This window comes from Arthrobacter sp. 01N444, from assembly GCF_056399305.1.
Map to the genome: position 1 here is coordinate 173,015 of NZ_JBFTRB010000007.1, position 57,671 is coordinate 230,685.

Here is a 57,671-nt window from a genome sequence, read left to right on the forward strand (position 1 = left end):
TGATCAAGGTCTCCCGTGTCGACGTCAGCAAGACGGCCAACACCACCGAGCCCGTCGCCTTCGAAACGCTCACCACCGAGAGTGCTGACATGTTCAAGGGTGAGAAGAAGGTCACCCAGGCCGGCGTCGCCGGCACCACCAGCAAGAACTTCAAGCTGGTCCTCGTGGATGGCCGCGAAGCCTCCCGGACCCTGGTGTCCGAGACCGTCAGCGTCCAGCCCGTCACCGAAAAGGTCACTGTCGGCACCAAGGAAAAGCCCAAGCCCGCCGCCAACACCGGTGCGGCCGCCCCCGCCATGATGAACCAGGGCATGTGGGACAAGATCGCCCAGTGCGAATCCGGCGGCAACTGGTCCACCAACACCGGCAACGGCTACTACGGAGGCCTGCAGTTCGACGTCGGCACCTGGCTCAGCTCGGGCGGCGGCGCCTACGCCCCGAACGCCGCGGCCGCCACCAAGGCCCAGCAGATCGCCGTCGCCAACCGGGTCTACGCCCAGCGCGGACTGCAGCCCTGGGGTTGCGGCTGGGCAGCCTCCAGCTAGCAGGCCAGGCCGGCGGCTGACTGCCCGCCACTGAACGCCCGCAACTAAACGCCCGACTCCCGCGGCTGCCGACCACAGCCAGGGGAGAGCACAGGCCGGGTCCGGATTCCCTCCGGACCCGGCCTGCGGCGTACCGGCGCCGGGATAGGATACCTAGGTGACTGAACCGAGCCCCTCCGCCCCCGAAAGCCTGCCCGGAGCGGCGCCCGCACCGCTGATGGGTGCCTCCGATATCCGCCGGCTGGCAGAGGAAATCGGCGTGCGGCCCACGAAGACCCTCGGGCAGAACTTCGTGATCGACGGCAACACCATCCGGCGGATCGTGAACGCCGCCGACATCCGGGCCGATGAGATCGTCCTGGAAGTCGGCCCCGGACTCGGGTCACTGACCCTTGGCCTGCTGGACGCCGCCCGCAGCGTGGTCGCCGTCGAAATCGATCCGGTCCTTGCCGGGCGCCTGCCGGCCACTGTCGCCGCGTGGCGACCGCACGCCGTCGGGAACTTCCACCTCGTGCTGGCCGACGCCATGCGGGTCACCGAACTTCCCGTCGAGCCGACCGCCCTCGTCGCGAATCTTCCCTACAACGTGGCCGTTCCCGTGGTGCTGCACCTCCTGCAGCACTTCCCGAGCCTGCAGCACGGCCTGGTCATGGTCCAGGATGAAGTCGCCGACCGGCTCGCGGCCGGGCCCGGCTCCAAGACCTACGGCGTTCCATCCGTCAAAGCCGCCTGGTACAGCAGCATGCGCAAGGCCGGCGTGATCGGCATGAACGTCTTCTGGCCAGCGCCCAAGATCCATTCCGGGCTCGTCGCCTTCACGCGCCGGGAGCCCCCCGTCACGACCGCCACCAGGGAGCAGGTCTTCGCCGTGATCGACGCCGCCTTCGCGCAGCGCCGCAAGACGCTCAGGGCCGCGCTGGCCGGCTGGGCCGGCAGCGCCGCGGAGGCCGAACGCTGCCTGCGGGCCGCCGGCGTCGACCCCACCGCGCGCGGCGAAGTGATCGACATCGCGGCGTTCGCCAGAATCGCCGAAGCCCAAGGACAACCGGACTCCTGAGCTCCTTGTGAGCTCTGCATGGGCGCCTCCAAGGGCTGTTGCGTGCTTGGAGCCCGGGCCGCGATGCCATAGCGTGGAGCCATGAACGCAGTGAGAGGGCGCTTTGCCGCGAGGACCGTCCGGGTGAAAGCTCCAGGCAAGGTTAACGTCTCACTGGATGTCGGACCGCTGCGGCCGGACGGCTACCACTCCGTGGCCAGCGTCTACCTGGCTGTCTCGCTCTACGAAGAAATTGCCGCCACCAGCACCGATACCGGCGAGATCACCGTCAGCATCAGCGATGCGAGCACCGTGGACCTCGACGGGGTGGACATTCCGCTCGATCACCGCAACCTGGCCTACAAAGCCGCCGCCATCATGGCCGACGTCTCGGAACACTCCACGGGTGTCCACCTGGAGATCACCAAACGGGTGCCCGTGGCTGGCGGCATGGGCGGCGGATCAGCCGACGCCGCCGCCACCCTGCTGGCCTGCGACGCGTTGTGGAACAGCGGACTGTCCCGCGATGAGCTGGCCCACCTGGCCGCCGAGCTCGGCGCCGATGTTCCCTTCGCGCTGCTGGGCGGCACCGCCGTCGGACTGGGCCTCGGCGATGACCTCTCGCCGGCCCTGGTCAAGGCCCAGACGGACTGGGTCCTGGTCAGCGCGGACTTCGGCCTGCCCACCCCTGAGGTCTACCGCACCCTGGACCGCCTGCGCGCGGCCGAGGGCCTGGCGGTGGACGAACCCGACGCAGTGGATCCCGGCGTGCTCACGGCTCTGCGCAGCGGCGATGCCGACGCCCTGAGCCGCGTGCTGGTCAACGACCTCCAGCGCGCCTCGATCGAACTGGCCCCGGGCCTGCGCGAGACCCTGGGCCGCGGCGAGGCCTGCGGCGCGATCGCAGGCATCGTCTCCGGCTCCGGACCCACCGTCGCGTTCCTCGCGCACAGCCCCGCCGCGGCCGCCGGGCTCGCCGAAGAGCTGCGGCACCACAGCCTCGACGCCATGGCGGTGCACGGGCCGGTGCACGGGGCCCGCATCATCTCCGATACGCTCCTTTAGGAGCTTTTGACGCATCGCATCCGATGACTTCACAGCTTCACTTCACCGATACACCTAAGAAAGCAGTTCCCAGTGGCACACCTGCTCGGCGGCGAGAACCTCACGGTCTCGTATGCAACCCGTACCGTCCTCGATGGCATTACCCTCGGCCTTGAAGAGGGCGACCGGATTGGCATGGTGGGCCGCAACGGTGACGGCAAGTCAACCCTGATGCGGTTGCTGGCCATGCGCTCCACCCCGGACTCCGGCCGGGTGACCAAGCGCAGCGAGGTCAACATCGGCTACCTGGACCAGAGCGACGTGCTCGACGGCGACCTCACCGTCGGCGCCGCGATCGTGGGGGACCAGGCCGACTACGAGTGGGCCCGCAATCCCCAGATCCGCGAAGTCATGGGCGGGCTGGTGTCCGACGTCGACTGGCACGCCAACGTCCACGCGCTCTCCGGCGGGCAGAAGCGGCGTGTGGCGCTGGCCAAGCTGCTGATCGAGGACCACGACGTCATCATGCTCGACGAGCCCACGAACCACCTCGACGTCGAAGGCGTCGCGTGGCTGTCCCGGCACCTGAAGACCCGCTGGCGGGCCAACCAGGGCGCCTTCCTCGTGGTCACCCACGACCGCTGGTTCCTCGACGAAGTCTGCACCAAGACCTGGGAAATCCACGACGGCATCATGGACCCGTTCGACGGCGGCTATGCCGCCTACGTCCTGGCCCGGGCCGAGCGCGACCGCTCCGCTTCCGTGATGGAAAGCAAGCGCCAGCAGCTCGTGAAGAAGGAACTCGCCTGGCTCCGGCGCGGTGCCCCGGCCCGCACCGCCAAGCCCAAGTTCCGGATCGAGGCAGCCAACGCCCTGATCGCGGACGTCCCCGAGCCGCGCGACTCGACGGCGCTGAGCAAGATGGCCACCGCCCGGCTGGGCAAGGATGTCCTGGACCTCGAGCACGTCTCGCTGGACTTCCTCGGCGGCGAGCCCGGGCAGAAGCTCTTCGACAACATCACGCTGCGCCTCGCCCCCGGGGAGCGGCTGGGCGTCGTGGGCGTCAACGGCGCCGGCAAGACCACCCTGCTCAAACTCCTCAACGGTGAGATCCAGCCCAGCTCCGGGAAGGTCAAGCGCGGCAAGACGGTGGTCACCGCGGTCCTGACCCAGGAGGTCAAGGAACTCGACGACGTCTCGGACCTGCGCGTGATCGAAGTGATCGAGCGGGAAAAGCGCTCCTTCAACGTCGGCGGCAAGGAATTCACCGCCGGCCAGCTCGTGGAGCAGCTGGGCTTCACCAACGAGAAGCAGTGGACCCCGGTCAAGGACCTCTCCGGTGGCGAACGCCGGCGGCTGCAGCTCCTGCGCCTGCTCGTGGGGGAGCCGAACGTGCTGATGCTTGACGAGCCGACCAACGACCTCGACACCGACACCCTCGCCGCCGTCGAAGATGTGCTCGACGGCTGGCCGGGCACGCTCGTCGTCGTCAGCCACGACCGCTACCTGCTCGAGCGCGTCACGGACCACCAGATGGCGCTCCTTGGCGATGGCAAGATCCGTGCCCTGCCGCGCGGCGTGGACCAGTACCTCGAACTGCGGGAAGGGGCCCTGGCCGGCTCCACGATCACCGGCGGCGGCAACCCCGTCACCTCCGCCGGCGGTGGATCCGCTCCCGCCGCCAGCGGCCCTTCTGAGGCCGAAAAGCGCGACGCCCGCAAGGCCAAGAACCGGATCGACCGCCAGCTGGGCAAACTCAAGCAGCAGGAAGACAAGATCCACGCCCAGATGACCGCCGGGGCCGGGGACGCCAGCAAGTTCGACCAGCTCGCCGGGCTTAACGCGAAACTCCAGGAACTGGCCGGGGAACGCGAAGCCCTTGAACTCGAATGGCTCGAAGCCTTGGAAGTGCTGGGGGAGTAGCCTCCTGCCCTCCCCGGGACATGCCCAGCGTGAGCACCCACCGCTGGACATGTCCCTCGCAGCCCTCAAAACCCACGGGACATGTCCCTCGGCGCGGACCAACACCGGACATGTCCCTTGGCGGGCTCAAATCCCGCAGGGCATGTCCCACGGCGCGGACCAGCATTGGACATGTCCCTTGGAGGGCGCAAATCCCGCAGGGCATGTCCCTCGCCGCGGGCCAGCATTGGACATGTCCCTTGGAGGGCTCAAATCCCGCCGGGCATGTCCCTCGCCGCGGGCCAGGGATGGGCATATTGGCGTTATGCCCATTGTCCGGGACCAACACTGGGCATATCCCGCATAGGGACCAAGGTCTCTGAGCATGCCCGGGAAGGCACGTCCCGCGGAGTGCGTGAATCCTGCGGCACATGTCCGGCCGCGCGGGCCAGCACTGGACATGTCCCTTGTAGGGCTGAATTTCCGCTGGGCATGCCCCTCGGCCCGGTCCAGGGATGGGCATATTGGCATTATGTCCATTGCTCGGCTCCAACGCTGGGCATGTCCCGCGTGGGGAACGGGGTCTCTGCGCACACCCAGGAAGGCACGTTCCGCGGAGCTCGTGAATCCTGCGGCACATGTCCCGCCGCGCGGACCAGGAATGGGCATGTCCCGTGGCGCCGGCCGCACCGCCCACCCGCGCCTGCCCGCTCCTTCCGCGGCGCTGAGTCGCACGAGCATCAACCTTCGTGGCAGAATTGATTCTCGTGCCACAGGTCAAGCCTGGGCACGGTCCGCTCTGGTGTAATGGCAGCACCCCGGCCTTTGGAGCCGTGGAGTATAGGTTCGAGTCCTATGGGCGGAACTTGGCGAGACACACCGCGCAACCAAGCAAGGAGAGCCAATACGTGAGCCCCGAGAATACTGGCCCGGCCGCCGTGATCGTCCTAGCTGCAGGGGCCGGTACCCGGATGAAATCCCGTACCCCCAAAATTCTCCATGAGATCGGCGGCCGCTCGCTGGTCGGCCACGCGCTCCAGGCGGCCCGCAGTATCAGCCCCCGCGAGCTGGCCCTGGTGGTCCGGCATGAACGCGACCTCGTGGCCGCCCACGTCTCCGCCCTCGATCCGAAAGCCCTGATTGTGGACCAGGACGATGTGCCCGGCACCGGCCGCGCGGTCGAGGCGGCACTGGAAGCGCTCGACACGCTCGACCCCCAAGGCCCGCTGGCCGGAACGGTCGTGGTCACGTACGGCGACGTCCCGCTGCTCACCGGTGGCCTGCTCGGCGAGCTCGTCGCCGCCCACGAGGCCGAGGGCAACGCCGTCACCGTCCTCACCGCCGTGCTCGAGGACGCCACCGGCTACGGTCGCATCCTCCGCGCAGAAGACGGAACCGTCACGGGAATCCGCGAACACAAGGACGCCACCAGCGCCGAACGCGAAATCCGTGAGGTTAACTCCGGCATCTACGCCTTCGACGCCGCAGTCCTGCGCGACGCGCTGGTCCACGTCACCACGGACAACGCCCAGGGCGAAAAGTACCTCACCGATGTCCTGGCCCTGGCCCGCGCCGCGGGCGGCCGCGTCGCCGCCGTCGTCACCGACGACCGCTGGCAGGTGGAGGGCGCCAACGACCGCGTCCAGCTCTCGGCGCTCGGCGCTGAACTCAACCGCCGCACCCTCGAAGCCTGGATGCGCGCCGGCGTGACCGTCGTGGATCCCGCCACGACGTGGATCGACGCCACGGTGACGCTCGACGAGGACGTCCGGCTCCTGCCCAACACCCAGCTGCACGGCAGCACCACGGTGGCGCGCGACGCCGTGGTCGGCCCGGACACCACGTTGACCGACGTCACGGTGGGGGAGGGCGCCACGGTGATCCGCACCCATGGCTCCGGCTCCACGATCGGGGCGCGCGCCAGCGTCGGCCCCTTCACCTACCTGCGCCCGGGCACCGTCCTGGGCGAGACCGGCAAGATCGGCGCGTTCTACGAAACCAAGAACGTCACGATCGGCCGCGGCTCGAAGCTGTCCCACCTCGGCTACGCCGGGGACGCGGAGATCGGCGAGGACACCAACATCGGCTGCGGCAACATCACGGCCAACTACGACGGCGAGAAGAAGCACCGTACGGTGATCGGCTCGGGTGTGCGCACCGGTTCGAACACCGTGTTCGTGGCCCCCGTGCGCGTGGGCGACGGCGCCTACAGCGGCGCCGGGGCGATCATCCGCAAGGACGTCCCGGCCGGCGCCCTCGCCGTCACCCTGGCCAAGCAGCGGAACTCGGACGGCTGGGTTGCGGCCAACCGCCCCGGTTCCGTTTCCGCCGGCCTGGCCGAGTCCGCCCTGGCCGCATCCGCTGCCGCGGTGGATTCCGCCGCGGGCGCCGCCCCAACATCCTCCACTACTCCGGCACCGACAGAAGAGGGCTAGCAATCATGAGCGAAATTACGGCACACGGCGAGAAGAAGCTGGTGCTGGCCGCGGGGCGCGCGCACCCTGAGCTGGCGAAGGAGATCGCGAAGGAGCTCGGCACCGAGCTGCTGCCCCTGGACGCCTACGACTTCGCCAACGGCGAGATCTACGTGCGGGCCGGCGAGAGCGTCCGAGGCACCGACGCCTTCGTGATCCAGGCCCACCCGGCCCCGTTGAACAACTGGCTCATGGAACAGCTGATCATGATCGATTCGCTCAAGCGGGCCTCCGCCAAGCGCATCACTGTGGTGTCCCCGTTCTACCCCTACGCCCGGCAGGACAAGAAGGGCCGTGGCCGCGAGCCGATCTCGGCACGCCTCGTCGCCGATCTGTACAAGACCGCCGGCGCCGACCGGATTATGAGTGTGGACCTGCACACTTCCCAGATCCAGGGCTTCTTCGACGGCCCCGTGGACCACCTGATGGCCATTCCGCTCCTGGCCGACTACATCCGCACCCGGGTCGGCTCGGACAAGGTCACGGTCGTCTCGCCGGACACCGGCCGCGTCCGCGTGGCCGAGCAGTGGGCCGAGCGCCTCGGCGGCGCGCCGCTGGCGTTCGTGCACAAGAGCCGGGACCTCACCGTGCCCAACCAGGCCGTCTCCAAGACGGTCGTGGGCCAGATTGAAGGCCGCACCTGCGTCCTGATCGACGACATGATCGATACCGGCGGAACCATCTCCGGCGCCGTCCAGGTGCTCAAGAACGCCGGCGCCAAGGATGTCATCATCGCCGCGACCCATGCCGTGTTCTCCGATCCGGCGGCCCGCCGGCTCTCCGAGTCCGGCGCCCGCGAAGTGGTGGTCACCAACACGCTGCCGATCACCGCGGACAAGCGCTTCCCGCAGCTGACCGTGCTCTCCATCGCGCCGCTGATCGCCCGCGCCATCCGTGAAGTGTTCGACGACGGTTCCGTCACCAGCCTGTTCGACGGCCAGGCCTAAGCCGGCCGGCGGAGGGCCCGGTTTCAGAAACCGGTCCCTCCGCTGGTAGCCTTGTACCGAAACCTTGGCGAGGGAGAGCGCCGGCCTTCCGTATTGAATTCCTTATTGACGGGAAATTAATCGGAACCCGGACTGCTGGTCTCCGTAATCGACTGGGTCTGAATCTCCTTCTGAAGGGCAGCCGCACGGCAGCCCGGCGTTGAAGGTCGTAAACAGACCTCCGCCCTTGCTGAACACCGTTTAGTCCCACAGCTTGAAATCCCACGAGGAGATATCCATGTCTGAGCAGAAGCTCGCAGCAGAAGTCCGCACCGAATTCGGCAAGGGCTTCGCCCGCCGCGCCCGCATGGCCAACCTGATCCCGGCCGTCATCTACGGCCACGGTGCCGAGCCGATCCACATCACCCTGCCGGCGAAGGCCACCACCCTGGCCGTCCGCACCGCCAACGCCCTGCTGACCCTGGACATCGACGGCGAGCAGCACCTGGCCCTCGTCAAGGACATCCAGCGCAACCCGATCAAGCAGATCATCGAGCACCTCGACCTGCTGACCGTCCGCACCGGCGAGAAGGTCACCGTTGACGTGCCCGTTCACCTCAGCGGCGAACTGGCTCCGGGCAACGTCCACAACCTGGAAATGACGGTCGTTTCCGTCGAGGCCGAGGCAACCCACCTGCCGACCGCCATCGAGGTCAGCATCGAAGGCCGTAGCGCCGGCGAGCACATCCACGCTTCCGACCTCGTCCTGCCGAAGGGTTCCACCCTGCTGGCCGACCCCGAAGCGCTCGTCGTCAACATCTCCGAGGCCACCGAAAACGTCGAAGAGGGCGAAGAGGGCGAAGCAGCCGCACCGTCGGCCGAAGCAGCAGCCGAGTAATTCCGTTGAATTTTACGGCGGCCGGGTCCCTCAGGGGCCCGGCCGCCGTCGTCTCTGATGCCGTATCCCGCGCCGTACGCGCCCCGTAGCCGGCTGCCTGCCCCGACCCACTTGACCCGTCCCACCTGACCCGCCCCACTGGCCGCGCCCCCGGCTGCGTCCCACCGAAGGACTGACCCATGACCGACACCTGGCTGATCGTAGGCCTTGGCAACCCCGGATCCGAGTACAGCCACAACCGGCACAACGTCGGCCAGATGGTCCTGGACGAACTCGCCTCGCGCGTCGGCGGTGGCTTCAAATCGCACAAATCGCGTGCCCAGGTCCTCGAAGGGCGCCTGGGCATCGGCGGACCCCGGATCGTGCTGGCCAAGCCGCTGTCATACATGAACGTCTCCGGCGGCCCGGTGTCTGCCCTGGCCCAGTTCTACGGCATCGATCCGGCCCACGTCATTGCCGTCCATGACGAGATCGACATCCCCTTCGACACCGTGCGGCTCAAGATCGGCGGCGGCGAAGGCGGCCACAACGGACTGCGCGACATCTCCAAGGCCCTGGCCACCAAGGACTACCTGCGCGTGCGGGTGGGCGTCGGGCGTCCGCCCGGACGGATGGAGACCGCGGACTTTGTCCTGCGTGACTTTTCCGCGCCGGAGAAAAAGGAACTGCCCTTCCTCATCGACTCAGCTGCCGACGCCGTCGAACTCCTGGTCCGGGACGGCCTCACCGCCGCCCAACAAAAGTTCCACCCCGCCAAGGCGACGTAGCCCCTCCCGGACGTAAACGCAGGCAAAACAGCACGCAGCCGAAACGCCCCGACCGCGGGCCGGCCCGGGCCCGCGGCGGGCGGGCGAGGACTAAGTTGCATGCCGATTGCGTGTTTCCTTTCCAAGCTTTCCGCATTCCAGCTATGATCTGTCTACTCTCACGTCGGGGGATAGGGATACGCTACTTCTAAGTGGGCAGTCCGGGGTTGCTGTCTGCAAAGCGGTACGAAGGAAACTACATGTCGAGGGATTCGCTGGGCTGGGGGAATGTTTCCACTACATTGGCACCCGCCGAAGAAGAACATGCTGCCGGCCAGGTCGCGAGACACGGCTGGTCCGGTTTGGCGCGGAACGCTGATGCCGAGCGTGTCCGCCAGGAACTGCTTGCCCAGGACCGGATGGGCGTCGTCATCACCGGCGACCGCGGCGTGGGCAAAACGCTTGTCGGCCGGACCGCCCTCGCGGGCTTCGGCCCCGAGGTGTACACCATCCAGCTCCGCAGTTCGGGGCCGGGTTCGGCAACGCCGTACGGCTGCCTCGCCTTCACCCTTGCGCGGCTCCCGCAGAGTTCCCTGGGCTCGCCGACCGCCATCCTGCACGGCATTACCTCGCTGATCCGCGACGACGCCGCCGGCCGCCAGTGCGTGATCCTGCTCGACAACGCCGGTGCCCTCGATGAACTCAGCACCGGGGTCCTGCTCAACCTGCTCCAGACCCGGACCGCCCGGTTGATCGCAACGGCCCAGCGCACCACTGACCTTCCGCCCGATTTCTACTGGCTCATCACTTCCGGCCAGCTCGCCGAGGTCCGGCTCGCCAACCTGACCGAGCTCGAGACGCTGGAGGTCCTGCAGTCAGCTTTGGGCCATCGGGTCTCGACCGCCCTGGCAAGCCAGCTGCACCAGCTGGTCGGCGGCAGCCCCACGCTCCTGCAGGCCGTCGTCTCCGAACAAATCGAACGCGGCAACCTGGTCCTGTCCGGATCCGTGTGGACACTGCTCGATGAGGTTGTGCTGGATGGCCGCACGGCGCTGGAGGATATTGTCCGGGCCAGGTATGCCAGGGAAACACCCGAGGCCAGGGAGGTCATCGACGTCCTCTCCTGTGCCCGGACCCTGCCCCTGTCCCGGCTCGCCAGGATGTACAGCCCCGGTGTCATCGCCGACATGGAAGAGGCCGGCCAGATCGTGGTCGACCGCGCGGACCGGCACCTCGTTACGCTGGGCGACCGCTACCTCGGCGACATTGTCCGCAACTGGCTCAGTGTGGAGCGCCGGCTGGAGCTCCGGGACAAGGTCCCCGGACACCAGGAACATGAACTGGACGAACTGACAGTCGAAGACCTGCTGGCCTACGCGGCGTGGACCCACGACTGCCACGCCCAGCTGGCCCCCGCCCACGCCGTCGCGGCTGCCAGTGCCGCCGTCAAGCTCTTCGACCCGAAATTTGCCCTTAAATGCGCCGGCAGCCTCTCTCCCTCGGACCCTGAATGGGCCGAAGGGCAGCTCCAGAAATCGGCTGCCTACCTCCAGCTCGGCCTGCCGCTGCAGGCCATGTCCGCGCTGGACGACGTCTCCGAACGGCAGGTCAACGGCCTTGCGGCCGAGAACTTCGCCGAATTCATCGCGGCGAAGGCTGACTGCATGGCGTGGCTGGACGACCGCTCCGGCCAGGTCCCCGAACTGCTTGGGCAGGCCAGGGTACGGCTCCAGGACCTGAGCCTGGACGAGCCGTCCCCCGCCCCTGCGGCGCTTGCCCGGGCGGGGCTCTGCCTGGATCTGTGCGAGTTCAACTATTTCTCTTTCATCGGGGATTTCCAGCCCATGATGCAGCGGCTTACCACCGCGGCCACCACGGACGTGCCCGGCGCCGATCCCGTGCACCGGCTCAGGTCGGCCATCATCCTGATGGAGGCCTGGTCCATGACCGGTCACGAACTCGACGCCCGCAAACTCATGCGGGAAATCGGCGGACAGCTGGGCGAGTGGTCCAACGTGCCGCGCATCCGGGAAAACTTCGCCTGGCGCTCTTTCAACGTGCTGCTCCTCTCGGGCCTGTGGCGCCAAGCCATCGACATGCTCAAGGACGCGAGCGGCCGGGCCGGGCACGGGCTGCATTCCGGCAGCGCCGCAACGGACCTCGCCGTCGGACTCGCCTATGTCTATGCCGGCCGCGGGTACATGGCTCTGGATCCGTTGCTGGCCGCGATCGCCCAGCTGGAGGTCCGGGCGAGCCTGCAGTCCCTGCGCCAGGCCTACGCCGCTACTGCTTTTGCCTACGCCCAGACCGGCAACTCGGTCCAGGCCACGATCTACCTGGACCGGGCCCGCTCGGCTGACGGCCCGGCCCGCTTCACGGTCGGCAGTTCCACCGAGTTCTGCATGGATATGGCCTCGCGGTGGCTCGGTGACCCCGAAGCCAAGGACCGGCTGATACGGTCCGCGGAGGAGCATTTCCGGAAGGGCCGCTACACCCTGGCCGGCATCTGCATGCTCGGGGCCACCGTCAACGGCACCGTCAAGGATTTTCTTTTCATGGAGGAAATCGCCGGGCTGCGGCAGGGGCCGCTGGCCGAGCTGTCCCGGACGGTCGCCGTCGGCAGCCGGAAGAAGGACGCCGCGATCATGCTCGAAGCCGCCGGGCAGGCCGCGGGCCTCGAACTGGACGCCGTCCAGGCCCGGTGCGCCGCGCTCGCATTCGACTTCGCCAAGGGCGCCGGGCTAACCGCCAGCGCCAACGCCGCCTACAGCATGCTGGAGAGCCTCTCGGAGTCCGTACCGGCGCTGCCCGTCATGCCGCGCAACAAGGGCCCGCTGCTGACGGACCGGGAGCGGCAAATCGCCACCCTGGCCGGGAACGGGGTCTCCAACAAGGACATCGCCCTGGAAGTGGGCATTTCCGTCAGGACCGTGGAGGGCCACTTGTACCAGGTGTTCACGAAGCTCGGCGTTTCTTCGCGAAGTGATCTGCTTGGACTCATCTAAGGGGCCGGCGGGAAACCCCGGCACGGCGCCGGCCCGCGCCTTGACCGGGAGGTCGGAAGATTTGATGTCTGCAGTGGAAGCCCTCCAGGGCGGCAGCCATGTGGCCGTGTTCGTCCTCGGTGACAGTGGGATGGGCAAATCAAGGCTCATCGATGCAGTCGTCGGGGAGCTGGCCCCGGAGGTGACGCCGGTGCCGATCCACGGCAGCGCGTCGCTGACCAAGGTGCCCTACGGTGTCCTGGGTCCCTTCATCGTCGGACTGCCGGTCCAGGAAGCAACATCGCAGCTGGCCGTGCTGAGGACGCTGTGGGCGCATCTGGAAGAGCAGAAGCGGGCCACCCAGAAGCCCCTCCTGCTGGTCGTTGACGACGCACACGATCTCGACGAGGCGACGGCCGGAATCCTCGCGGAGCTGGCGGCGGCCGGCTGGGCGAAACTGCTTGTGGGCGCGGCGGCCCGGCCCGGACTGCCGGAACCGCTCCTGCAGCTCTGGTTTGAAGGCATCGCCGAGCGGCACGACCTGCGCCCGCTCACCCTCGCGCAGACCACAGAGATGCTGGAGGGCGAGCTCGGCTCGCAAGTGCTGCCAAACGTCGCCGAGATCCTCTGGGAGGCCTCCGGCGGCAACCCGATGCTCCTCAACGGGCTCCTGGACGACGCCAGGAACGACGGGACGCTGCTGCGGCGCAACGGTGTCTGGTTGTTCACCCGGCACCTGAACAGCCACGGTGACCGGCTGACCGACGTCGTGCGCCGCCAGTTGCTGCTGCGCTCGCCGGAAGAACGGCAGGCCCTGAACCTCGTGGCGCTGGCCGAACCCGTGTCCCGGGAACTGATCGAGTCGGTGGCCGGCGAAGAGGCCGTGGGATCACTGATCGACAGCGAACTGATCCGGGTCACGGACACCGGGACGGGTGAGCTGCGGCTGTGGCATACCGTGTACGGCGACACCTTGCGGAACCTGATTTCACCGGCCAGGAGCCTGCAACTTCGGCAAAGCCTGCTGCGCAAGATGGACAGCGAGCCGACGTCTGCCGAGGGACTGCTGCGGCAAGTGAGCTGGTCGATCGAATGCGGCGCGGAGGTCGAGGACCGGCAGCTCCTGAGGGCGGCCGTGCTGGCGAGCCGGCTTTACGAGGACGAGCTCGCCCGCAAGGCTGCCGTCCTCGTCAAGGATCCGGAACTGCAGATGGCGGCCCGCGCCGTGATAGCACGGACCCGCTACAACGCCTCCGACTACATGGCGGCCCGGGACATCCTCGACGCCGATTTCGGGCAGGGAAACAGCATCCCCGGGCTCCTGGCCGGATCCCTCCTGTGGGCCGCAACGATGTCAGCGCTGGGCCACACACCGGCGGAGATCATCAAGCGGGCACAGGTGCTCCGACGCGCCGCCGAACGCCTCGCCGCGGCCCGGCCGGACGACGCCGAAGCCATTCACCGTGCCACGGAAGAGCGGCTGGAGATTCTGGAAGCCATGGTCCTGGCGCTGGCGGGCGAGTACGCGGCAGCCCCGGCCGCGGCGGCGTCCGGCGGGGACGCGGCTGCCGGCACCCCGCCCTCGAACACCCCACACTCGAACACCCCGCCGTCGAACACCCCGCCGTCGAACACCCCACCCTCGAACACCCCACCCTCGAACACCCCACAGTCGAACACCCTCGTACAGGCGTTCCGGCTCTGCCTCGACGCGGAGCGGCTGCTTGCCGGCGGCAAAGGACTGAGCGCCCTCGCCGCGATGACCCGGGCCATCGAGGCCGCCGGGGCCGATCACGATGAGCTCTACTTCCTCACCGACTTCCTCGTCGTCCGATCGGCGGCCGCCGCAATCCACTCCGGCGACTGGCAGGGGGCGGAAAGCCTCCTGACCGGCTTCGTCGCCGGATCCGGGCCCAACCTGATTTCCTTCGGCGGGGGAGTGCACGCGGCGCACGGCATCATTCTGCTCTACCAGGGCAAGGCCGCCCAGGCCCTGAACACGCTAAGTGCCGCGCTCGAAGCGCTGCGGTTGACCGACCCTCAGCAGCTGTTCGCGCTCACGGCGGCCATGGCCTTCGCGGCAGCCGCCGAAGTCGGTGCCCAGACGAAGGCGGAGCTACTCCTCGCCGACTTCGAGGCAGCACCCGCGGCCCTGCCGCGGTACATGCGCTCACTGGCCGCGATGGCCGTGGTCTATGGAAAGGCCCGGCTCGGGAACTACCCGGGTGCCATCGCGGAACTGAAGCGGCTCGGCCGACCTTACCCGGAAGTGGACACCGCCGGGCTCGAACTCGACGCGCTGGCCTTCTGCCTGGCCCTGGGGGACACGGACTCGGCGCCGAGGCTGCTCGAACTCCGGGCCGGGCTCGAGGGGCCAAGGCCCGCCGCGATCTGCGCCTACGCCGCAGCCATCAGCGCGGACAACGCCGCAGACCTCCTTGAGGCCGCGAAAGCCTGTGAAGCGGCGGAATTGTGGGCCTTTGCCGCCCTCGCCTACGACGCCGCGGCGCACGCCTACCGGGCCGCGGGCGACACCCTCAGGGAGCGCATGGCCAATTCCCAGCGGAAGCGGTGCCTGGACCGGGCCGATGACCTACCCGGCGACGAAGCGGCCAAGAACGATGACTCGCTCGGCATACTGACCCGCCGCGAGCGCGACATTGTGGCGCTGGCGGTACGCGGCCTCACTGACCGGCAGATTGCCGCAGAGCTCCAGGTGTCCGTGCGCACGGTTGAAGGCCACCTCTACCGCAGCTACGCGAAGCTCAACGTCAAGGGCCGTGAGCAGCTTCCCGGTATCGGCGGGCACTAGCGGCAAGCAAGGGAGAGGCCGCGTGGGGCCGTGTCCGCCGGCCGGCCGGCCGTGGCGGGGCCGCTTCCCCGGTGTCCGGGCCGCTACCGGCGCCGGACACGTGCGGCGGGATGGCGACTACTTGGTTTGGGCCTTGCGGCAGCGCCGGTCCAACTGAGTACAGCTACGTAGAGCGGGCGGAATACTCGCTAGGTAATCGAGTACTACTTACGCATACCGAAAATACGCGTAGTCCCTACCGTTGAGGTATCACCGCTCACACTTTGATTGCGAAGGTCTCTCATATGTTCCAGCAAGACGCCGGCTTGCCAACGGGCAGCGGCCAGACAGAAATATTGTTTCCGGCGCAAAGAAACGGTCATGGCCGCAGTAAGGACAGACCCTTCACCCGCCAGGAGGTCGTTGCCGACATCGTTGAGACCCTGACGTCGGGTTCCGGCTGCGGCATCGTGCTCGTGGGCGACCACGGGGCCGGCAAATCCTTTATCGCCCAGCGCGCCCTGGAGCAGCTCGGCGACGAGTACCTGGTAGTCCAGGTCAGGGGCAGCTCCATATCCTCCAAGCTTCCCTACGGGGCCTTGAGCGTCCTGCTCAACGACCTCGACGCCTCCCACCTCGAGCACCCGCTGATGGTGCTGCGCGGACTGACCCAGCTGCTCCACAACAAATCCGAAGGCCGGCGAATCGTCCTCTTCGTGGACAACGCCCATGACCTCGACGAGCTCTCCAGCATGATGGTGGCCCAGTTGAGCGCCGGGTCCCATGTCACGTTGCTGGCGGCGTGCGTCGACATGCCGCACATTGGCGGGGACATCATGGGCCTGTGGAAGGATGACCTGCTCCGACGGGTGGACCTCGGACCGTTCGACTTCGCAGAGACGGCAACAACGCTGCACCACGAATACGGCGGCCGGTTCTCCCTGACCGCTGCCCGGGCGCTTTGGAGTGCGAGCGGGGGCAATGCCTTGTTCCTCCATTCCCTGGCCCGGGAGCAGATCAAGCTGGGCACAGTGATCCGCCAGGACGGTGTGTGGTTCCTGGGCAACGGTCCCATCGCCTTGACCGGAGAGATCCGGGACGTCGTGAAGGCACGCCTCAACCGGCTCGGCAACGGCCAGCGCGACGTCTTTGAACTGCTGGCACTCGCCGGGGCAGTCCCGTTGCAGACACTCATGCTCATCGCCAACCCGCAGGATATGGACGCGCTCCAGGAGCGGGCCCTGATCCGGGTCACCCATGACCATCCGCCGATGGTCAGCATCGCCAATCCGGTGACCGCCGGAATTGTCGCCAACGTGGTCCCGCCCGGGCGCAGCGCCGAACTCCGCCGCCGGCTCACGGCCGTGCTCCAGGAATCGGACACGCTGGACACCGGCGGCTCGGCCGGCGTCGCCTGGGCGCTGGATTGCGGGGAAGAGGTGAGCTCCCAGGTCGCCCTGGCCGCCGCACGCGCCGCGAACGGTGCATCCGACCACGCGGCCGCCTTGCGATTTGTCCAGGAGGTCGAAGGAAGCGAACCCGCTGCCCTGATGGCCATCGAAACAGTCAATGCCCACATCTCGGTGAACAACGAGGACTCCGCACGCCGGGTTCTGGAGGCACTGGATGACGGCGCGTGCGCCAAGCTTCCCCTGACCGAGTGGACCGCTTTGCAGCTGCTGCGCGTGGAACTGGACAAACGCAGCACCGCCCCGGGCGCCGACCCCGAAGCCCGGATACAGGAGTTCGCCGAGCGGCTGGCTGCCGAGCCCGCCGCACAGAGTTCAGTTGCCGTTGCAGCCCGGGAGCGGCTGCGCCTGGCGGAGGCTGGGCTCGCCGCTTTCCGTGGACGCTACGACGAAGTCCTGGCCATAACCGACGGCGTGGACGCGGGGGACCTGGGCAGCGAACCAAGGATCCTGACCGCCAGCGTGCGCAGCGAGGCCCTGGCCGTCACCGGCAACGTGGTGCGGGCGCTCGCCCTCGGAAAGCAGATCCTGGCGGCCACAGCCGGCGTGCAGCTCCCGGACCATGCGGTTCGTGAGATCAGGGGCAGGTTCCTCCTCCTCCTTTTGCTCTCCGGCAAGTTCAGGGAAACGTCCGTCTATCTTGAGGAGACGTACAGCGGCGCAGAGCCCCAGACCAGGCTGGGCGGGATGTTTGAGATCGGGCACGGCGTCATGGACCTGCATGCCGGACACCTCGACGACGCCTTGTCCCGGCTCCAGGCGGGCCGGTGGCAGCTTCGGGCGCAGGACCCCGACGCTTTGGGCGGCCTGGCCGCGGCCGTGTGTGCCTATGCCGCCGCACTCCAGGGCGAAGAGGAAATGGCCGGCCTGCTACTGGACGATCTTGCCCAGGCCAGGCCGCCCGCGGCCTGGCTGGTGGAACGGCTCACACGCTATTTCGAACTGTCGGCCCAGGCCGAGCTCGGCCAGAGGGCAATGTCCATCCGTGCGCTCTCAGCCGAAGCGGGCAACGACGCCGAAACGTCAGCACTGGCCCCCGCGCTCCTGTTCCAGTCCGCCGCGGCCCGGCTGGGAGACCGCCAGACGGGCCAGAAGCTCGGCAGCCTGAGCGGGAGGGTGACCGGACAATTTGCGGCCCTGTGCTCGCGGCTGGCCGAAGGCATGCGCGAGGCTGACAGCGAGCAGTTACTGGCAGCATCCAAGGAAGCTGAGGCATGCGGCAACACCGTGTTCGCCCGGGACGCGGTGCGGAAAGCCGTCGGCTGCGCGAACGACGCCGGCAACCGCATCGCGCTGCGGATCGCCCAGCGGGCGCAGCAGTCCCTCGATGACAAGTTCGGCAGTCCGAAGAACGGGCTGCGGTCGCTTACAACCTCAACCCTGACGGCGAGGGAATGTGAAGTGGCGGTCCGGGCCGCTGCCGGTACGTCCAACCGCAAGATCGCGGAACAGATGCACGTATCCGTCCGCACTGTGGAGGGACACCTCTATCAGGTGTATTCGAAGCTGCACGTCGCCAGCCGATCGGAACTCAAAGATGTCATCTCGACTCCGGCAGACAGCGCCAGGCTCGGCTGAGCCCGGCAGACTGCAGGCGGCAACCCGGACGGCTATTCAAGACGGGCAGAAACTGGCAGGAAGAACCGGCGATGGAAAGCCTGGCTGAGACCTCGGCACTGATCGAGCGCTCGGCGCTGGTCAAGGACCTGGTGCGTTGCCTGCGTGACGACACCCGATCAGGTGCGCTCATCATCGGCGGCGCGGGCGCGGGCAAGACCGCCGTCCTCAAGGCCGCCATCCGCGAACTCGAGCCCCACCGCCGCCTGATTCGGCTGACCGCCACTCCGGCCCTGGCCAGCGTTCCTTTCGGTGCCTTGGCGCCGTACTTGTCCCGGCTTCCTGACCGGGAACTCGACTCCTACGCAGCCGTCGTGGAAGCGATGGCGCGCAGCCTGAAATCCGAGGCGGACCGCCCTCTGTTTGTGGTCGACGACGCGCATTGCCTCGATCATGGGACCGTCCGGCAGTTGGCTCAGGCGGCGGCGACCGGCGCCGCGGGAATCCTCGTGGCCTGCCGTCCCGGGCCGATGATTCCGGAAGAGTTCCTCGCGCTCTGGGACGACGGGATAATTGCCAAGTTCGACCTTTACCCGCTGAGCCGGATCGGAACCCACCAACTGTGCGAGCAGGTCCTGCGGGCCGACGTCTCTCCGTGGGTTAGTGCGTTGTTCCATAAGGCGGCCGACGGCAATCCGCTCATGCTGATGTCCCTGATCCAGCATGCCCGGGCCAGCGGCGCCTTGGGCCTCCGGCACGGAGTATGGTTCCTGCTGGCCAACCCCGACATGGCCCAAGTTCCGGCCGCCGACGTTGTGGACCGGCAGTTGCGCTCCATGACACCGGAGGAAAAGACCGCCGCCACGATCGTTGCCATGGCCGGACCGCTATCCCTGTCCCAGATTCTGCGGATCAGTGGTCCCAAGGCCGTTGATGCCCTGGACACCGCGGGCATCATTGCCGTCTCCACGGGTCATGACCGGCTGGTACGGGCGGCCAGCCCGATCCTTGGCGAGATTATCCGCCAGCGGGTCCCGGCCGGCCGCAGTTCGGCCCTGCGTTCGAGCGTGTTGTCGCTTCCGTCGGCACGGGCCGCCGCGCCGGGAGCGGCCCTCAACCGGCTGCGCTGGTCCATGGACTGCGGCGTAGAGATCCCTCCGATCCAGCTCCTGCAGGCCGCTGTCGCCGCGAACACGGACCTGGACCCTGCGACCGCGTCCCGGGTGGCTGGCGCCATCCGGGACGTCCGGTTCCTCCCCGAGGCCCGGATCCAGTTGGCTTATTCGCACTTCATCGCGGGGCGCACCGAGGCCGCTGTGGCGTGTCTGGAGGCCGCACAGCCGGTGCCCTCCGGACGGCCGTCCTACCTGGCTGCCCTCCTCGCAGCCCGGCTCGGGTCCGCAACGCCGGCCCGGCAACAGCAAGCCGACGCCGGGACGCACAGCCCGGCCTTTGGACTGTCCATGGAACCAGAGCTCCTGGAATCGCGGGCCCGGGATTCACTGTCTGCGGATTTCGCAACGTGCACCGACCTTTCCGGGCGCGCTCCGGCGGGACGGCCGTCGGACGTGACAGCTGCCGGGGGACTGGCCACAGAGCTTCTGAGTCACTCGTGGGACGGGAAGTTCATGGCAGTTGGAACCGTGCTGCGCGAACTCATCGCCGCGGCCGGCGCCTATCCCGAAATCCGGGTCCCGGCAGTTTCCCTCCTCGCCGAACTCTTGACCGCCCAAGGTCAACTCCGCGCAGGGCTGCGATTGGACGGAGAGGCATGGGGCGGCGCCCGAACCGCAAGCCTGGAACTTCCCTTGGTCTACGAGGACCTCGTGGTGCGCCACTGCCTGAATCTGATCTGGGCCGGCGACTGGGACCGGCTCGGAAATGTCCTGGACGATTACGCGGCCCGTGAGCCTGGGCGTCTGCTGTACAGCGGCGGCATGCTGCACCTCATGCGGGGCTACTCGCGGTTGCGCCAGGGCAGGATGCGTGAAAGCCTGGCCGAACTTCGGCTGAGTGTCGAAGAGCTTACTATCGCCGACCCGTTAGGTCTGTTGCCGTTTGCCCGCGCCGTTGCGGCCTATGCCGCAGGCGCCGTCGGACGCCACCATGAGGCCAGCCAGCATGTGCTGGCCTACCGGCTCTCGGAGTACCGGGAGCCGAAAACCCTTCACCTGCTGGCAGAGGCGTACTGCCGGGCGGCTGAACCCGGAGAAGGGCCCGGAGGGAGCGGTGCCGGAGCTTTGGCGCGGCTGGCGGACGAGGCCCTGCACGAGAGCCTGCGGGGCGTTGAAACCGATATCAGGCGGCTCGCTCTACGCGGCGGTGACACCTCGGGCGCCGAAGCCCTCGCCCTCAGCAGCGGCGCAGTCGACGGCCCGGAAGCCAGGCTGGTGGAGTCCTACGCGCGAGCGGTGTCGGCGTCCGATGCGTCCGACCTCATTGGCATCAGCGACGACGCGCTCAATGCAGGGCACGGGCTCCTTGCCCTTGAGGCCGCCCAGCAGGCCGAGCGGATCCTGGCAGACGACCCGGAGCGGTGGCGGCTTACCGCGGTCCAGCGCCGGGTCCATCACCGCCTGGTGGAGGCCGGAATGTTGTCGCAATTGGAGGTCGTCCGCAGCGATCACGGCGCCCCGTTGACTGCCCGCGAGACCGAAGTCCTGGAACTGGTGTCGGGCGGGGCCACGAACGCCGAGATCGCCACCGCGCTCTGTGTGTCACTTCGGACAGTGGAGGGGCACCTGTCCCGGATCTTCGCCAAGCTCGGCGTGGGCCGGCGGGCGGACCTCCTGGACCTCGGCCCGCTGCCCTCCTGACCGGCCCGGCCCGGCATGGCGTGACCTGGCTGTGGCGTGCGTACAGCACGGGTGGCCTGCGGGACCAGCGGGAGTAGCTCCAAGTAGTGCCATGGCGAGTAGGGCGTCAGAAATCGGGTAAACGCTACTCGTGTGCAGAGTCCGTTCGGGCGATTGACTTAAGCCAGTCCTACGAACAGCCCCATCCCGAACAGATTCAACCCGAACAGCTCCACCCCGAACAGTCCCATCCCGAACAACTCCACCCCGAACAGCTCACAAAGGTCTCAAAATGAGGAACTTGAGGGCGGTCAGCAACCGCAAGCATGGCCCGAGGAAAGTGTGGTCTCAAATTCCTTGCTTGCGGATGCGGCCACTGCCACCATTAGAGGTGATCGGGCCGTAATCTTTCCCACTAACTCCTTCATTGGAATCGTGCGGTGCCTCAACGGGCAGCCGCGCGCCAAGGTCGGAGCCGGCGGCGTCAGAGCCTTCTGAGACCGAGGCTCTCCCCCCAGCCGCCGCCGGCTCCCTTAATCGGTCTACACGCGGGTCCGCGCCATCGAGAAGCGCGGCCCTGACACCGGCGCCGTCGGGCATCGCCGCAGGGGGTAGCGGCGCGTGACGACGTCTTGTGGGCAAGCCCTCGCCGGCCCTGGCGTCACGCGCCGGCATGTCGGGCGAGCCTTGCGCCGCGCAGGCCTTGCGCCGTAGCAGTGAGAGCCGGCCGGATGTTCCGGTGCCCCTGTTGCATGTCGCTTTTTGGATGCCGCTGCTGGATCCCGTCGGCCCACGGATCCCGCCAATGGGTCCCGGCGACGCACACCCGCGGCCCCTGCGATCATCGCCGCGCCCCCTATTGTTTGTCGTTTGCCATTTTTGGGCAGCACCAGCCCAACCCGCCTGGCTGGGGGTTGATTGCGGCTGCCCTTGGGCAATGCTCCTGTCGCGGTCCGGGTCTTGGCCGCCGAAGGGCACCGCCGCGGGAGCCGATGGCCGCCGGAGCCGGCTAACGGGGCGCGGACCTCCGCTCGGGTTCCGCGGTGAGAGCGTTCCGCGGTGTGCGGGTCCGCGCGGGTCCGCGCGGTGGCCGCGCGGTGGGCGCGCAGGAGGGCTGCAGGAACGTGGGATAATTAGGTTTAATCTGTGTGACGTATTTTGCACGCTGGCCGCCCGGCCGGCGCGGTGTACGCCGCAGCGAACGCCGATCCAGGAGTCTCCGCCATGGTTGCCACCCCAGCCCATCTCCGCCGCTCTGCCGCCGCGCTCGGAAACGAGGAGGTCCTGAGGATCCGCAACGACTTCCCGATTCTGCAGCAGCACGTCAACGGCAGGCCGCTCGTCTACCTGGACTCCGGTGCCACCTCGCAGAACCCGCTCAGCGTGCTCGAGGCCGAGCAGGAATTCTATGAGCAGCGGAACTCCGCGGTCCACCGTGGGGCACACCACCTCGCCGTCGAGGCCACCGAGGCGTTCGAAAACGCCCGGGAAACGGTGGCGGACTTCGTCGGGGCGGAGTGGGATGAGCTGATCTGGACCTCCAACGCCACGGAGGGCCTGAACCTGCTCACCTATTCCTTCCTCAACGCTTCCCTGCCGGGCGCCGGACCCGAAGCGGCCCGGTTCGCCCTGGCCCCGGGCGACGAGCTCGTGGTCACGGAGATGGAGCACCACGCCAACCTGATCCCCTGGCAGGAGCTGGCGGCCCGGACCGGCGCCGTCGTGAAGTTCATCCCGATCGACGACGCCGGCGCCCTTGACATGGAGGCCGCTGCCGGCATCATCGGCCCGCGCACCCGCGTCCTGGCGTTCACGCACGCGTCAAACGTCCTCGGCACCATCAACCCGGTGGCCGCCCTGGTGGCCCTGGCCCGGTCCGCGGGAGCCCTCGTGGTGCTCGACGCCTGCCAGTCCGCACCGCACCTGCCCCTGGACGTGAAGGCGCTCGACGTCGACTTCGCGGTGTTCTCCGGCCACAAGATGCTTGCCCCCACCGGCATCGGCGCCCTCTATGGCCGCTCGGAGCTGCTCAACGCGATGCCGCCGTTCCTGACCGGCGGCTCCATGATCACCACCGTCACGATGGAACGGGCGGGTTTCCTGCCCAGCCCGCAACGCTTCGAAGCCGGCACCCAGCGCATTTCGCAGGCCGTGGCACTCTCCGCGGCGGTAAATTACCTCAGCGAAACCGGGATGGACCGCATCCACGCCTGGGAAGCCGAACTCGGCCAGCGCCTCGTGCGCGGCTTGGAGTCCATCCCCGGGATCCGAGTGCTGGGTCCGGCGGCCGGGCAGGAGCGGATTGGCCTGGCGGCATTCGACGTCGCGGGCGTCCACGCGCACGACGTCGGCCAGTTCCTGGACAGCCGCGGCATCGCCGTGCGGGTCGGCCACCACTGTGCCCAGCCCCTGCACCGCCGGCTCGGGCTGACGGCGACGACGCGCGCCAGTACGTACCTTTACAACACCACGGACGATGTGGACGCGTTCCTGAACGCGGTCGCCGATGTCCGTGCCTACTTCCAAGCCTAGGACGGACATCCATGAGTCTTGACCAGCTTTACCAGCAGATCATCCTCGAACATGCCAAGGCCCGGCACGGCAGCGGCCTCGCCGCCGCGGACGCGCCCAAGGAGGCCAGCTGCGGCCAATCCCACCAGCTGAATCCGACCTGCGGCGACGAAATCACGGTCCGGGTGTCCGTGGCCGGCGGGAAGGTCAGTGAGCTGCGCTGGGACGGCGACGGCTGCTCGATCTCGATGGCCTCGGCGTCCGTGCTGACAGACCTCGCCGAGGGCATGACGGTCGAGGAACTCAGCACCGTCATTGACAGCTTCCGCGAGGTGCTGCGCTCGCGCGGGAAGGTGCCGGCCGACCCGGAGGTGCTGGGCGACGCCGCGGCGTTTGAGGGCGTGTCCCGTTATGCTGCCCGGGTCAAATGCGCCATGCTCTCCTGGGTGGCCGCGGAGGACGCCCTCGGCCAGGCGCTGACGGCCTGACGGCAACACATCAGGGCCGGCCCAGGCCCTTGTAGGTCCAGCCGGCCGCCCGCCACTTGGCAGGGTCCAGGACGTTGCGGCCGTCCAGGATGCGCGGCGCCGACACGAGGGCTTTGGCGGCGTGCGGATCCAGCTCCCGGTACGCCTGCCACTCGGTCAGCAGCAGCACGGCATCGGCCCTGTGCAGCGTCGTCTCCAGGTCCGGTTCCAGCTGGAGTTCGGGGAAGCGCTTGGCGGCATTGGGCAGGGCCTGGGGGTCGGTGACCGTCACCACGGCGCCCTGCAGCTGCAGCTGCGCGGCGGCGCTCAACGCGGGGGAGTCCCGGACGTCGTCGCTTTCGGGCTTGAACGCCGCGCCCAGGACGGCGACCCGCTGGCCCAGCAGGGACCCGCCGCACAGTTCGCGTGTCAGCTCCACCACCCGGGTCCGGCGCCGCATGTTAATCGCATCCACTTCCCGCAGGAAGGTCAGAGCCTGGTCCGCCCCCAGCTCGCCGGCGCGGGCCATGAAGGCACGGATGTCCTTGGGCAGGCACCCGCCGCCGAATCCGATGCCTGCGTTCAGGAACTTCCGCCCGATCCGCTCGTCGAGCCCGATCGCATCGGCCAGCCGGGTGACGTCGGCGCCGGTGGCTTCGCAGACCTCGGCCATGGCGTTAATGAAGGAGATCTTGGTCGCGAGGAACGAGTTGGCTGCCGTCTTCACCAGTTCCGCCGTGGCGTAGTCCGTCACCAGACGGGGTGTCCCGCCCGCCAGGGGAGTCTCGTAGACCCTGTCGAGGACGGCCACCGCGGGATGGTCTTCGCTGCCGTCCGGCGTGCCGTAGACAAACCGGTCCGGGTTCAGGGTGTCTGTCACGGCATGGCCTTCGCGCAGGAACTCGGGATTCCAGACCAGCGAGGCGCCGGGCTCTGCCTCCGCCAGCACCTCGGCCAGGCCCGCGGCGGTTCCCACAGGCACCGTGGATTTGCCGGCGACGACGTCGCCGGGGGAGACGTATTCAGCGAGCGAGGCGACGGCGGCGTCGACATAGCGCAGGTCGGCGCCGTTTTCGCCGCGTTTCTGCGGCGTTCCGACGCAGATGAAGTGGACCTCGGCGCCGCGGGCGGCCGCCATGTCGGTGGTGAACCGCAGCCGGCCCGATTCCTCAAGTTGGGACAAGAGTTCGTCGAGCACGGGTTCGTAAAAGGGGGCGTGGCCTGCTGAAAGCTGTGCCACCTTGTGTTCGTCGACGTCGATTCCGACGACGTCGTGACCCAGCTTTGCCATGCATGCGGCATGGACCGCGCCCAGGTAACCGCAACCAATAACCGAGATCCGCATAGTTCCGATTTCCTCCCGTCGGGCCCTGTTCACAGGGTACGTGGTGGACGTCGGGATCGCACAGCCTCACGGCGCGCCATGAACAGCCTGGCCACGAGCGCGCCGGCCATGGCGCCGATCGTGTTTGCGGCGACGTCGGCGACGGACGGAAAGCGCGCCGGCAGGAACGCCATCTGGCCGAGTTCGATCACGACGGAGAGGATGAACCCGGCAACGGCCCCGCCCCACCAGAGCCGCAGGCCCAGGATGATGGCGACCAGGGCGCCCAGCGGAATAAACAGGATCACGTTTGAGGAAAATTCCACCACCCCGTAGTCGAACCAGGGAGGGACGCCCCAGCTGTGCAGTTGCCGGAGCCACCGCATGAGGTAGGTGGCCGCGCCCCGGTCAACGGGCACCGGCCAGAAGGCAATCAGGCCGAGGACCGGAACGCAGGCGCACAGGCCCCAGATGGCGACGCGGCGGGGTAGCAACTGGCGTCCCCTTTCAGCGGTCCACCTTTTTGCTGATTCTAGCGGCCGGCGGCGGCAGGCGCAGGGTGCGCGTGCCGCCGCCGGTGTGCCGGATGCTAGCTGAGCAGCCCGGCCACGCCAATCGCCGCCGTCGCGGCCCCCAGCAGCATGGAGATGCTGACCAGAACCACATGGACGGTCAGGAAGCGCGTGGCCTTGCCGTTGGCGTCGCGGGCACGCGGATCCTTCATGACCCGGCGCAGGAACTGCGGCCAGACAACAAGGGACCAGACGCCGGCGACGATCAGGACGACGGCGAGGACCGCGGGCAGTTCCACGGGGTCAGTGGCTTTCGAGCCAGGCCTGGGCCTGCTGGGACTGCAGGTTCAGGGCCTTGCCGACCATCGGTTCTGCGGCGTCGGCGATCTTGCCGCCAAGGAACGGCACCGAGGAGGTCACGTCGCCCTCGAGCTCGATCCGGGTGCTGCCGCCGTCGGACACGAGACGCTGGACAGCCTTCACGTCCAGCGGGGCGCCGGAGACCTTCAGGGAGATCTTGCTCTGCCGGGAGCCGTCGGCGGTGGGGGCCTCCCAGGCCTCCAGCTGCGTCACCTTCAGGCTTTCGCCAACAAATTTCCGGGCAATGTCGGGCATCCGGGTGGTGGGGATGGTCCGCACCGTGGTGGTGTTGAAAGCGCCGGCGGTGTCACCGTCGATGGCGAAGGATTCCAGCGTGCCGCCGACGAGTTCGCTCGTGTGGCGCAGGAAGTCTTCATTGACGAAAACCGCGGTAACGCGGTCGACGCTGTGCGGAACGGTGGTGGATGCACTCAGGGCCATAGGGGGGTCCTCCGTGATGTGGAAGTGGACGTTTCGGGCTCCAACATCCTACGTGGTGTGCCGGGCTGGCTCCGATTCGAGGTTTTCCAGATCCCGGGCGGCGGCGGTGATGTTCCGCGACATGGCGGGAAAAATGACGCTGTGGAACGGCAGCACTGCGAGCCAGTAGAGGCGGCCGCTGAGGCCCTTGGGGAAGAAGATGGCGCGCTGGCGGTAGCGGCTGCCAGTCCCCTCCGGCTCCACGGAAAGTTCGAGCCAGGCCCGGCCCGGGGCCCGCATTTCGGCCCGCAGCCGCAGCAGCCGGCCACGGTCGATCCGCTCGACCCGCCACCAGTCCACCACCTCGCCCTCGGCCAGCAGGTGCGGGTGCCGGCGGCCGCGCAGCAGCCCCGCCCCGCCGGTGAGCTTGTCCAGCCAGCCGCGCACCTGCCAGGCCAGTGGCAGGGAGTACCAGCCGTTCCGGCCGCCGATTCCTTCGATGACGGTCCACACATATTTGGGGTCCACGTCGCTTTGGAAGCTTCGCTCGTCCACGTACACGGCGTGTCCGGACCAGTCCGGGTCGCTCGGCAGGGGATCGGCGTCGACGCCGGCGCTGGCCCACGTGGTCTCCACCTGGCCGTCGCGTTCCTTGCCCAGGGCGAGGGCCACGGCCCGCCGGTAGGGGGTCAGGCCGCCCTCCGGCGCAGGGATGTACGCGTCGATGTCGTGCTCGGCGGCGACGGCGTCGTGCTGGAGTGATTCGACGAGCGGCAGGGACATGGAGAGCGGGATGGGGGTGGTCAGTGCCACCCACAGACCGGCCAGTTTGGGGGCCGGCACCGGCAGCGCCAGCACCACCCGGTGCGGCAGGCGGGCCTCTGCGGCGTATTCCTGCATCATTCCGGCGTAACTGAGCACCTGGCGGCAGCCGATGTCGAAGGTCCGGTTGATGGGTCCTTCCAGCGACGCTGCCGCCACGAGGTAGTACAGGACGTCACGGACCGCGATCGCCTCGATCTTGTTGCGCACCCAGCTCGGGGCGGGCATCAGCGGCAGCGTCTCGGACAAATGCCGGATCATTTCGAACGACGCCGAACCCGAGCCGATCACGACGCCGGCCTGGAACACCACCGCGTCCACCGGGCTGTCCAGGAACACCTTCCCCACCGCCTCGCGGGAGCGCATGTGGGTGGACAGTTCGGCCCCGGCCGGGTGCAGGCCGCCGAGGTAAACGATCCTGTCCACACCGGCGGCGGCCGCGGCCCGGGCGGCCGTCCCGGCCATCGTCTTTTCCTTGGCCTCGAAGCCGGCCCCGGCCGCCATGGAATGGACCAGGTAGTACAGGACGTCGACGCCGTCGAGCGCCGCCTGCAGGGCGTCCCCGTCGTCGAGGCTGCTGTGGATCACCTCGACGTCGTCCAGCCAGGGCACGCCGGCGATCTTGGCCGGGGTGCGGACCACGACTTTGACCCTGTGCCCGGCTTCCAGGAGCCGGGGGACAAGCCGGCCGCCGATGTAGCCGGTGGCCCCGGTGACGAGCACGGTCTTAGGGGATGAGGCCTTCGCGGTGGCTGCCTGCGGGGCTGGAGCAGGGGTTCCAGCGGGTTCGGGGGTTGCGGTTGTGGCGTTCATGGTGACTCCTTGTCAGCCAGCAGTTGGCGGGTGGCCTACCAAGCCATTCGGTGCGCGGCCCGCGTTGGATGGGCCGCCCGCTCCTGAAGCCAGCCTAGCCCCGTCGGCGGCGCCCCGGGCAGGTCCCGCCGGCCGGGCCCGTCGGCGGGCCCCGAGGCTCCGCGGTAGGCTTGGAGGGCCCGGGATTCTCGCGAATTTCGGCTATTCGTGTTGCCTGCACCCCGTGATCCCATCAGGAGCAACAGCTATGAGCCTCAACGGCCCCTCTCTCACCGGTTTGCGCCGTGTCCTCGCCGAAGACCGGAACTACGCCCGGATCCAGGCCGAGGCCGCCCGCGGGTTCGCAGCCCGCAGCGAGGATTACCAGATCAGCGCCCCGGCCGGAATGCGGTCCACGCTGCTCGCGGAAATGGCGGACGGACTCGCGACCCTGGCGGGAAACGAAACCGGCTCTGCAGGGGCTGGCCGGGGAGTCCCCGTGGTCCTGGCCGTCACCGCGACCGGCCGCGAGGCCGAGGACCTGACCGAGGCCCTGCGCGCCTTCCTGCCGGCCGAGACGATCGCGGAGTTCCCCAGCTGGGAGACGCTGCCGCATGAGCGGCTCTCCCCGCGCTCGGACACCGTGGGCCGGCGGCTGTCTGTGCTGCGGCGGCTCGCGCACCCCGAATCATTCACCGCCGGTGCGCTGCGCGTGGTGGTAGCCCCCGTCCGCGCCGTCGTGCAGCCGATCGTCGCCGGCCTCGGCGAACTGGTGCCGGTGACCCTGACGGTCGGCCAGGACGCCCCCTTCAGCGGTGTCGTCAAGAGCCTGGCCGACGCCGCCTACGCCCGGGTGGACATGGTGACCCGCCGCGGCGAATTCGCCGTCCGCGGCGGCATGCTGGACGTCTTCCCGCCCACCGAGGACCACCCCATCCGGGTCGAGTTCTTTGGTGACGAGGTGGAGCAGATGCGCTGGTTCGCCGTCGCCGACCAGCGCTCGCTGACCGCGCCCGGCCTGCACCATCCCACCGAACTCCATGCCCCGCCGTGCCGCGAAATCCTGATCACACCCTCCGTCATGTCCCGCGCCGCGACCCTGAAGTCCCAGCTCCCGGCCGCCGCGGACATGCTGGAGAAAATCGCCGGCGGCATCGCCGTCGAGGGCATGGAATCGCTGGCCCCCGTGCTGGTGGACGCCATGGTGCCGTTCCTGGACCAGCTCCCGGCGGGTTCCATCGCGGTGGTGATCGAGCCGGAGAAGGTCCGCACCCGGGCCCACGACCTCGCCGCCACGAACGAGGAATTCCTCGAGGCCGCCTGGTCCACGGCGTCCGACGGCGGCACCGCACCTCTTGATCTGACCTCTGCGGCGTCCGAAGCGCTGCACTCGGCCAGCTTCCGCTCGCTGACCGAAACCCGCACCGCGGCCCTCGAGCACGGCGTCTCCTGGTGGTCCATCACCTCGCTGGCCAGCGACGAGGAGCTGCTGCCCGACGTCGACGTGCTGAACCTGCACGCCCGGGAACCCCGCGGCTACCAGGGCGACGTGGCGGAAATGATGGACTTCATCGGCTCCCGCGTCCGGGACCAGTGGCGGATCGTCGTGGTCACCGAGGGCCCGGGCCCGGCGCAGCGCCTCGCCGAACTCTTCCACGACAACGACATCCCGTGCGCGCGGGTTGACACGCTCGAGGCCGATCCGCAGGCCGGGCTGATCGAGGTGACCACCGCCGCCGTCGGCCGCGGTTTTGTCCTGGATCCGCTCAAGCTGGCGCTGCTGACCGAGGCTGACCTGCTGGGCCGGACCTCTGCCGGTTCCACGAAGGACATGCGCCGGATGCCGTCCAAGCGGCGGAATGCCGTGGATCCGCTGCAGCTCGTGGCCGGGGACTCCGTGGTGCACGAACAGCACGGCATCGGCCGGTTCGTGGAACTGATCCAGCGCAAGGTTGCCGGTGGCGGCGAGGGCGTGCGCGAATACCTGGTCCTGGAGTACGCCCCGTCCAAGCGCGGAGCCCCGGGCGACCGGCTCTTCGTGCCCACCGACCAGCTGGACCAGGTCACCCGGTACGTGGGCGGCGACACTCCGGCGCTGAGCAAGATGGGCGGCGCGGACTGGGCGAGCACCAAGTCCAAGGCCCGCAAGGCGGTCAAGGAGATCGCCGGCGAGCTGATCCGGCTGTACTCGGCCCGGATGGCCTCCCGCGGCTACGCCTTCGGCCCGGACACCCCGTGGCAGCGGGAACTGGAGGAGGCCTTCCCGTACGTGGAGACCCCGGACCAGCTGACCACCATCAACGAGGTCAAGGCCGACATGGAGCGGGAGATCCCGATGGACCGGCTGATCTCGGGCGACGTCGGCTACGGCAAGACAGAGATCGCTGTCCGGGCCGCGTTCAAAGCGGTCCAGGACGGCAAGCAGGTCGCCGTGCTGGTGCCCACCACGCTGCTCGCCCAGCAGCACTACGAGACGTTCACCGAGCGGTTTTCCGGCTTTCCCCTCGTCGTCAAGCCGCTGTCCCGCTTTCAGACCGGCAAGGAGGCCAAAGAAACCGCCGACGGCGTCAAGTCCGGTTCCGTGGACGTCGTGATCGGCACTCACCGGCTGCTGTCCAAGGACTTCGGCTTCAAGGACCTCGGCCTGGTGATCGTGGACGAGGAGCAGCGTTTCGGCGTCGAACACAAGGAAGCGCTGAAGAAGATGCGCACCAACGTCGACGTCCTGGCCATGAGCGCCACCCCGATTCCGCGCACACTGGAAATGTCCCTGACCGGCATCCGCGAAACCTCCACCCTGGCCACCCCGCCGGAGGAACGGCACCCCGTGCTGACGTATGTGGGCCCGTACACGGACAAGCAGACTTCCGCCGCGATCCGCCGTGAGCTGATGCGCGAAGGCCAGGTGTTCTTCGTCCACAACCGGGTGTCCACGATCGACCGCACCGCGGCGAAGATCCGCGAACTGGTCCCTGAGGCCCGGGTGGAGGTGGCGCACGGGCAGATGTCCGAGAGCCGGCTGGAGCAGATCATCGTGGACTTCTGGGAAAAGCGCTTCGACGTCCTGGTCTGCACCACCATCATCGAGACCGGCCTGGACATCTCCAACGCCAACACCCTGATCGTGGACGGCGCGGACAAGTACGGCCTCTCCCAGCTGCACCAGCTGCGCGGACGTGTGGGACGCGGCCGTGAACGCGCCTACGCCTACTTCCTCTACCCTTCGGAAAAGCCGCTGGGCGAGGTGGCGCTGGAACGGCTCAAGGCCGTCGCAACGCACAATGAGCTCGGCGCCGGCATGCAGCTGGCCATGAAGGACCTGGAGATCCGCGGCGCCGGCAACCTGCTCGGCGGCGAGCAGTCCGGCCACATCCAAGGCGTCGGCTTCGACCTCTACATCCGGCTGGTCGGCGAGGCCGTAGCCGAATACCGGGGCGAGGCGGAGGAGAAGGCCGCCGAAATGAAGATCGAACTGCCGGTCAACGCGCACCTGCCGCACGACTACGTCCCGGGCGAACGGCTGCGCCTGGAGGCTTACCGCAAACTCGCCAGCGCCATCACCTACGAGGCGATCGAGGAGGTCCTCGCGGAGCTCGTGGACCGTTACGGCGAGCTGCCGCTGCCGGCCACCAACCTGATCGACGTCGCCCGGTTCCGGGTGGGCGCCCGCGAGGCCGGATTGTCCGACGTCGCGCTGCAGGGCAACTTCATCAAGTTCTCCCCGGCGCAACTGCCCGAGTCCAAGCTCATGCGCCTGACCCGGATGTACCCCGGCGCGCAGGCGAAGCCGGCTCTGGACGCCGTGCTCGTTCCGAAGCCCAAGACGGCCAGGATCGGCGGCCGGGACCTGCAGGACGCCGAGATCCTGGAGTGGGCCAACGGCGTGATCCGCAACATCTTCTCCGACGCCCCTGTCTCTGCCACACCGGCGGTGAAATAAAAGAATGATGGGAGGACATCACGCCGCGTCGGGAGCCGCGGCGTGGGTAGCCATTGCCTCGACCGGCCCGTATGCGCTCGGCTGGTACCCGCTGGATCCCACCGGAATCGTGATCGGCGCGATGGCGACGGCGGGGACCGCGCTGGTCTGCGACTGGGACCACCGTGCCAGCACGGTGGCGCACGCGCTGCCGCCGCTGTCCAACCTGGTGGCGCGCGGCATTGAGAACGCCAGCGGGGGCCACCGGCAGGGCACTCATTCGGTGCTGGGCGCGGCGTTCTTCGTGCTGCTGGCCACGATCGCCGGGCAGTGGCAGGTGCAGACCCAGTGGGGGCTGCTGTCCGTCGGAGCCGGCCTGCTGTGCATGTTCATGATCAACATCGCCGCGAAGGCACTGAAACTCTTCCCGAAATTCGGCTGGATCAGCAACTGGATCGTCGGGCTGCTTATGGCCGGACTCGTGACGTGGTTCGCGCCGCACCAGTGGACCTGGCTGCCGGTTTCGATGCTTACCGGGGTGCTGGTGCACATTGTGGGGGACATGATCACCACCGGGGGAGTGCCGCTGCTCTGGCCACTGGTGATCAAGCCGCCCAAGGTCCTGCGGAAACTGCCGCTGCTGAAGAACATCTGGAGGGCCAACGGGGCGTTCTCCATCCCGCTGCTGGGCCGGGCGGGTTCGCGGCGGGAATGGTTCGTCCTGATCCCGGTAAGCGGCTACGCCATGGTGGGGATGTTTGGCGCCGGCCTGGCGGTGGCCAAAGCGCACTTCCCCGCGGCCCTGGCCCTCGGCACGGGGCTGGTCAAGGGCCTGTTCGCGCTGGTGCCCGGCTAGGACTGCCACCGGTTAAATGACTGAAGCTCCGGATGAACCGGAGCTTCAGTCATTTAAGGGTCAGGAGTGGCCTAGTTTTCGCCGGCCGAGTCCGAGCGTCCCAGCAGGGTCTGCGGGATCCAGAACGCGGCGGCGAAGAGAATCAGGCAGACGGCCATCGGCCAGGTGTTTTCCAGCGTCAGGAAGGACAGCGAGTAGATCGCACCGAGGAACAGGACCATCATCGGCACGAACAGGGCGATGCTGGATCCGAGGCTGTTCTCGACGCGCCGGGACGGGGTGGTGTTGCTGGACATTCGTTCCTCCTCGGCCCCGGGGGGCTCAAAACTGTGGGCGGTGCCGGCACGGTCAGTACGCGGACGAACCCTGTTCACCCTTGACGATCGCGATACCGGAGCTGGCGCCAATACGTGTTGCACCTGCAGCAATCATAGCCTGAGCATCGGCCAGGGAACGCACGCCGCCGGAGGCCTTGACACCCAGGTCCGGGCCGACGGTGCGGCGCATGAGAGCGACGTCCTCGGCAGTGGCCCCGCCGCCGTTGAAGCCCGTGGAGGTCTTCACGAAGTCCGCCCCGGCTTCCACTGCGGCCTCGCAGGCGAGCACCTTCTGGTCATCGCCCAGCAGCGCCGTTTCGATGATGACCTTCAGGATGGCTCCGCCCTCGTGCACGGCGGCCGCGACGGCGGCGATGTCGTCCACCAGCGCGCCCTTGTCATTGGCACGGGCCGCGGCGATGTTGATGACCATGTCCACTTCTTCGGCACCGTCCAGGACCGCGCCGCGGGCCTCGAAGGCCTTGACGTCGCTCGGCGTGGCGCCCAGCGGGAATCCCACCACGGAGCACGTCAGGACGCCGGATCCCTTGAGCGCTTTCTTGACGGTCTTGACCCAGACCGGGTTCACGCAGACCGACTTGAAGTGGTACTCCGCCGCCTCGGCGCAGACCTTGAGGATCTCCGCCTCGCTGGCCTCCGGCTTGAGCAGGGTGTGGTCGATGTAGGAGGCGATGTTGGGCGTCCCCCCGGTGGCGGCTTCTTGGCTCATGGTGGTCCCTTTCGTGGCGGGCCTGGGACGCGGCGGTCCCTTCCCGGGCCTTGTGGGCCTGCGGGCCCTGGCGGCGCCGCGTGGTGCGCGGCTTATCAGGGAACCATCTTGCCATAGGAATGTGCCCGGCGGATGCCCCCGGCCGGGCCTCCCCGGCACGTCAGGCGGCGGCCGCCAGGGCCCGGCCCATGGTGGCCTGAAGCAACTGGGAAGCGCACACCGACGCCGCGGAACCGGAGGCCACGAGCAGCCCCAGCCGGACGCCGTCGTAGGCTGCCGCGTCACCGATCGCCCAGATGCCCGGCACGGAGGTGCGGAAGTCCTGGCCGATGACGATCCCGCCGCCGGCAGCGGTCGCGAGCCCGGCCGTGGCGGCCAGCTCGTCGCGGGCGATGCGCTCCTCGGCGAGGATCACGAGGTCACCGTTCATGCTGGAGCCGTCCTCGAAGACGATGCCCGACGCCGGCAGGGCGGACCCGGCGGCGGTGGGAACGACGGCGGCGGGACGGACGGTGGTGCGGACCGGGCGGACGCCGCGGGACCGGAGCACGGCCTCGGCCTGGCCGGCGGCCGAACCCGTACCGACCAGGATGCCCAGGGGGCGGCGGCCCAGGACCCGGGTGACGTCCTTGACGGCCTCGCCCAGCCCGGCGGCGTCGTCGATTGTGGAATAGCTCAGGCAGCGGGCGGCACCTTCCACCGGAGCCTCGGCGGGAGCGGAACCGGTGGCGATGACGAGCTCGTCGTAGTCGAACTCCATGCCGTCGGCGGTGGTCACGCTGCGGTTTTCCGCGTCGATATAGCTGGCCGGCTGGCCGAAGCGGACGGATACCTGGGGCAGGACGGCGAGCTCCAGCAATTCCTCGGGTGCGTCGTCCCGGTTGCTGAGGACCGTGATGGCGCCGGCGAACGGGGTCCGGGTGAGCTGCCGGACGAGCGCCTGGGCGGCCCGGCCGGCGCCGGCGATGACGATCCTGGGCCGGGCGGCCGTGGTGGCGGCGGCAGCCGGAGCGCCTGTCAGGGAGGAAGTGGAGATGGGAGACATTGCCGGAGCGGACATGTGCTGGCCCTTTCGCTGGGTGGCCATCGTGTGGCCGGTGTGCTTGATGAACCCCAGCGTAGGCGTCCGATTTTTCCGGGGTGTTTCCCGGGTGTTGCCGCTTCTGCCCTGCCCGTTCGCCAGTATTTACCGGCCGGTAATGCCGTGGGTCACACCCCGCGAAGGCCGGCAGCAAACCAACGCGGGGTCACTTAGCGCCCATAGATAGCGGTGGGATGGGCGCTATCTGACCCCGCGTTGGGTTAGACCCTGATCCGGTAGCCGCGTTTCACCACGGTTTCCACCAGCCGGGTGTCCGGCAGCGCGGACCGCAGCCGGCTGACGGTCATGTCCAGGGCATGCACGGAACCGCGCAGCTCCAGCAGGTCCGAGAGCGCCTCGCGGGAGAGCACAGCCCCGCCGGCGCCGATGAGCGCGCGCAGCAGCAACAGCGGTGCGGGCGCCATCTCGACCGGCTCGCCGTTGATGCGCAGCGAGCGGCCGCGCAGCTCCACCCTGCCGGAAACGGTGTCGAGCCGGCGGACGTGGTTCAGCGCCAGGTGCTCGCAGACCAGCCGGATCAGGGCGCCCATCCGGAACCGTTCCGGGATCAGCGGATGCAGCCCGGCATCGAGCAGCGGCTGCGCGGTGATGGGCCCGACGACGGCGGTCGCCACGGTGGTCTTCAGGCTCTCTACGAGCTGTTTGTAGACGCCCATCTCGTGCGCCGTGCTCCACATCGCGTCCACGGCGGGCGCGCTGGTGAACGTCAGGACATCCAGGTTGCCGCTGCACGCGGCTTCGATCAGCTTGGGCAGCCGGTCGGCGCCGTCGGGCTTGACCCAGCGGTACGGGGTGACCGTCAGGACGGTGGCGCCGGACATGCGCAGGCGCTCGAGCTGGCGGACATCGGTGTAGCCGTGCAGCTGCACCGCGACTGTCTTGCCGCGCACACCCTCGGCCAGGAGCATGTCCACGAGCGTGGACGTGGTTTCGTCGCTGCTGATTCCGACGTCGGCGAGCCCGGCGGCGCGCACGGCGCCGCGGGCTTTGGGCCCGCGGACGAACATCCGGGTGGCGGAGAGGGTCTCCAGCAGCTGGTCGCCAATGCCAAACGTGTCCGCGGCCTCGCACCAGCGACGCATGCCGTAGGCGGTGGTCGCGATGCAAAGATCGGGCCGGGCGGCGATGATCGCCCGGGTGTCCTCGATCAGGCTCTGGTCCTCCCGGACCGGGGCGATCTTCAGTGCCGGGGCGTGAAGCACCTCGGCACCGCGGCGTTCCAGGGCCTCGATGAGGTCCTGCGAACGGCGGTGCGAGGTGACGCCGATCCGGAAGCCGTCCAGGGGAAGGTCCCGGTCGGTCGCGTCCTCGGCGGGTTCGGGCGCGGGGGCGCCGGCGGTCAGTGCGGAGGCGAGGGCGGGGTTCAAGGGGGACAGTGGTGCGCCGGGCTCCGGGAGGGCTGCGGCGACGGCGTTCAGTGCGCTCATGGGAATCCTTACGCCTCCATCAGTGATGCGGCCAGACGGTCGAGCTCTGCCGTGGCACCGGCACAGCCCCGGTTGGCTTCGGCTACCCGGACAACGTCCCCGATCACCAGGACGGCGGGGTTGCTGCAGCCCGCGGCTGCGGAGGTGATGGTGCCCAGCTCGGCGATCGTGGTGCGCTGGCCGGGGCGGTAGCCGCGTTCGACCACCGCCATCGGCATGTCGGCCCGCATCCCGGCCCGGCGGAGTCCGGCCGCGAGGTGGTGCAGGGTGCCGATGCCCATCAGGACCACGATGGTTCCGCCGAGCCCGGCAAGGTGGGTCAGTTCGTTCTCGGTCAGCGGGGCATGGCCTGAAACAACCGTGAACATGTGGCTGACTTCGCGGTGCGTGACCGGGATGCCGGCGGCGGCCGGAACCGAGATGGCGCTGGTGACTCCGGAGATGACGCGGACCGGAACCCCGGCCGCGACGCAGGACGCGACTTCCTCGCCGCCGCGGCCGAACACATAGGGGTCCCCGCCCTTGAGGCGGACCACATTGTTGCCGGCCAGCGCGCTTTCCACCATGAGCTTTTCGATGTCTGCCTGGCTGACCTTGTGGTGGCCGGGCTTCTTGCCCACATCCACTAGCTCTGCCGAGGTCAGGGACGGCAGGTCCTGGTACGGGGCGAGCCGGTCGTAGAAGACGACGTCGGCGTCGCGCAGCGCGGCGACGGCGGCGACGGTGAGCAGCTCGGTGGTCCCGGGTCCGCCGCCGACCAGCGTGACGTGGCCCGCCGGGCCGGCCGGGGGCTCGGCCGCCACCGGAATGCCGGTGGCACGGCACCGGCCGAGGAGGGCCTCCCAGCCCGGCTGGCCGTCGTCGACCGCCGCGACCAGGAACGGGCGCTCGGGCAGCGGGCCGTCCATGCCGGCGCCCTGCGGGGTGCTGAGGCGGAACACGACGGCGCCGGCCGCCTCATAGCGCCGCGCGGCCTGACGGGCGGCGTGGTCCGCGCCCGTGACCAGGACTTCGCGTCCGGTGAGGTCAATGGTGAGCTGCATGGCTATACCTCGTTCTCGTCAGGCAGTCCCGGGGTGGTGGCTCGGACCGGAATGGAAGCCCCGATCAGGACCGGCTGCTGCCCGGCCCGCGCCTTCTCCTCCGCTGTCGCGGGGCGCATCTGGCCGCGCTCGTCGGAGACGAAGGTGATCGAATCGTCTTTCTGGTCCGGGGCGTTGACGAAGGAGCGGAAGCGGCGGAGGCGTTCGGGATCCTTCAGGGTGTCGGCCCATTCGTCGACGTAGGTGTCAACGTGCTTGGCCATGGCGGCTTCGAGGTCCTCGGCGATGCCCAGGGTGTCGTGGACCACCACGTCCTCGACGTGCTTGATGCCGCCGTCGAGCTCTTCCTGCCAGCGCGCGGTGCGCTGCAGCCGGTCGGCCGTGCGGATGTAGTACATGAAGTAGCGGTCGATGTACTTGATCAGGGTTTCGTCGTCGAGGTCCTTGGCCAGCAGCTGGGCGTGCGCCGGAGTGGCGCCGCCGTTGCCGCCGACGTACAGGTTCCAGCCGTCGGCGGTGGCGATGACGCCGACGTCCTTGCCCCGGGCCTCCGCACATTCGCGGGCGCAGCCGGAGACGCCCATCTTCAGCTTGTGCGGGCTGCGGAGGCCGCGGTAGCGCAGCTCGAGCGCGATGGCCATGGCCACCGAATCCTGGACCCCGAAGCGGCACCAGGTGGAGCCGACGCAGGACTTCACCGTGCGCAGGCTCTTGCCGTAGGCCTGGCCGGATTCGAAGCCGGCATCGACCAGGACCTTCCAGATTTCGGGCAGCTGCTCCAGCCGGGCGCCGAACATGTCGATCCGCTGCCCGCCGGTGATCTTGGTGTAGAGGCCGTACTGCTCGGCGACCGTGGCGATCACGCCGAGTTTCTTCGGGGTGATCTCGCCGCCGGCGATCCGCGGGACCACCGAGTAGGTGCCGTCCTTTTGCATGTTGGCCAGGGCGCGGTCGTTGGTGTCCTGCAGGGTGCCGCGGCCGGCGTCCAGGACGTAGGCGCTGTTCTGGCTGGCGAGGATGTTGGCGATGGTCGGCTTGCAGATATCGCAGCCGGCGCCGGTGCCGTACTTGGCCATGATCTCCTCGAAGGAGGTCAGCTCCAGGACCCGGATGGCGTCGAAGAGTTCCTGGCGGGAGAGCTCGATGTGTTCGCACAGGGCCTTGGAGACTTCGACGCCGGACTTGGTCAGTTCGGTTTCGAGCAGCTTCTTGAGCATCGGCACGCAGGAACCGCAGCTGGTGCCGGCGCGGGTGCAGCCCTTGAGCTCGCCGAGTTCCCGGACCGGCGCGTTGCCGTCGCAGCTCCCGCAGCCGTTGACGGTGTCACGGATGGTTCCGGCCGAGACGTTGTTGCAGGAACACAGGATCGCGTCATCCGGCAGTTGGATCTCCAAGACTCCGTCCCCGGCGTCACCGCCGCCGGCCGCGGTGAGGTAGGCGCCGGGTTCGGCGGCCAGTTCGCGGCCCAGCATGGGGCGCAGGGAGGTGTAGGGCGAGGCGTCGCCGACGAAGATGCCGCCGAGCAGGGTCTTGGCATCGTCGGTGGTGACGATCTTCTGGTAGACGCCGCGGGCGGGGTCGGCGTAGACGATCTCGAGCGCGTGTTCCGTGCGGGCGAAGGCGTCACCGAAGCTGGCGACGTCGACGCCGGAGAGCTTGAGCTTGGTGGCGGTGTCGAAGCCGGGGAAGGTCGCGTCGCCGCCGTGCAGCCGGTCCGCGACGATTTCGGCCATCGTGTTGGCCGGGGCCACGAGTCCCAGGCACATGCCGCCGAAGTTGGCGACCTCGCCGATCGCCCAGATGCCGGGAACCTCCGTGGAACAGTCGTCGGAGATGACGACGCCGCCGCGCTGGCCGAGCTGGAACTGCTGCGGTCCCTTTTGCCCATCCGGGCCATCCGCCGCCCGGAACAGTTCGTCGCGGGGCCGCACGCCGATCGCGACGATCACGATGTCGGCGTCGATGATCCGGCCGTCGGCCATGAGGACGCCGGTGACCTGGCCGTCGTCGTCAGAGATGACCTCGGAGGGGAACACCCCGCCGTGGACGGTGAAGCCCTTGGCCTCGATCAGCCGGCCGAGCGCCTGGCCGGCACCCTCGTCCAGCTGGGTGTTCATGAGCCACGGCGAGCCGTTGATGACGATCGGGGTGGCGCCGAGCTGTTCGGTGCCGGCGGCTGATTCCAGGCCCAGCAGACCGCCGCCGATCGTGACCGCGTTGACCTTCCGGCCCAGCTTCGCGGTGAGGTCCGCGATGGCCTTGTTGATGGACCAGACGTCCTCAAGGGTGCGGTACACATGGGTGAGTTCGGCGCCCGGGATGGGCAGGCGGGCAGCGTCCGAGCCCGTCGCTACCACCAGCTCGTCATACGGATAGACGGTTCCCGCCGCGGTCCGGACGGTTTTGCCGGCGGCGTCGATGCTGGTGACGCGCTCGCCGGTCTTGAGGTTCAGGGCCGTGTGGTCCCACATGGAAGCGCTGCCCAGGGTGAGGTCGACGTCGCTGTCGGTGAGTGCCTTGCTCAGCGCGACGCGGTCATAGGGGAGGTGGGCTTCCTCGGTGAGGACGGTAACGTGCCAGCCATCGAGTCCGCGGGCGTGCATGGCATCGGCGAACCGGTGCGCTGCGGGGCCGCCGCCGGCCACCACAATACGGCGCGGGGCGGCGCTGGTTGCACTGTCTGAGCTGTGGTTTGGGTGGCTTGAGGGGTGTCCGGTCACGGTGGGCCTTTCGCATGGGCCGCAGACGGTGCTCTGCAGCTTGTCGTCCCAGACTAGGCAACCGGAATTTCGCTTCAGTTTCCCTTATGTTTCGTGATCTTAACTTCTGCATCACGAATGCATTTCCCGCCGTGTGAGCTCTCTTTTACGCGCCGGACACATCCGGCGCGTCCGGATGAAACACCGCGCGCCTAGCTTGAATATGTGGCCGCAGCAGCGGTTGAGCCCGTAAGGGATGTATAAGAGAGGGGCCGGGATGACCGCCGTACTTGAAACCGCCGTACACGACGTTGAGGACCAAATTACTGAAGCCGCAGCCGGCTGGCACCGGGTGTGCGCCGTGGCGGACCTGGAACCCGCCTGGGGCGAGGCGGCACTGATTGCGGGCCGCCAGGTGGCCGTGTTCCGCACCCTGTCCGGTGAGGTTTTCGCCGTCGCGCAGGAGGACCCGGCCACCGGGGCGAACGTCATGGCACGCGGCATCACCGGATCCCGCGGGGACCGGCCCACGGTGGCATCTCCGTTGCACAAGGAGGTCTACGACCTCGGCACCGGAGAATGCCTCGGCAGCCCGGAACTCCGCCTCGCCACCTTCGGTACCCGGATTGTGGGCGGGTACATTGAGGTGCGGCTCTAGAGGCCCAGTGCCTCGCGGACGTCCGCAAGGACGCCGTCCAGGGCCGTGCGGGCCTCGTCCCGGGCTGCCGGAAGCTCGGCGGCCGAGCCGACACTGCGGATGACTTCCAGGTAGCACTTGAGCTTCGGTTCCGTGCCGCTGGGACGGATGATCACGCGGCTGAGGTCCCGGGTCAGGTACAGCAGGCCCTCGGTGGGCGGGAGGAGTTCGCTGCCCTCGGCAAGGTCCGTGACGACCTCGACGCCGGAGCCGCCAAACGATTCCGGCGGGCTCACGCGCAGCCGGTTCATCATCGCGTCCAGCAGGCCGAGGTCCGCCACCCGGATGCTGAGCTGGTCGCTCGCGTGCAGCCCGTGCACCAGGTACAGCTCGTCCAGGGTGTCAAAGATCGTCTTGCCCTCGGCCTTTGCGGCCGCCGCGAGTTCGGCAATGAGGACCGCGGCCGAAATGCCGTCCTTGTCGCGCACCAGCGAAGGAGCAACGCAGTAGCCCAGCGCCTCCTCGTAGCCGTAGACCAGCCCCGGCACCCGGGCAATCCACTTGAAGCCGGTCAGGGTTTCCTCGTGCGCGTAGCCTGCCGCGGCCGCGATCCGCGCCAGCAGCCGGGAGGACACGATCGAGTTGGCGAACACGCCGGCCGGTGCTTCGCCACTGGCGGCCTGCCGCGCCACGATGTGGGCACCGAGCAATGCGCCTACCTCGTCGCCGCGCAGCATGCGCCACGCGCCGGTATCAGGATCCTTCGCCGCCACCGCTGCCCGGTCGGCGTCGGGATCGTTGGCGATCACGATGTCGGCGTCCTCGCGCGTCGCCGCCTCGAGGGCGAGATCCAGCGCCCCGGGCTCCTCCGGGTTCGGGAAGTTCACCGTGGGGAAGTCCGGATCCGGCTGCGCCTGTTCGGTGACGAGCGTGACGTCGTCGAATCCGGCGGCGTTCAGCACCGCCACGGCCGTTTCCCCGCCCACCCCGTGCATGGGGGTCAGGACGATCTTCAGCCCGCGGGCCGAGAAGTGCTCAGGAACCGCCAGGGCCGCGACGGCGCGCTGGTAGTCGGTCGCGATCGAGGGCTCCAGCACAGTCCACCCGTCCGCGGCCAGGACGATCGAGTCCAGGGCACCGACGGCGTCGATCTTCGCCGCTATCAGGGCATCGTAGGGTGCCACGATCTGTGCGCCGCGGCCGCTTTCCTCCACCGCGTGACGGCCGAGGTACACCTTGTAGCCGTTGTCCTGCGGCGGGTTGTGGCTGGCGGTGACCATGACGCCGCCGTCGCAGTCCAGCGCCCGCACGGCGTAGGCGAGCAGCGGGGTGGGCAGCGCTGCCGGCATCAGGAAGGTCTCAACCCCCGCCGCGGTGAGGATCGCCGCTGTTTCCTCGGCGAAAATGTCGGAGTTGTAACGGGCGTCATAGCCGACGACGGCGCGCGGCCGGGTGCCGGGGGAGGCCTGCCCGACCGCGTTGGTGAGGAAGGCGGTGAAGCCGGCGGCGGCGCGGCGGACCACCACGCGGTTCATCCGGTTCGGACCCGGGCCGAGGGCTGCCCGCAGTCCAGCGGTGCCGAACTGCAGGGTGCCGCTGAAGCTGTCGGCCAGTTCCTGGCGGGCCGCGGCGACGCCCCCGTCGGCGAGGCGGACCAGTTCGGAGAGGGCTGCGGCGGTGGCGGGGTCCGGGTCCTGGCTTGCCCAATCGCGGGCATCGCTCAGGAGGCGGGCGAGTTCGGCATCAGAAGACGTCATGGAACCAAACTATCGCCAATCGTGGGCGATTCCTGCCCAGACAATCGGGAGTTCGGGTTTCAGTTCCATCTCGAGGCCTTTCGCCGGACCTTGACACTCAAATTTCCGGACACGTAACGTCTGGAATATGAAGATGGGCCGTGGTGTCGAATGGGCCGTGCACAGTTGCGTCAACATGGCATGGACACCGCCCGGTGAGCCGGTGAACAGTGCCCGGCTGGCAGAGTTCTACAAACTCCCGGCGGCCTATCTCAACAAGCAGTTTCAGTCGCTGGTCCGCGCCGGCGTCCTGGACTCGGTGTCGGGTCCCCGCGGCGGCTTTCTCTTGGCGCGCCGGCCCGAAAATATCACCGTGCTGGACATCGTGCTGGCGCTGGAGGGCCAGGACCCGGCGTTCCGGTGCGAGGCGATCCTCGGAAATGTTCCGGAACCGGACCGGCAGGAGAACTTCGCGCGGACGTGCCTGATTTCCCAGACTATGCGCCAGGCCGAACTCGCCTGGCGGCAGGCGCTGGCCCGCCAGAGCATCGCCGGGATCGCGGACTCGATGGAGCGGCGGTTCCCGGCGGATAAAGCAAAGGTCCTGGACTACCTGGCCGCGGAATAGCCGCAGCCGGGTGGCCCAGGACCTGTCGCGGGGCCTAGCCAGAACCAGGATCAGAGCTTGGCGATGATGTCTGCCAGCAGCTTGGAAATCCGCGGGCCGGCGGCCTCGCCGGCCTCGAGGACTTCCCCGTGGCTGAGCGGCACGGGGCTGATCCCGGCGGCGAGGTTGGTCACCAGCGAGATGCCGAAGACCTCCATGCCGGCGTGACGGCCGGCGATCGCCTCAAGCGCCGTGGACATGCCCACCAGGTCGGCGCCGATCCGCTTGGCGTACTGCACCTCGGCGGGCGTCTCATAGTGCGGGCCGGTGAACTGGGCGTAGACGCCCTCGTCCAGCGACGGGTCCACCTCGCGGGCCAGCCCGCGGATCCGGGAGGAGTACAGGTCCGTCAGGTCCACGAACGTTGCCCCTTCCAACGGAGAGGTGGCGGTGAGGTTGATGTGGTCGCTGATGAGCACCGGCGTGCCGGGCGTCCAGTTCTCGTTGAGCCCGCCGCAGCCGTTGGTCAGCACGAGGGTCTTGCAGCCGGCCGCGGCGGCGGTGCGCACCCCGTGCACCACGGCTCGGACGCCCTTGCCCTCGTAGTAGTGCGTGCGTGCGCCCAGTACCAGGGCGCGCTTGCCCTCTTTGGTCAGGACCGAGCGGATGGTGCCCACGTGCCCCACCACGGACGGTGCGGAGAAGCCGGGGATTTCGGCGGCGGACAAGGTGGCGGTCGTCTCGCCGATGAGCTCGGCGGCGTCGCCCCAGCCCGAGCCGAGGACCAGCGCGACGTCATGGGAGTCGACGCCCGTCTCTGCGGCGATGTAGTCGGCGGCGGCGCGGGCGGCGTCGAAAGGGTCCGTGTTCAGGAATTCTGTTGTACTCACCGGTACAAGTTATCGCGGCCGGGGCCCGCTGCCCAGCATGCACGGCCGGACCCGCGCGCGGCCCGGATTCTTGGTGGCTCCGGTTCGGATGGTGGACAATGGTTGATTGTGACTACGCATCCTGACTTCAGCTCACCCCGCATCGCAATTCTCGGCGGAGGGCCTGGCGGCTACGAGGCCGCCATGGTCGCCGCCTCGCTGGGGGCGCAGGTCACCATCATCGAGCGTGCGGGGCTCGGCGGCTCGGCGGTGCTGACCGACGTCGTTCCGTCCAAAACCCTGATCGCGACGGCAGATCTGATGACCCGCGTCGGCGAGGCCGGCGAGCTCGGGGTTAAATTCGACCTCGACGGCGGCGACTGCACCCCCACGATGCGCGCGGACCTCAAGCACATCAACGACCGCCTGCTGCGGCTGGCGCGGAAGCAGTCGGAGGACATCCAAGTCGGGCTGGAACACCAGAACGTCCGCATCCTGATCGGTTCCGGCAGGCTGCTGGACAACCACACCATCGAGGTTCTCACCGCCAACGGCACCGAGACGGTGGAAGCAGACACCATCCTGCTGGCGGTCGGCGCCCACCCGCGCGAGCTGCCCACGGCCCGCCCGGACGGTGAGCGCATCCTCAACTGGGCCCAGATCTACAACATGGACGTGCTCCCCGAAGAGCTGATCGTGGTGGGTTCCGGCGTCACGGGCGCGGAATTCGCCTCGGCCTACAACGGCCTGGGTTCCAAGGTCACCCTGATTTCCAGCCGCGACCGCGTGCTGCCGGGCTCGGACACCGACGCCGCCGAGGTCCTCGAGGGCGTCTTCGAACGCCGCGGGCTCAAGGTCCTCTCCCGCGCCCGCGCCGAGACCGTCGAGCGCACGGACGACGGCGTCGTGGTCACCCTCGGCGACGGTTCGAAGGTGACCGGCAGTCACTGCCTGGTCTGCGTCGGCTCCATCCCCAACACGGCCGGCATCGGCCTGGAGGAAGCCGGCGTCGCGCTGACCGAGAGCGGTCACATCAAGGTCGACGGCGTCTCGCGCACCACTGCGCCGAACATCTACGCCGCGGGCGACTGCACCGGCGTGCTGGCGCTCGCCTCCGTCGCCGCGATGCAGGGCCGGATCGCTATCGCGCACTTCCTGGGCGACAGTGTCATGCCCCTTAAGCTGCACCAGGTCGCGTCCAACATCTTCACCTCGCCCGAGATTGCGAACGTGGGCGTCTCCGAGGCCGAGATTGATTCGGGCAAGTACCAGGCCGACGTCATCAAGCTGTCCCTGCGCAGCAACGCGCGCGCCAAGATGCGCAACCACCGCGACGGTTTCATCAAGATCTTCGCCCGCAAGGGCTCCGGCACCGTGATCGGCGGGGTGGTGGTGGGGCCGAACGCCTCCGAGCTCATCTTCGCGATCTCGATCGCCGTGACCCAGAAGCTGCACGTCGACGACATCGCCAGCACTTTCACCGTGTACCCGTCCCTGAGCGGCTCCATCTCCGAAGCAGCCCGGCGGCTCCACGTCCACATGTAGATTGCGCACGTAGAGTTACAGAGCGGGCCCGCCGCAATCCGGAGGCTGATGCCATGCAGAGTCCCCAGGCGCTGGTTGAAGCCGCCGAGCGGGCCGCCGCGCGCTCTACTGCGCACGGCGCCGCGGGGGACGTCGCGGGGGAAGAAGAATCCTTCACCGGGTTCGGCGTCACCGGGGTTCCGTTCAGTTCAGGCTACGTACTGGCGTTGCGGCGCTTCGCCGGGTCATCGATCGGGCCGGGGTACACCTCGGTCTGGATCCGCGACCCCGCCGGAGCATGGTCAATGCATGGCACCGTGGCCCCAGGACTCTCGTGCCCCCGGTACTTTGGCGCCGCCCTCGATTCGGCGTCAACCTCCCGCATTTCCCTCACGTGGAGCGGCAGCCACGCTTTCACGGTCGACGTCGACGGCGGCGCTGCGCTGCACTGGCAGCTCACGCTGCGCTCCACGACGATCACCAGATTCATGACGGTGGTGTCCGGTGCCGTTCCGGACCGGCTGTGGCGCAGCCGGGCGTTCCTGCGCGCCATGGGTGCCGTTGCCGGACCGCTCCTCGGGGCGGGCCACCTGGGCCTGACTGGCCTCGCCCCCAACGGCCAACGATTTGCCGTCCACCCTCGGCGCATGTGGTTCGTCGCAGACAGCCGGGCCGTGCTCAAGGGACGCGACTTGGGAGAACCCGCTGCCTTGCCAGTCCAGGACAGGTTGGGGGACTTCTGGATACCCCGGCGCGGCATCCTGATGATGGGAACCGCGGTGTTCGAGCCGGGAGATTAAGCACGACGGTTGACCGGCGCCTGAGGTTCCGCGTCCACTGATCCGGGTCTAGCCTCCTGCGCCGCACACATGCGCGGGTGAACGCAGTGTAAATTCTCGCCGCCCAACAGGCATTCATGTCCGACGGCGGCCCTAGGATGAATCTCGTCATTCGCACTCATTCAAGGGGATTACATGAGTTATCCGCAGCAACCGAATGCATTTCCGCCCCAGACCGGAGAGACTCCGCTTTGGGCGCCGCTCTATGGGGCTACCCTCAAGCAGGCCGTCCAGCGATTCTTCAAGAAATACGCCATCTTCTCCGGCCGGGCAAGCCGCAGTGAGTACTGGTGGTGGGCGCTGGTGTCCCTCATCGTCGGGATAGTCATCAACATCATCACCAGCACCGGCACGACGACTAATGCGTCCGGAACCGCCGTGACGGGACCGGGTGCCATTGTCGGCTTGATCCTTGCTGTCATTTGGGGGCTCGGGACAATCGTTCCGTCCGTGGCCCTGCTGGCGCGGCGCCTCCACGACGTGAACCTGAGCGCCTGGCTGATCCTGCTGGTCCTGGTGCCGTTCCTCGGCGGCCTGGCGCTGTTGGTGATGACAATTCTGCCCTCCAACCCTGCCGGCCAGCGGTTCGACCAGCCCTCCGGCTACTAGTGCGCTTCCGCTGAGCGAAGAATCCCTGGCCGGGAATCCGGGCAGGGATTCTTCGTTTTCGGCAGTCGGGCGCACCGCCGTGCGGGGGCCGCGGTTTCGCGTCAACGTCGCAACACCTGACTGGGAAGGGTGCTGTTTTATGGGACGTTCGGCGCGTCGTTTGCGGAAAATGGGACCACCGGGCCTGCTTGATAAGCGGCCCGGATATGTTCAGCTCATGAAAGGCGGGCATTCGAACTTAGCGGCATGAAGGATCCTCGGGACCAGCCGGAACACAGGGAGCCGTAGCCGGCCCGGCGCTGGGGGCGGTGCACTTCGGGCTGACGGGCGGACCGGCTCCGGCCATCGTGCGGGCAGATCGGGGCGAATGTCCGCCGGACATTCGCCCGATCTGCCGCGGAGTCCGGTTCCGCGCCATCTGCGGCGTGGAACTCCCGCATTTACCCGGCCTAGAACGGGTACGGCGCGATGTCCGGCCGCACGGTCAGCCACTGGATTTCCGTGAAGGATTCCATGTTGGCGTGATGGCCGCCGATCCGCGAGCCGTTGCCCGAGTTCTTGACCCCGCCGAAGGGCGAGTTGGCCTCGTCGGATACGGTCTGTTCGTTGATGTGGACCTTGCCGGAGTCGAGCCGGTCGGCCATCGTCATGGCCATGCCGACGTCGCCGAGAATCCCGATGGAGAGCCCGTATTCGTTGTCGTTGGCCAGGGCCACGGCCTCGTCCACGGTGGAGAACTTCATCACCGGCGCCACGGGGCCGAAGATTTCGTCCTTCCACGCCGGGCTGGCGAGGTCGAGGTCCGCGAGTACTGTGGGCTGGTAGAAGCGGCCGTCGTGGCTGCCGCCGGCGGCCAGGCGCGCGCCGCCCTGCACCGCGTCCTGAACGATCGTGTCCACCCGGTGGAGCTGCTTCTCGTCGATTACCGGGCCCAGCGCCACTGTTCCGCTCTTCGGGTCGCCTACCGGTAGATGGCGGGCCTTTTCCGCCAGGGCGCTGACGTAGTCCTCGTAGATGTCCTCGTGCACGATATGCCGGCCGGACGCCATGCAGATCTGACCCTGGTGCATGAAGGAGCCAAACGCGGCGGCGGAGACAGCTTTGGGGAGGTCGACGCCGGGCAGCACGATCATTGCGTTGTTCCCACCGAGTTCCAGGTGGGCGCGCTTGAGCAGCCGGCCGGCTGCCTCGCCCACTTTGCGCCCTGCCGCCGTCGACCCCGTGAAGGCGATGACGCGGACCTCGGGTGCCTCGACGACGGCCGAGCCGATCTCGGCGCCGCCGGGCAGCAGGGAGAGCAGGCCGGGCGGAAGACCCGCCTCCTCGAACACCCGGATCAAGGTGACGCCACCACAGACCGCAGTGCGCGGGTCCGGTTTGAGCAGGACGGCGTTGCCAAGGGCCAGCGCCGGGGCGACTGCGCGGATGGAGAGAATCAGCGGGAAGTTGAAGGGTGCAATCACCGAAACGACGCCGACGGGCCGGCGCCGGGCGAAGGACCAGCGGCTCTCGTTTGAGGTCAGTACGTCGCCAGCCGGGAGTGAGGGCAGAGCGGAGGCGTCGTAGCATTCGTTGGCCGCGATGTGGGTTTCCAGCCCGGCTTTGGGCGGGATGCCGCCGGATTCGCGGACGATCCAGGCCTGGATTTCCGCCGAGTGTTCCTCCCAGAGTTGTCCCGCGCGGCGGAGCACGGCGGCGCGGTCTTCCGGGTTGCGGGCGGCCCAGTCCTTCTGCGCTTTCGCGGCTACCGCGGCGGCTTCGCGGACATCCTCCACCGAGGCCACGCCATAGCGGCCCAGCGTTTCTCCGGTGGCTGGTTCGACGGCGTCACCGGTCCCGCCGCGCCCGGGCCGCCAGCCGCTGAGGTAGATCTTGCCGTCCCAGAGGGCGGAGTCGAGCAGGGACATGTTGCGTCCTTTCATCGAGGGTTCTGCTTGTGTACCGGCCGGTCGAAACAGAACCGCACCGGGCCTTCGTCCATCTCATGTCGGTAGGCCGCCGCCGTCAAGAGTGCGGGCGTCAAGAGGGCCGTGCGTCGCCGCCCGCGGGACCTTCGGCCGTAGTGCGTCACAGCCGGGCGAGGTCAACTTGGCACATGGCCAAAATCTATATCCCCTACGGGACCGTCGAAGGACAAACCGCGCAGATCGTGGAGTACATCGCCGAGGTGGTCCGGGCGAACGGGCACCAGGCGGAGACGGCGGACCTCAAGCATTCCCCGGACCCTCTTCCGGGCGGCTATGACGGCGTGATCGTGGCGGCCTCGGTGCACGTGGGAAAACACGAGGGGTACGTCGCAGACTTCGTGAAGAAGAACCGCGCTGAGCTCGAACGCTTGCCGTCGGCCCTGGTTTCGGTGAGCATGGCCGCACACGGAGACGAGCAGACCGCGGAGGGCTACGTGGAGAAGTTCGAACAGGACACGGGCTGGCGGCCCGCCCACGTCGGGTTGTTCGCCGGCGCCGTGCTCTATACCCACTACGGGTTCATCAAGAAGCACGTCATGAAGAAGATCGCCAGCGACAAGGGATCCCCGGACACGGACACGTCCCGTGATTACGTGTACACCGAGTGGGACGGCGTCCGGCGCTTCACGGAGGACTTCCTGGCCCGGTTCGCCGAGCCGCCCGCCCAGTCGTAGGGCTTAGTTGTAGGGCTCAGGAGTAGGCGTACGGCGGAACCGTGTCGCCGGGGGTGAAGGGTATGAACCACTGCTCGAAATCCAGACTTGCGGCGTCGTCCTCGAGAACGTCAAGGTTGTCGGAGTAGAGCGCGTCACTGTCGGCATCCTCCAACAGGACTTCCTCGACGTCGGCCCGCCAGTCCTCCGGAAGATCCAGTTCGTAGATGTCCTCGGTGATTTCCGCCTGATCGAGCAGGCAGCGGACGGCTAGTTCCGCTGCAAGGCAGCCGGGGGCGGTCCAGCCCCGGACCAGCGACGCGGTGACGTCGGCCGCGACCACGATGAACTTCTGGGTGAACTTCGCGTCGTAGCTGGCGGCGAACTGTGGCGGCAGCGAGGACAGGACGGAGGTCCCGGCGATGTCGGCCGGCGTGAGAACATCCAGCGTGCTGAGCGTTCCGAGATCGCGGAACAACTGGTCGATCAGAATGCTGGACGAGTTCCACAGGAGTCCGGCCAGCAGACGGGTCTGGCCCACGGCTTTGCGCCGGTCTTCGGAGGAGACGGAGGCCATTTCGGCCAGGTCCTCGGGATCAAACTGGAGCCGCTGCTCGGCTGTCATGTCGTCCGGGTGGGGGTCGAGCCCAAGCAGTTCCAGGCTCAACCCGGTCAGCTTCCGGGCGTCGGCCAGCAGTTCTTCGGTGATGTCGTCGTCGTCGGCGCTCATGGCCCCGATGCTACCCGCCGTTGGCCCGCGGCCCGATTTGCGTTACGCGGCCGGGTTTGGCGGCGGTGCGGCAGCCTTAGGCGGCCGCGGGGTGGATGGTTCCCGACGTCGAACCCGTCCTGGCCATCCGGACGGACAGCAGATAGGCGATCCCGCAGGCCAGGGGAACCAGGCTGGCCGCGATCAGCGATCCGACCGCACCCGACCTTCCGATGATCGTGATCAACAGCGGCAACACCCCCAGGCCCACCAGCAGCCAGCCGGCCAGTGCGGTAACTTTCAGGCCGAGGATTGCGGCCGGGAACGCCAGCGCGAGAACGCTGACGGCGATAAGGGGGCCGTTGTCGTTGAGGAAGGCGCTCAGGGCAGCGGGGTCGAAGGCGAGCCACACGCACGCGGCAATGAAGGCCGAGGCGAGGGCGAGCAGCAGGGGAGCGGTTGCCGCCGGCCAGAACCAGGCCGAGACCGCGAGGATGAGCATCGGAACCACCCAGGCGAGCGTGATCAGCGTTCCGGTTGTTCCGCCCGGGTCCTGCATCGCGAAGCCGCCGATGAAGATTCCCCCGATGATGGTGAACGCCGCCATGACGGCCGCTCCGGTGCGCGTCAGCGCGGCCGCCCGCCGTTGCGGATCCTTGTCACGGGACATGACAACACCCATCACGACGGCGAACACAATGATCGCGCCGAGCGCCAAAATGACCGGGACGTTCATGGGATGCCTCCTGCGGCTGAACGGAACCTACGTTCATTGCAGCCCCGCCCCTCGGCCGTGCCAAGGGGAGAAAGGCCCGCTTCGGAGCTAGTGGAGTTGCTGAGTGCCCTGAACTCCGGGCTTCCCGATTATTGGTCAACCCAGATGGCGTGGGACAGCCGAACCGTATGTGGCAACTTGGCCTGCCCCGCAGTCCGGGGTGGCCGGACGCACTATACCGAGAGGGGAATGGGATGCACCTCGTCCGCAGGGTGACCCGTGCGGTCATGAATGCGCTTCACAGCATCCGCGGCTTTAATGTTCCTCTTCGGGGGAATGGTGACCGCCTGCTCCAAAGTTACGGACGGTTAAACTCCTGCTGCCACCGTGCCTTATCCCACCTCTCCTGCAGCTTTCGGTCCATGGTCCATTTACTCTCCCATGTGTCGAAGTTGGCCTTGAAGGTGGGCACGTAGTAATTGGAGCCCTTGCGGTGGGTTCTCTTCTTGAGTCTCAGCAAGAGGCCGAGCAGGATCCACACTGCGATGAGAATTACGACCAGGAAGAATACTGTCTCCACGGGCAACCAGTCCTCGAAGGGGTTTAATGCCCCCAGTTTAATCCAAGTAGCGCCGGATAACGAAGCATGCCGCTTCCCACCGGCAGTGCCACTGCCCGTACCGTTGTCGCTCGAACAGGAGTTCTGTTCGCCGGTAGGGAAAACAGGTGAGACCTTCGTCCTTCTAAGCCCCCAAGTGTCGCAAGCGTGCGTCTGACTGACAATGGCCGGACTCGGACTTGCCCGACGTGCGGTTACAGCTGGCGGGAGGTTGGTGCACTGCGTTTCAACAAGGTCCGGGCTCCCCAATTCACGCACGACGTCAAGACCAGGACGGGGATTGCATTGGTAGAGCATGACCGCTTCGAAGTAGCGATCGATATTCCCACGCTGACTATGTCCGGGCTGCCCTGTATGTGTTCGTTCCGGTGTGGTTTGGTAGGCGGCGTACCCCAAGCGGAGGGTCCACGCCAGAGCACTCACGGTGGTCGGGCCTCTCCCCAGTTCCTTCTCATCATCCGGCCCGACATTGTGATGACCATGAGGACGACAACTCACCTGCGGGGCGATCAGGAAAAAAGACCTCTACCTCCTGGTGCGTCGAAAATGCATAATGGCGTCATGTTCCTTTTCGTGCTAGTAGCCATTTTGCTGCTGGTCTTGTTTTGGCAATACATCGTGGCTGGGATCGGCCTGTGGGTGCTCGTGCTGATCATGCGCACCTTGATCAATTGGACGATCGCCGACCCCAAGCCGAACTACCGCCGGGAGCACGTTCAGACCCGGCCTGTGGCCAGGCCCGTCCAGGCTCGCCCTGTTGCCAAGTCCATCCAGACCCGGCCAGCGGCCAAGCCCAGGCCTGCCCTCGAGTTGCCACGGCCCGACTATCTGCCCAGGTGGACTGCCAGCCGCCGGCTGGATGCCGCCCGCGAGCATGCCCAGTGGCAGAAGAATTTCGACAACGCAGCGCAGTAAACCCCGCCGGCCCGGGGTCTAAAAGGGGTAGCGGGGCCGCACCGGTGTCCGGCGGAGAGCGTATTCCGGGGCGCCGGAACCATGGCCCGGTCCAGCTGTGCCTCGCGGGCACCGATGGCGGAAACCCCGCGGATATAGTTCGCCGCCACGCCCAACACGGCTGCCCGTTCACCGATACGCGGGCAACGTTTCTGAACTGGGCCTCAGGCTTGTTCGACCTTGCCGACCACACGCCCGATTAGCTGTAGGTGGTAAACGTACGACCCACACCTGGTACCGGCAACATTGTTGTTGCGCACGCGGAGTCAGTCGCCCGTCTGCGACGTTGCCGACCAGTACCACGTGTGTGAGGCGGGATAAGGACGCCGCCTCGTTCGTGGGGTGAAGTCCTCGTCCGTGGCGTCGACTATCTTTAGCTGGCCGCCCTCGTCAACCATCCTCGCAAGGTCGGCCCTGCTCAACTGCTCGGTCAGCCTCTGCCGGACTGCCTCGGTCACCTCGAAGAGGCGATCGTCCACTGTTTCGACGAGTTCGCGGAAAAGCTCCACGAGCGGAGGCGGCAGCGTCTGCGACGCGGTCATTGCCGACACATCCCGCACTCGAAGGGTTGAGGCATCGAGGACACCCACCGGAAAAGTTGTCGCCACGTTTGATTGCGAGTGCGCAATCGTGGTGTTCCTGAATGCCCCCACCAGCTGGTGAATGTCTAAGAGCTCATCGGGGATGGCGATGTGGTCGGTCAGTGGCTTGCGCACGTTCGAGTGGAAGTAGGTGCGGCAGTATGCGACGACGGCGAAGGCGATCAGATAGGCGCCCGCGTCCTCGAGCTGAGAGCCCTCCCCACGGGACTTGATCGCGAGATCGAGGGCATGGCGAGCTTCAGCAAGATCCGCCCCGTAGCTCGACAACTCGACGAACAACCGAGCATCTGCGGAGTCCGGTACCGTCACGATCTTTAAAATTGATTCCTTAGCGCTGTTCACCGGACCATCATCGCCGAGATCGACTACCGCGGCCATCGTTGCGACATGTGTCGCATTGTCGGGCGGACGCCAGACACAAGATGCTGACGGCCTTCGTCGGTGTTGGGGCGCAGCAGTGGCCGGATGATCAGGCAGCCGCCCCCTGAAAGTGGGCCTCGATGATGCCCTTGATGTCCTCGTGGCAGCCGCCGCAGCCCGTGCCGGCGCGGGTGGACGCCGATACCTCGGGCACCGTTCCGCAGCCCTCGGACACGGCCGTAGCAATCGCCGTGCCGCTGACGCCGGCGCACCGGCAGACGGTCCGGGCGGGGTCGGCGGCACCCGCGGAAGCGATCTGGTCCGGCCCGTCCAGGCGCAGCAGCAGTGACCTGTCGGCGGGCAGTTCCGCGCCGCGTTCGAAGAGCTGCACCAGCTCGGCCGAGGTTCGCGGCATGCCCACGGCCACGAGCCCTTCCAGCACGCCGGCGCGGGTGGTCATCTTGACGTAGCGGCCGTGCTCGGGATCGGCCCACTGGGCGATCTGCAGCCGGGGCCGGCCGTTCACGGACCCGGAGCTCAAGGCTTCCTCGTCCCAGGGATCTGCGGACACGTCCCCGGCCACGGCCATGTTCATGCCGCGGGCCTTGAGCACAATCACGCCCGGCAGTTCCGCCGGCAGGGACGGCAAAGCCTCGGCCTCCGCCTCGGCGCCGGACGCCAGCAGGGTCAGATAGTCGGCGAGCCATTCGGCCTGGCGCCAGCCAGGGCCGACCAGCCCGGAGGGTCCCCTCGCAGTCCGGCACTGAACGCACTCGGGGTCCGGGCAGCGGACCTCGGCGCAGTCGCCGATCGCGAAGATGTGGGGCTCGTGGTGGGCGCGGAGCTTGTGGTCCACCAGGATCCCGGCACCGGTGGAGAGCCCGCAGCCCTCCGCCAGTTCGGTCCGCGGCCGGACACCGCAGGAGAGGACCAGGAGGTCGCCGTCGATCTCGGAGCCGTCATCCAGCAACAAGGCGGAGAAACCGCCGTCGGGCGCGTTGTGTTCGACGCCGACCGAGCGGGCGTTGCCGGCCACCCGCACGCCGCAGTTCCGCAGGGACGCCGCGAGCACGGCGCCGCCGCCGCGGTCGATGTTCCGGCCCAAGGGATGCGGGCCATTGTGCACCACGGTCACCGTGGCGCCTTCCTCGGCCGCGGCGAGGGCCGTCTCCAGGCCCAGCACACCGCCGCCCAGGACCACCACGCGCTTGCCGCCGGCCACGGCCGAGTGCAGCACGGACGCGTCGCGGAGATCGCGCAGGGCGGTCACACCCGGCGGCAGCACCGGAGCGGCCGGGTCCGGGTTGAGCCCGGTCAGGTTGGGGATGACCGGCCGTGAACCGGTGGCGAAGACGAGCCGCTCGTAGCCGGGGGAGGTGCCGTCGCTCAACAAGACCTGCTGCCGGGCGCGGTCCACACGGCGGACGCGGACGCCCAGCCGGACATCGACGCCGTCGGCCACCAGCGCCGCCGCGTCCGCGAGGGCGAGCGCGGCCGGCGTCGTCCGGCCGACGCCAAGATCCGCCACCAGCACTCGGTTGTACGCCGCCTCGGACTCTTCGCCGACCACGGTCAGGTGTGCGATGCCGCTGCGCACGGCCGGCAGCAGCTCGTCGATCAGCCTCGCGGCGACTGGCCCGAAGCCCACCACCACAATCCGCTCAGTCATGAGGTCTCCTCTGCTTGAAGAACGCGGGCTGGAACGCCGCTGTGCATGCCGGCCAGGGCATCCAGGGAAGCTGCCGGGTGGATCCACACTTTGCTGGTCTTGAACTCGGGCATCCCGGAAATGGGGTCCGTGGCCGCCTCCGTGAGCCGGTTGGCGCTCTCGAGCTCCGGGAAGTGGAACGGCAGGAACACCGTCTCCGGGCGGATATCTGTGGTCAGCTCGGCGCGGCAGCTGACCACGCCGCGTTCGTTGGAAATCGAGACGTAGTCGCCGTCGGCGATGCCCTGGGCGGCAGCCGCGGCGGGGTGGAGCTGGAGCCGCGCCTCCGGCTGTGCCTCGGCCAGGGCGGCCACCCGGCGGGTCTGCGCGCCGGACTGGTAGTGCTCCATCAGGCGGCCGGTAATAAGGGTCATCGGCGTGCCGGGACGATCGTCGCCGGCCCGGTCGGCCCGCTGGTCCTCCCGGCGGTCCGCCGCGGACGGGACGCCCGCAGAAGTAGAACGACGCCGGGGCGTCACCGGCGTGAACACTGCCCGGCCGCCCGCATGGGCGAAGGCGTCCAGGAAGAGCCGCGGCGTGCCCGCGCTCCCGGCGGGGTAGGGCCAGTAGGCGGCCTCGCCGCGGTCCAGCATGGCGTAGTCGATCCCGGAGTAGTCGGCCAGGCCGCCGGAGGACGCGAGCCGGAGCTCCTCGAACACTGTTTCCGGATCCTCGCTGAAGGTGGACGGCGCGTGCAGCATTTCGGCCAGCCGGGTCATGATCCACAGCTCGCTGCGGACACCGGGCGGGGGAGTGAGGGCCCGGCGGCGGCGGAGCACGCGGCCCTCGAGGTTGGTGAGGGTTCCTTCTTCCTCGGCCCACTGGGTCACCGGCAGGACCAGGTCCGCCTCGGCGGCGGTCTCGGAGAGGAAGAAGTCGCACACCACCAGGAAGTCCAGGCTGCGCAGGCCCGCGATCACGGCATTCGCATCCGGCGCGGACACCGCCACGTTGGCGCCGTGCACGAAGAGGCACCGGACGCCGTCGGGCTGTCCCAGCGACTTGAGCAGTTCGACGGCGGGAAGGCCGGGGCCGGGAATCAGGGGTTCGGGCACGCCCCAGACCCTGGCCATGTGGGCGCGGGCGGCGGGATCGGTGATCTTCCGGTAGCCGGGGAGCTGGTCCGCCTTCTGGCCGTGTTCGCGGCCGCCCTGGCCGTTGCCCTGGCCGGTGAGCGTGCCGTAGCCGCTGCGCGCGGAGCCCGGCAGGCCCAGCAGGAGGGAGAGGTTAATGGCGGCCGTGGCGGTGTCAGTGCCGTCCACGTGCTGTTCGACGCCGCGGCCGGTGAGGATGTAGCTGCCGCCCTTGCCGGCGCCGTCGGCCAGCCGCCGGGCGGTTTCACGGATCAGCCCGGCGGGGACGCCGGTGATCGACTGGACCCGTTCGGGCCAAAAGCTTCCGACGCTGCGGACCACGGCGTCATAACCCGTGGTCCGGTCCGCGATGTATCGCGCGTCCGCGAGGCCCTCGTGGATCACCGCGTGGGAGATGCCCAGGAGCAGGGCGAGGTCGGTGCCGGGCAGCGGCTGCAGGTGCAGCCCGCCGCCGTCGGAGGTGAAGGCGGCGGTGGCGGAGCGCCGGGGGTCGACGACGATCAGGCCGCCGGCGTCGCGCGCCCCCTGGAGGTGCTGGACGAAGGGCGGCATGGTCTCGGCAACGTTGGAGCCGAGCATCAGGATGGTGCTGGCGGTGTCGAGGTCCGCGAGCGGGAACGGGAGCCCGCGGTCCAGGCCGAAGGCGCGCATGCCGGCCGCGGCGGCCGAGGACATGCAGAACCGCCCGTTGTAGTCGATCCGTGAGGTGCCCAAAGCCAGCCTGGCGAACTTGCCCAGCTGGTAGGCCTTCTCATTGGTGAGGCCGCCGCCGCCAAACACGCCGACGGCGTCAGCCCCGTGCTCGAGGCGGGCCTGCTTTACGGCGGAGACGATCCGCATGAGGGCCTCGTCCCAGCTGACCGGGTGGTGGACGCCGTCGGCGCCCTTCAGCAGGGGCTCCGTGACGCGGCCCGGGTGGTCCAGCAACGAGGCGGAGGTCCAGCCCTTGCGGCACAAGCCGCCGCGGTTGGTGGGGAAGTCCCGTCCGGCGACTGTCAGGA

The 57,671-nt window shown here is 68.3% G+C and carries 43 protein-coding genes and 1 tRNA gene (2 of these 44 running past the window's edge); 24 read left to right on the top strand and 20 right to left on the bottom strand.

Going from position 1 to position 57,671, the window contains the following annotated elements; all coding sequences use genetic code 11:
• The 15 genes from AC1DKN_RS10930 to sufU form a co-directional block, all read left to right on the top strand.
• On the top strand, window positions 1–545 hold the end of the coding sequence (locus tag AC1DKN_RS10930) for a ubiquitin-like domain-containing protein (protein ID WP_476849065.1). 601 nt of this gene lie to the left of the window's left edge; the window shows 545 of its 1,146 coding nt (coding positions 602–1,146); its start codon lies beyond the left edge, outside the window; its stop codon occupies window positions 543–545.
• A 217-nt stretch (window positions 546–762) separates the two neighbouring features.
• On the top strand, window positions 763–1,602 hold the full coding sequence (rsmA, locus tag AC1DKN_RS10935; protein WP_476871292.1) for a 16S rRNA (adenine(1518)-N(6)/adenine(1519)-N(6))-dimethyltransferase RsmA: 840 nt from the start codon (window positions 763–765) through the stop codon (window positions 1,600–1,602).
• A gap of 81 nt (window positions 1,603–1,683) precedes the next feature.
• On the top strand, window positions 1,684–2,646 hold the full coding sequence (locus AC1DKN_RS10940; protein WP_028276492.1) for a 4-(cytidine 5'-diphospho)-2-C-methyl-D-erythritol kinase: 963 nt from the start codon (window positions 1,684–1,686) through the stop codon (window positions 2,644–2,646).
• 72 nt (window positions 2,647–2,718) lie between these two features.
• Entirely contained in the window at window positions 2,719–4,548 is a 1,830-nt protein-coding gene (locus tag AC1DKN_RS10945; protein WP_476871269.1) for an ABC-F family ATP-binding cassette domain-containing protein, read from the top strand.
• 772 nt (window positions 4,549–5,320) lie between these two features.
• A tRNA-Gln gene (locus AC1DKN_RS10950) sits at window positions 5,321–5,392 on the top strand.
• Between the two features lie 43 nt (window positions 5,393–5,435).
• The gene (gene glmU, locus AC1DKN_RS10955) at window positions 5,436–6,962 is read left to right on the top strand and encodes a bifunctional UDP-N-acetylglucosamine diphosphorylase/glucosamine-1-phosphate N-acetyltransferase GlmU (RefSeq protein ID WP_476871270.1); all 1,527 of its coding nucleotides are present in this window, start codon (window positions 5,436–5,438) and stop codon (window positions 6,960–6,962) included.
• Between the two features lie 5 nt (window positions 6,963–6,967).
• Complete coding sequence (locus AC1DKN_RS10960) at window positions 6,968–7,948, top strand: ribose-phosphate diphosphokinase (RefSeq protein WP_018774662.1); 981 nt, start codon at window positions 6,968–6,970, stop codon at window positions 7,946–7,948.
• Window positions 7,949–8,225: 277 nt separating this feature from the next.
• Window positions 8,226–8,825, top strand: a complete 600-nt coding sequence (locus AC1DKN_RS10965; RefSeq protein WP_028276489.1) for a 50S ribosomal protein L25/general stress protein Ctc — start codon at window positions 8,226–8,228, stop codon at window positions 8,823–8,825.
• A 179-nt stretch (window positions 8,826–9,004) separates the two neighbouring features.
• The gene (gene pth, locus AC1DKN_RS10970) at window positions 9,005–9,592 is read left to right on the top strand and encodes an aminoacyl-tRNA hydrolase (protein ID WP_223914139.1); all 588 of its coding nucleotides are present in this window, start codon (window positions 9,005–9,007) and stop codon (window positions 9,590–9,592) included.
• 239 nt (window positions 9,593–9,831) lie between these two features.
• Window positions 9,832–12,576 (top strand): helix-turn-helix transcriptional regulator, encoded by a 2,745-nt coding sequence (locus AC1DKN_RS10975; protein WP_476871271.1) that lies wholly within the window; start codon window positions 9,832–9,834, stop codon window positions 12,574–12,576.
• Window positions 12,554–15,367 (top strand): LuxR C-terminal-related transcriptional regulator, encoded by a 2,814-nt coding sequence (locus AC1DKN_RS10980; RefSeq protein ID WP_476871272.1) that lies wholly within the window; start codon window positions 12,554–12,556, stop codon window positions 15,365–15,367. Before AC1DKN_RS10975 ends, AC1DKN_RS10980 begins: the two co-directional genes overlap by 23 nt.
• Before the next feature lie 284 nt (window positions 15,368–15,651).
• Window positions 15,652–18,393, top strand: a complete 2,742-nt coding sequence (locus tag AC1DKN_RS10985) for a LuxR C-terminal-related transcriptional regulator (RefSeq protein WP_476871273.1) — start codon at window positions 15,652–15,654, stop codon at window positions 18,391–18,393.
• Window positions 18,394–18,464: 71 nt separating this feature from the next.
• A complete protein-coding gene (locus AC1DKN_RS10990; RefSeq protein ID WP_476871274.1) occupies window positions 18,465–21,188 on the top strand; it encodes a helix-turn-helix transcriptional regulator in 2,724 nt (907 codons plus the stop codon).
• Window positions 21,189–22,391: 1,203 nt separating this feature from the next.
• Complete coding sequence (locus tag AC1DKN_RS10995) at window positions 22,392–23,699, top strand: aminotransferase class V-fold PLP-dependent enzyme (RefSeq protein WP_476871275.1); 1,308 nt, start codon at window positions 22,392–22,394, stop codon at window positions 23,697–23,699.
• 11 nt (window positions 23,700–23,710) lie between these two features.
• Entirely contained in the window at window positions 23,711–24,166 is a 456-nt protein-coding gene (gene sufU, locus AC1DKN_RS11000) for a Fe-S cluster assembly sulfur transfer protein SufU (protein ID WP_028276481.1), read from the top strand.
• Between the two features lie 10 nt (window positions 24,167–24,176).
• On the opposite strand, the gene AC1DKN_RS11005 is transcribed toward sufU, so the two are convergent.
• The 5 genes from AC1DKN_RS11005 to AC1DKN_RS11025 all read right to left on the bottom strand — a co-directional run bounded on the left by AC1DKN_RS11005 (window position 24,177) and on the right by AC1DKN_RS11025 (window position 28,396).
• Window positions 24,177–25,490 carry a UDP-glucose dehydrogenase family protein gene (locus AC1DKN_RS11005; RefSeq protein WP_476856545.1) on the bottom strand — a complete coding sequence of 438 codons (1,314 nt, stop codon included), beginning with the start codon at window positions 25,488–25,490 and terminating at the stop codon, window positions 24,177–24,179.
• Window positions 25,491–25,519: 29 nt separating this feature from the next.
• Entirely contained in the window at window positions 25,520–25,963 is a 444-nt protein-coding gene (locus AC1DKN_RS11010) for a VanZ family protein (protein WP_230009621.1), read from the bottom strand.
• A gap of 95 nt (window positions 25,964–26,058) precedes the next feature.
• Window positions 26,059–26,280: an SCO4848 family membrane protein gene (locus AC1DKN_RS11015; RefSeq protein ID WP_018774651.1), complete on the bottom strand. Its 222-nt coding sequence runs from the start codon at window positions 26,278–26,280 to the stop codon at window positions 26,059–26,061.
• 4 nt (window positions 26,281–26,284) lie between these two features.
• Window positions 26,285–26,782 carry a DUF2505 domain-containing protein gene (locus AC1DKN_RS11020; protein WP_476859122.1) on the bottom strand — a complete coding sequence of 166 codons (498 nt, stop codon included), beginning with the start codon at window positions 26,780–26,782 and terminating at the stop codon, window positions 26,285–26,287.
• Between the two features lie 48 nt (window positions 26,783–26,830).
• The gene (locus tag AC1DKN_RS11025) at window positions 26,831–28,396 is read right to left on the bottom strand and encodes an SDR family oxidoreductase (protein WP_476849039.1); all 1,566 of its coding nucleotides are present in this window, start codon (window positions 28,394–28,396) and stop codon (window positions 26,831–26,833) included.
• A 247-nt stretch (window positions 28,397–28,643) separates the two neighbouring features.
• On the opposite strand from AC1DKN_RS11025, the gene mfd reads away from it, so the two are divergent.
• On the top strand, window positions 28,644–32,315 hold the full coding sequence (gene mfd, locus AC1DKN_RS11030) for a transcription-repair coupling factor (RefSeq protein WP_476871276.1): 3,672 nt from the start codon (window positions 28,644–28,646) through the stop codon (window positions 32,313–32,315).
• 4 nt (window positions 32,316–32,319) lie between these two features.
• Window positions 32,320–33,150: a metal-dependent hydrolase gene (locus AC1DKN_RS11035; protein ID WP_018774647.1), complete on the top strand. Its 831-nt coding sequence runs from the start codon at window positions 32,320–32,322 to the stop codon at window positions 33,148–33,150.
• 71 nt (window positions 33,151–33,221) lie between these two features.
• On the opposite strand, the gene AC1DKN_RS11040 is transcribed toward AC1DKN_RS11035, so the two are convergent.
• From AC1DKN_RS11040 to nirB, 6 genes are all read right to left on the bottom strand, one after another.
• Window positions 33,222–33,446 carry a hypothetical protein gene (locus AC1DKN_RS11040; protein WP_230010712.1) on the bottom strand — a complete coding sequence of 75 codons (225 nt, stop codon included), beginning with the start codon at window positions 33,444–33,446 and terminating at the stop codon, window positions 33,222–33,224.
• Window positions 33,447–33,498: 52 nt separating this feature from the next.
• Window positions 33,499–34,197, bottom strand: a complete 699-nt coding sequence (gene deoC / locus AC1DKN_RS11045) for a deoxyribose-phosphate aldolase (RefSeq protein WP_028278361.1) — start codon at window positions 34,195–34,197, stop codon at window positions 33,499–33,501.
• Between the two features lie 160 nt (window positions 34,198–34,357).
• On the bottom strand, window positions 34,358–35,257 hold the full coding sequence (locus tag AC1DKN_RS11050) for an FAD-dependent oxidoreductase (RefSeq protein WP_476871277.1): 900 nt from the start codon (window positions 35,255–35,257) through the stop codon (window positions 34,358–34,360).
• Window positions 35,258–35,499: 242 nt separating this feature from the next.
• Window positions 35,500–36,642: a uroporphyrinogen-III synthase gene (locus AC1DKN_RS11055; protein WP_223914230.1), complete on the bottom strand. Its 1,143-nt coding sequence runs from the start codon at window positions 36,640–36,642 to the stop codon at window positions 35,500–35,502.
• A 92-nt stretch (window positions 36,643–36,734) separates the two neighbouring features.
• Window positions 36,735–37,769 carry a uroporphyrinogen-III C-methyltransferase gene (gene cobA / locus AC1DKN_RS11060; RefSeq protein ID WP_476871278.1) on the bottom strand — a complete coding sequence of 345 codons (1,035 nt, stop codon included), beginning with the start codon at window positions 37,767–37,769 and terminating at the stop codon, window positions 36,735–36,737.
• Window positions 37,770–37,771: 2 nt separating this feature from the next.
• Window positions 37,772–40,489 carry a nitrite reductase large subunit NirB gene (gene nirB / locus AC1DKN_RS11065; RefSeq protein WP_476871279.1) on the bottom strand — a complete coding sequence of 906 codons (2,718 nt, stop codon included), beginning with the start codon at window positions 40,487–40,489 and terminating at the stop codon, window positions 37,772–37,774.
• Window positions 40,490–40,745: 256 nt separating this feature from the next.
• On the opposite strand from nirB, the gene nirD reads away from it, so the two are divergent.
• Window positions 40,746–41,126, top strand: coding sequence for a nitrite reductase small subunit NirD (gene nirD / locus AC1DKN_RS11070; protein ID WP_476849033.1), 381 nt, complete (start codon window positions 40,746–40,748; stop codon window positions 41,124–41,126).
• On the opposite strand, the gene AC1DKN_RS11075 is transcribed toward nirD, so the two are convergent.
• The gene (locus AC1DKN_RS11075) at window positions 41,123–42,862 is read right to left on the bottom strand and encodes a phospho-sugar mutase (RefSeq protein WP_476871280.1); all 1,740 of its coding nucleotides are present in this window, start codon (window positions 42,860–42,862) and stop codon (window positions 41,123–41,125) included. The two genes, nirD and AC1DKN_RS11075, sit on opposite strands and share 4 nt — an antisense overlap.
• A 133-nt stretch (window positions 42,863–42,995) precedes the next feature.
• Here AC1DKN_RS11075 and AC1DKN_RS11080 point away from each other — a divergent pair, with 133 nt between their 5' ends.
• On the top strand, window positions 42,996–43,469 hold the full coding sequence (locus AC1DKN_RS11080; protein ID WP_476871293.1) for an RrF2 family transcriptional regulator: 474 nt from the start codon (window positions 42,996–42,998) through the stop codon (window positions 43,467–43,469).
• Window positions 43,470–43,519: 50 nt separating this feature from the next.
• On the opposite strand, the gene AC1DKN_RS11085 is transcribed toward AC1DKN_RS11080, so the two are convergent.
• The gene (locus AC1DKN_RS11085; RefSeq protein WP_028278355.1) at window positions 43,520–44,338 is read right to left on the bottom strand and encodes a purine-nucleoside phosphorylase; all 819 of its coding nucleotides are present in this window, start codon (window positions 44,336–44,338) and stop codon (window positions 43,520–43,522) included.
• Window positions 44,339–44,446: 108 nt separating this feature from the next.
• Between AC1DKN_RS11085 and AC1DKN_RS11090 the strand changes: the two genes are divergently transcribed.
• From AC1DKN_RS11090 to AC1DKN_RS11100, 3 genes are all read left to right on the top strand, one after another.
• The gene (locus AC1DKN_RS11090) at window positions 44,447–45,862 is read left to right on the top strand and encodes an NAD(P)H-quinone dehydrogenase (protein ID WP_028278354.1); all 1,416 of its coding nucleotides are present in this window, start codon (window positions 44,447–44,449) and stop codon (window positions 45,860–45,862) included.
• Window positions 45,863–45,915: 53 nt separating this feature from the next.
• Window positions 45,916–46,641 carry a hypothetical protein gene (locus tag AC1DKN_RS11095; protein ID WP_476859114.1) on the top strand — a complete coding sequence of 242 codons (726 nt, stop codon included), beginning with the start codon at window positions 45,916–45,918 and terminating at the stop codon, window positions 46,639–46,641.
• A gap of 174 nt (window positions 46,642–46,815) precedes the next feature.
• Entirely contained in the window at window positions 46,816–47,289 is a 474-nt protein-coding gene (locus AC1DKN_RS11100; protein ID WP_476856537.1) for a DUF805 domain-containing protein, read from the top strand.
• A 449-nt stretch (window positions 47,290–47,738) separates the two neighbouring features.
• Here the strand turns inward: AC1DKN_RS11100 and AC1DKN_RS11105 are convergent, their stop codons facing one another.
• Window positions 47,739–49,196 (bottom strand): benzaldehyde dehydrogenase, encoded by a 1,458-nt coding sequence (locus AC1DKN_RS11105; RefSeq protein ID WP_476871281.1) that lies wholly within the window; start codon window positions 49,194–49,196, stop codon window positions 47,739–47,741.
• Between the two features lie 188 nt (window positions 49,197–49,384).
• Between AC1DKN_RS11105 and AC1DKN_RS11110 the strand changes: the two genes are divergently transcribed.
• Window positions 49,385–49,930 carry a flavodoxin domain-containing protein gene (locus tag AC1DKN_RS11110; RefSeq protein ID WP_476871282.1) on the top strand — a complete coding sequence of 182 codons (546 nt, stop codon included), beginning with the start codon at window positions 49,385–49,387 and terminating at the stop codon, window positions 49,928–49,930.
• A gap of 16 nt (window positions 49,931–49,946) precedes the next feature.
• Here the strand turns inward: AC1DKN_RS11110 and AC1DKN_RS11115 are convergent, their stop codons facing one another.
• The 3 genes from AC1DKN_RS11115 to AC1DKN_RS11125 all read right to left on the bottom strand — a co-directional run bounded on the left by AC1DKN_RS11115 (window position 49,947) and on the right by AC1DKN_RS11125 (window position 51,913).
• A complete protein-coding gene (locus AC1DKN_RS11115; RefSeq protein ID WP_476849027.1) occupies window positions 49,947–50,639 on the bottom strand; it encodes a hypothetical protein in 693 nt (230 codons plus the stop codon).
• Window positions 50,640–50,715: 76 nt separating this feature from the next.
• Complete coding sequence (locus AC1DKN_RS11120) at window positions 50,716–51,354, bottom strand: hypothetical protein (protein WP_476871283.1); 639 nt, start codon at window positions 51,352–51,354, stop codon at window positions 50,716–50,718.
• A gap of 337 nt (window positions 51,355–51,691) precedes the next feature.
• Entirely contained in the window at window positions 51,692–51,913 is a 222-nt protein-coding gene (locus tag AC1DKN_RS11125; RefSeq protein WP_230009052.1) for a hypothetical protein, read from the bottom strand.
• Window positions 51,914–52,513: 600 nt separating this feature from the next.
• Between AC1DKN_RS11125 and AC1DKN_RS11130 the strand changes: the two genes are divergently transcribed.
• Window positions 52,514–52,867, top strand: a complete 354-nt coding sequence (locus AC1DKN_RS11130) for a hypothetical protein (RefSeq protein ID WP_476849025.1) — start codon at window positions 52,514–52,516, stop codon at window positions 52,865–52,867.
• Window positions 52,868–53,172: 305 nt separating this feature from the next.
• Here AC1DKN_RS11130 and AC1DKN_RS11135 read toward each other — a convergent pair whose 3' ends face one another.
• The 3 genes from AC1DKN_RS11135 to AC1DKN_RS11145 form a co-directional block, all read right to left on the bottom strand.
• A complete protein-coding gene (locus tag AC1DKN_RS11135) occupies window positions 53,173–53,886 on the bottom strand; it encodes a hypothetical protein (protein ID WP_476871284.1) in 714 nt (237 codons plus the stop codon).
• A gap of 91 nt (window positions 53,887–53,977) precedes the next feature.
• On the bottom strand, window positions 53,978–55,537 hold the full coding sequence (locus tag AC1DKN_RS11140; RefSeq protein ID WP_476871285.1) for an FAD-dependent oxidoreductase: 1,560 nt from the start codon (window positions 55,535–55,537) through the stop codon (window positions 53,978–53,980).
• Window positions 55,534–57,671, bottom strand: the 3' portion of a protein-coding gene (locus tag AC1DKN_RS11145) for a molybdopterin oxidoreductase family protein (RefSeq protein WP_476871286.1). 154 nt of this gene lie beyond the right edge of the window; the window shows 2,138 of its 2,292 coding nt (coding positions 155–2,292); the start codon falls outside the window, past its right edge; the stop codon is at window positions 55,534–55,536. Before AC1DKN_RS11145 ends, AC1DKN_RS11140 begins: the two co-directional genes overlap by 4 nt.

Coding starts and splice junctions, on each gene's coding strand:
- rsmA (WP_476871292.1), top strand. CDS start 763: ATGGGTGCCTCCGATATCCGCCGGCTGGCAGAGGAAATCGGCGTGCGG.
- AC1DKN_RS10940 (WP_028276492.1), top strand. CDS start 1,684: ATGAACGCAGTGAGAGGGCGCTTTGCCGCGAGGACCGTCCGGGTGAAA.
- AC1DKN_RS10960 (WP_018774662.1), top strand. CDS start 6,968: ATGAGCGAAATTACGGCACACGGCGAGAAGAAGCTGGTGCTGGCCGCG.
- AC1DKN_RS10965 (WP_028276489.1), top strand. CDS start 8,226: ATGTCTGAGCAGAAGCTCGCAGCAGAAGTCCGCACCGAATTCGGCAAG.
- pth (WP_223914139.1), top strand. CDS start 9,005: ATGACCGACACCTGGCTGATCGTAGGCCTTGGCAACCCCGGATCCGAG.
- AC1DKN_RS10975 (WP_476871271.1), top strand. CDS start 9,832: ATGTCGAGGGATTCGCTGGGCTGGGGGAATGTTTCCACTACATTGGCA.
- AC1DKN_RS10985 (WP_476871273.1), top strand. CDS start 15,652: ATGTTCCAGCAAGACGCCGGCTTGCCAACGGGCAGCGGCCAGACAGAA.
- AC1DKN_RS10990 (WP_476871274.1), top strand. CDS start 18,465: ATGGAAAGCCTGGCTGAGACCTCGGCACTGATCGAGCGCTCGGCGCTG.
- AC1DKN_RS10995 (WP_476871275.1), top strand. CDS start 22,392: ATGGTTGCCACCCCAGCCCATCTCCGCCGCTCTGCCGCCGCGCTCGGA.
- sufU (WP_028276481.1), top strand. CDS start 23,711: ATGAGTCTTGACCAGCTTTACCAGCAGATCATCCTCGAACATGCCAAG.
- AC1DKN_RS11005 (WP_476856545.1), bottom strand. CDS start 25,490: ATGCGGATCTCGGTTATTGGTTGCGGTTACCTGGGCGCGGTCCATGCC.
- AC1DKN_RS11020 (WP_476859122.1), bottom strand. CDS start 26,782: ATGGCCCTGAGTGCATCCACCACCGTTCCGCACAGCGTCGACCGCGTT.
- AC1DKN_RS11025 (WP_476849039.1), bottom strand. CDS start 28,396: ATGAACGCCACAACCGCAACCCCCGAACCCGCTGGAACCCCTGCTCCA.
- mfd (WP_476871276.1), top strand. CDS start 28,644: ATGAGCCTCAACGGCCCCTCTCTCACCGGTTTGCGCCGTGTCCTCGCC.
- AC1DKN_RS11035 (WP_018774647.1), top strand. CDS start 32,320: ATGATGGGAGGACATCACGCCGCGTCGGGAGCCGCGGCGTGGGTAGCC.
- AC1DKN_RS11040 (WP_230010712.1), bottom strand. CDS start 33,446: ATGTCCAGCAACACCACCCCGTCCCGGCGCGTCGAGAACAGCCTCGGA.
- deoC (WP_028278361.1), bottom strand. CDS start 34,197: ATGAGCCAAGAAGCCGCCACCGGGGGGACGCCCAACATCGCCTCCTAC.
- AC1DKN_RS11050 (WP_476871277.1), bottom strand. CDS start 35,257: ATGTCCGCTCCGGCAATGTCTCCCATCTCCACTTCCTCCCTGACAGGC.
- cobA (WP_476871278.1), bottom strand. CDS start 37,769: ATGCAGCTCACCATTGACCTCACCGGACGCGAAGTCCTGGTCACGGGC.
- nirD (WP_476849033.1), top strand. CDS start 40,746: ATGACCGCCGTACTTGAAACCGCCGTACACGACGTTGAGGACCAAATT.
- AC1DKN_RS11075 (WP_476871280.1), bottom strand. CDS start 42,862: ATGACGTCTTCTGATGCCGAACTCGCCCGCCTCCTGAGCGATGCCCGC.
- AC1DKN_RS11080 (WP_476871293.1), top strand. CDS start 42,996: ATGGGCCGTGGTGTCGAATGGGCCGTGCACAGTTGCGTCAACATGGCA.
- AC1DKN_RS11095 (WP_476859114.1), top strand. CDS start 45,916: ATGCAGAGTCCCCAGGCGCTGGTTGAAGCCGCCGAGCGGGCCGCCGCG.
- AC1DKN_RS11100 (WP_476856537.1), top strand. CDS start 46,816: ATGAGTTATCCGCAGCAACCGAATGCATTTCCGCCCCAGACCGGAGAG.
- AC1DKN_RS11105 (WP_476871281.1), bottom strand. CDS start 49,196: ATGTCCCTGCTCGACTCCGCCCTCTGGGACGGCAAGATCTACCTCAGC.
- AC1DKN_RS11110 (WP_476871282.1), top strand. CDS start 49,385: ATGGCCAAAATCTATATCCCCTACGGGACCGTCGAAGGACAAACCGCG.
- AC1DKN_RS11115 (WP_476849027.1), bottom strand. CDS start 50,639: ATGAGCGCCGACGACGACGACATCACCGAAGAACTGCTGGCCGACGCC.
- AC1DKN_RS11120 (WP_476871283.1), bottom strand. CDS start 51,354: ATGAACGTCCCGGTCATTTTGGCGCTCGGCGCGATCATTGTGTTCGCC.
- AC1DKN_RS11130 (WP_476849025.1), top strand. CDS start 52,514: ATGTTCCTTTTCGTGCTAGTAGCCATTTTGCTGCTGGTCTTGTTTTGG.
- AC1DKN_RS11135 (WP_476871284.1), bottom strand. CDS start 53,886: ATGGCCGCGGTAGTCGATCTCGGCGATGATGGTCCGGTGAACAGCGCT.
- AC1DKN_RS11140 (WP_476871285.1), bottom strand. CDS start 55,537: ATGACTGAGCGGATTGTGGTGGTGGGCTTCGGGCCAGTCGCCGCGAGG.